The following is a 42,343-nucleotide window of genomic DNA, read 5'->3' as shown; positions in this document are numbered from 1 at the left end:
CAGTCGGTACACGTTCTCCTCGTAGACGGCCCGGACCCGGTCACCCCAGTTGTGCGTGTAGGTGTCGATGACATCGCTCGCGACGTCCCCCCGGAGGTACTTGACGACCCCTCGGTCGCCGGTGCGGTCCCTGAGATGGGTCGTAAAGAAGTGCCTGAAGTAGTGCGGCGTCACGTTCTCCTCGGCGCTTCCGCCCGTCCGGTACCAGCCGCGTTCGCTCGCGCGCGAGGTGACGATGTTACGGACCATCGAGGGGGTCATGCGGCGCCCCCACTCGTCCGTCGAGACGAAAAACGGCTCGGCCGCCGACGTCGCGTCCGGACGGATCGCCAGCCAGCGCTTCAGGACCCGTTTCAGCTCCGCGTCGATCGGGATGATCGTCGATCGCTTCCGCTTGTTCGACGCCGAGCGCGTTTCGCCGTTGTACTCCGCCCCTCTGGCGGGCTCGCTCGGGACGTACACCGAGTCCGGCCGACCGTCCAGTGCGGCCCGGTTCGGCGTCTCGTACGCCGCCCGAACCTCCGGATCGTCGAGGTAGACGTCCCGGAGATCGAGGTTACAGCACTCGCCGACCCGGATCCCCGTCTTGAGAAGCGTACAGACGAGCGCCCGCTGGAGGGGATGTTCCACGTCGCGGACGAACGCCCGCATCGATCCGAGCGGTATCTCCCGCCGCGTGGGATCGGTCTGGATCGACTCGTCCATCTCCTCGGTGACGAGGGCCATCGGGTTCGACTCGAACGCGCCGACCTGGGTCATGTAGGTGTAGAACCGATGGACGTAGGCCGCGTACGACGCAACGGTGCTGTCGGCGTGGTCCTCCCGGAGGGCGTATACCCACATCATGCACGTCCGGCGGTCGGCCCCCGCGAGGGCGACGCCGCGATCCTCGAGAAACGATCTAAACGACCGCAACACGCGCTCGTAGGCGTCCCGGGTTCGTTCGGTCCGCCCGTGAAATGTCATCTCCTCGAGGAAGTACGCGACCGGATCGTCCGAGGCCGCGGTGTCGCTGCCCGCCTCAGTGCTCATCCTCGATCACCGTGTACCCGCCGTGTCGGCCGCTGTATCTGATCCGGTCTTCGGCCTGCAGTTCCTCGAGTGCGCCTTCGAGTCGCTCCTCGATGTCGTCGGTCACGCCCGCCAGGAGCGTATCCCACCCGGCGAACTCCGTCGTCCGAAGAACGTCGAGGACACGGTGTTTCAGTCCGTCGACCCCTGCAGTTTCGTCCTCGAAACCGGGTTCGACGGGGTTTGTCTGTTCGCCGTCCTCGGAGGAGAGCTCGAACCCTCGACGGCCCGCCTGAACCATCGATCGGACGTACTCGGCCTGGCTCATGTCCATCTCTTCGGCCTCGCGACGCCACCGCTCCCGCTGGTCCGCCGGCACGTACGTCTGAACGGAGACGCGTTGGTCACCACTCGCCATATGCGGCGTTCGGACGGCACTCACATTAATCTACGTCAGACATCGCGATAAAAGCCCTTATCGGCTAGTCTACAGCACCGAACGGCGGGTGATAGAATGTTTATCCATATTTCTAATGTATTAAAACAGTCGGTACATTAGAAATACGTATACACTACGGCGCGCCGGCCGGAACGACGAGACCTGACGCGCCAACCGTTTCTCGGCTCGCCGGCGATCTCCGTCTGATCACCAATGAACGCACAGGAGCCGACGCGGGGCCGATCGGGTGAATCAGCAAACGCCTGTAGCAACTCCGGGAGGTAGCCCCAGGCCGCGTCAATCCCGCCCTGTCCGGTCGCCCGAGAGTGCCCGCGAGTACGGTTGGGAAGCGAACCCAGTTGCCAGCACACCGTTGGTCTCCGGATCACGTCTTGAGGAGGCTATCCAAGGGACGGATCTCTACCGCGCAGAGAGAACGTGCCGGTCATATCGCGAGGGATCGTACTGGCCTGACTTTTCACTATCGGTAAATGAACGTGCACTCTCTCGCAGAATATCTACTCCGGAGAAAAAACCCCGCGAGCGGAGCCGCAGGGGACATCAACCGCACGAGCGCGCTGTTAGCTGAGCCATCCGGGCCGTCCGATCTCCGATCGTACTACTGTCGTACCGTATCGCTCGAAGCCGTCCTAACGGACAGTTCGAACGCCCGTTGCAGCAGCCGCCCGGCGCTACGCTCGGACTCTACGAGATTCCAGAGACAGGGGCCGTGGCCGTCACCGGCTGATAGTAACGAGCGCGTCGCGCCTTACGGATCCCCGAACACAGTTCCGACGCCCACAGAGGCTTGACTGTTCGTGCGCCGAGGCGCTTGACCGCCGCATCGAAGGACACCCCACGGTTGAACCGACCGGACGTCCCTGCCAGGCGTTACCGTACTCGGTTCGGGCTCGATCGTTCCCGTTGTGTCTCGATTGCATAAACCGTATGTTACGATATAAAATGCCGGACCAGATCCAGCCACGCGTCCGAGGCGTATGAGACACGCCCGGCCGTTCCGCGAAGCGTCGAACACCCGGAACACGTTCGGGAGAACGCTCACCGGTGGGCTCCAGAAGTATCCTCCGTATGTGTTCACACGAGCGCAGAAGCCTCGGCGGGGAACGCTTCGAGTTGACGGCGGGCGACGTCGCGCGTTTCAGGGGCGACCAAGAGATCGCCCCGGTCGCGTCCGAGGCCAGCGCTGCTTTGATCGTGTTGGCACCGACGGCCACAGAGTAGCGGCGACCGGTGGAAAACAGGCGGTCCTCAGCCGCCGTCGGGCTCTTTCGCCCCGAGTCCGCGCATGATCGAGGCGGGCATGTACCGTTCGAGGGCCCGCGTTTGATCGTTGTAATCGAGCGCCCACTCAAAGAGGACCAGCCCCGTGACGGTCATCGTCGCCGCCGAGGCGAAAAACAGCATCTCCTCGATCGGCAGCCCGAACACCGCGATGCCGGTCGTGTAGCGCTCGGAGATGACCCACGTCCCCATCCCGATGGCGAGGCGGTCGGCCACCCAGAGGTACGCCGACGGCACGAGCGTCGCTTCGATCCAGACCCGCGGCGTCCGGATCAGATACCCCCCGCCGACCGACCACTGGATCGCAACGACCGGGCCGACCCACGCGATGAGGCTCCCGAGGTACAGAAACCGATCGCCCAGGGTCACGAGATAGAGCCCCGCGGCGAGCATCCCGACGCCGACCGCCGCTCCCGCGATTCGGGGGATCCTGCTGAAGTCGCCGTCGCGGTATGTCGGATCGAAGCCCCTGACGTGGAGATACAGCCCGACGAGCACCGTCTTGAAGACGAAAAAGAGGTACTCGCCGAGCGGCACCGAGAGCCTGCGGTACGACACCGCGCCCTCCCCGTACCACCACGCGCCGCGTTGGATCATGTAGCTCCCCCACGGCGTCGTGTAGGCGAAGGCGATCGTGACCAGGATGGTGATCCCAACGGCGCTTCGACGCCGCCGGACCGACCCGTAGTGGGGGGCGATGTACAGCAGCAAAGCGAGAGCCGGAAGCAGAAAGACCGCGTGAAACTGGAGGTAACTCAGTTGCATCGATCCCTACGCGTAAGGCTCAGGCTCGATATATAGGCGTTTCCAATGAGGCGGCCGGCTCCGCCGCGGCCACTCAGGCGCGCTCCGTCGACACCGCTCTTTCGGGGGCGGCAAACGGGTCCTCCGCGGTGACGAACCCGAAGCGTACGCCGCCGTCGTCGCTCTCGGAGACGGTCACGTCCCACCCGTGGGCGTCGGCGATCCGCTTTACGATGGTGAGGCCGAACCCGGTGCCGTCCTCCTCGGACGTGACGCCCGGCTCGAAGACGTCGTCGCGGTCCTCGGGGGCGATTCCGGGGCCGTCGTCGCTCACGTAGAACCCGCCGTCGTCGAGTTCCCCAACGGTCACAGTCACCGGCGAGGCGCCGTGTTCGACGCTGTTGCGCAGCAGGTTCTCGACGAGCCGCCGGAGCCGAGACCGCTCGGCCTCGACGGTGACGTCCTCGTCGAGCGCCAGTCTGATCGCGTCCTCGGCACAACAGAACGGCTCCCAGCAGTCCTCGACGAGGGGCGCGAGCCGCACCGGTTCGGTCTCGGCGACCGTCTCGCCCTCCCTCGCGAGCGTCAGGAGCTCGTCGATCATCTCCTCCATCCGGTCGTGTTCGGCCGCGAGCTGCTCGAAGTGCGCCGCGTCGCCGGTGGACTCGGCGAGCGACGCCGCCGTCTTCGCGTTGTTGATCGGCGCGCGCAGGTCGTGCGAGACGATCGAGACGAACTCCTCGAGTCGCTCGTTCTGTCGGATGAGCTCCTCGCGCGTCTGTTTCTGGGCAGAGATGTCCCGGAGGATACCGACTGAGCCCCGGAACTCCTCGCCGAACGGCAGCGCGGCCATGTGGTCGTGACACGGGACGATCTCGCCGTCTTTCGTCCGTATGTCGACGCGGAACTGCTGGGTGTTCGGTCCTGTCTCCGAGACGATCCCCGCGAGCATCTCGTCTGCCCGCTCGGTGCCCGACTCGGACTTTATGAGCCCCGGGCCGCTGCCGATCACCTCCTCGCGTTCGTACCCGGTCAGCTCCAAAAAGGCGCCGTTGACGTACTCGAACTCGGCGTTCTCGTTGACGACGTAGATCGGGTACCCGAGCGCGCGAAGCACCGTCGAGTACCGCTCGGACTCGATCCGCGCGCGGTGTTCGGTCGCGGCGTGTTCGATGCGGTTCGCGAGCCGGCGGTGCTGGTCGGGGCCGCCCTTCTGGAAGTAGCCGGTGACGCCGGCGTTGATCGCTTCGGCGGCGATCTCCTCGCTGCCCTTGCCGGTGTACAGAATAAACGGGAGGTCGGGGTACTCCTCGCGGACGCGCTTGAGTAACTCGAGGCCGTTGTGTCCCGGCATGTCGTAGTCCGAGACGACGCAGTGGTAGGTGTTCTCCTCGAGCGCCTCCAGTCCGGCCTCCGGCCCGGTCGCCGTGTCGATGTCGGTGGCGGGAACCTCCGACTCGAGGAACGCTTTCGTGAGGTCCAGAAAGCCGGAATTGTCATCGATATGAAGTACCTTCACCGGCGCAGACGATGCTTCTTGTGGATGGTCAATAGACATGTGAATACGTGTGAAAAGGGCTGCAGAAACAAAAATGCTCGGTCGGTTACGCGCCGCGTAATCCGGCCGGCGCTCCGAGCCCCGATATTCATGATGGAAAAAATACATTTCCAGCGGGGCGAAGAGACGGGCGTTTCGCCGCCGATCGGACGGCCACAGACTGACGTGTATCGCCCGACAAAGAGGCGTATGAAGATCGGCATCGTCTCGGACGTCCACGCGAACCTTCCGGCGCTCGAGGCCGTCCTCGAGGATCTGCCACCGGTCGATCGGGTCGTCTGTGCGGGCGACGTCGTTGGCTACAACCCGTGGCCGGCCGCCTGCGTCGAGCGGATCCGGTCGGTCGCGGCGGTGACGGTTCAGGGCAACCACGACCGGACCCTCGACGACACCCGGCAGTACGCGCACAACGAGATGGCACACGCCGGACTCGAACACGCGGTCGCGGAGCTCTCGGAGGAACAACGCGAGTGGCTCCGAACCCGCCCCGAGCGGACGGACATCGCCGGGGGCGCCTACCGGATGGTTCACAGCCACCCGGACCCCGGCCGGCGCGACGCCTACGTGTACCCCGAGTCGTTCCCCGATCTCGAGCCGTATCTTGAGGGGTACGACGGGCTCGTGCTCGGGCACACCCACGTCCAACACGAACAGCGGGTCGACGGCCGGACGGTGCTCAACCCCGGCAGCGTCGGTCAGCCCCGCGACGGCGATCCGCGGGCCGCCTACGCCGTATTAAACACCGAAACGGGCGCGGTGTCGCTCCGTCGGACCGCCTACGACGTTGAGCGAGTGTGCGAGCGGATCGAAGCCGAGGGGCTGCCCTCCGACACCGCCGCGCGGCTCTCTCAGGGGCGGTGACCGGCAAGCGCCGGGGGATAAAAAAACTCACCGCTCGCGTTCGGTCGCGTCCCGCCCCGCCGTTCGTCCGTCCCGCGGGAACCACGCGAGGTCGTGCTCGGCGACGATGGTCGCAAAGACGGGGTCGTCGAGGGACACCTTATCGGCGTGGTTGTGCGTGCAGCCGACGACGTCCCCGGAGTCGGTCTCGACGCGGTACAGCACCGTCGGGCCGAGGTACCGCCGGTGGACGACCTCGCCGTTGGCCGCCTCGCCGCCGGCGGGGCGGGCCTCGACGTCGTCCGGGCGGACCATGAGATCGACCTCGCTCCCGGTGTAGGCGTCGGTGAGACCGTGGATCCGATCGAGGGGCACGCACCCGATGTCGGTCTCGACGCAGTCGTCTCTGACCTCGCCGGCGACGAAGGAGGCGTGGCCCAGGAAGCCGGCGACGAACTTCGATTCCGGCCGCTGAAAGACCTCCTCGGGCGTGTTGATCTGCTCGATGGTGCCGTCGTTCATCACCGCGACGCGGTCGGAGATCGACATCGCCTCCTCCTGGTCGTGGGTCACAGAGACGGCGGTGACGCCGGTCTCTTTCAGTATCTCCCGGACCTCCTCGCGCATCTCCACGCGGAGGTCGACGTCCAGGTTCGAGAACGGCTCGTCGAGCAACAACAGCCGCGGTTCGGGGGCCAGAGACCGCGCCAGGGCGACGCGCTGCTGTTGGCCGCCCGAGAGCTCGTCCGGCGCCTTGTCGCCGTGGTCCGCGAGGCCGACGAGTTCGAGCAGCTCCTCGACCCGTTCTCGGCGCTCGGCGTCGGGCCACTCGTCGATCCCGAAGGCGATGTTCTCGCGCGCCGAGAGGTGCGGAAACAGCGCGAACTCCTGGAAGACGACGCCGACATCGCGCTGTTCTGCGGGCACGAACCCGTCGCCGGTAACGGCCTGCCCACCGAGTCGCACGGTGCCCTCGTCGGGGCGTTCGAGCCCGGCGATGAGACGCAGCGTCGTCGTCTTGCCGCACCCCGAGGGGCCGAGAAGCGTCAGCAGTTCGCCGTCGCGCACGGTCAACGAGAGGCCGCCGATCACGGGCGTTCCGTCGTAGGACTTCCGGATCCCGTCGAGTTCGAGGACCGCCTCCGGGCGCGAGCGCTCGCGATCGGACGCCTCGGGCCGCTCGGCCGCCTCGGAGGTCTCCTCGGCCGATCGCGGCGCTCGGAGCTCACTCGACATCGCGATCGCCTCCGCGGTCGTCGGCGGACGGAGTGTCGTTCATTGCCCGTCCATTGTTTAGGCAAACCAAAAACCCTTCCGTTCGCCGCGGCGGCCGCAAGCGACAGGGCGGAACGTTTAGGCCGGTCGGGTCTGATGTGGCCGCTATGTCAGATGTGGCAGTAATCGGCGCGTCGATGACCCAGTTCGGCGAGCGCGAGGAGTGGATCCTCGGGTTGCTCGCCGAGGCCGGGATGGCCTGTCTCGACGACGCCGGCGTCGAGTCCGACCGGATCGATCACCTCTACGTCTCGAACATGGCCAGCGGCGAGTTCGAGGGTCAGACCGGCGTCCCGAACGCGCTCGCACACGATCTGTCGGCGATGCCGGCGTACACCCAACGCGTCGATCAGACCTCCTCCTCGGGCGGGGCCGGGATCTACGCGGCCTGGCAGTCGGTCGCCAGCGGGGCCTCCGAGATGACCCTCCTCGTCGGCGGCGAGAAGATGACACACCGCACGACCGGCGAGGCGACCGACGTCATCGCCTCGCTGACCCACCCCGTCGAGTACAAACAGGGGGTGACGCTGCCGTCGTTCGCGGGCCTCGCCGCCAGGCTGTACTTAGAGGAGTACGGCGCGCCCCGCGAGAGCCTCGCGAAGGTCGCCGTCAAGAACCACGCCAACGGCGTCGACAACCCCCACGCGCAGTTCCGAAAGGAGATCGACGTCGAGACGGCGATGGAGGCGCCGATGGTCGCCGACCCGCTCCGCCTGTACGACTTCTGCCCGATCACCGACGGCTCGGCGGCGCTGTTGTTCTGCCCCGAGGAGGTCGCCTCGGAGTACACCGACGAGTACGCCGTCGTCTCCGGGGTCGCGGGCGCGACGGACACCCACGTCGTCCACGAGCGGACCGACCCGACCACGATGGGCGGCGTCGTCGAGTCCGGTCGGCAGGCCTACGAGATGGCCGGCATCGGCCCCGAAGACGTCGATGTCGCCGAGCTCCACGACATGTTCACGATCCTCGAGTTCCTCCAGATGGAGGCGCTGGGGTTCGCCCCCGAGGGGGAGGCCTGGAAGGAGATGGATCGGGGCACGACGGCCATCGACGGCGAGCGGCCGATCAACACCTCCGGCGGGCTGAAATCGAAGGGCCACCCGCTCGGGGCGTCGGGGGTCGCACAGGGCTATGAGATCTACAAGCAGGTGACCGGCGACGCCGGGGATCGGCAGGTCGACGCCGACGTCGGGGTGGCGTGTAACGTCGGCGGGTTCGGGAACTGCGTTACGACGGCCATCATGGAGGGTCGCCGATGACGATGGACGCTTACCGCTACGACGACGGATCGATCACGTACCCCGGACACCCGATCGGCCCGGATGGGAGCGAGCCCGTCGGGACGGTCGATCTGAGCGAGTACACGGCCGAGGTGGTGACGTGGACGACGTCGCACGCGACGCCGCCGGGGGTCCGCGAGCCGAACCACCTGGCGATCGTCGAGTTCGACGTCGAGGGGACGGCCGTCCGAGCGCTCTGTCAGCTCACGACCGGCGACGTCGAGACCGGCGACGAGGTCCGCCCGGTCGAGTGCGACGAGCTGCGGGAGCCGGGCGCCGGGATCCGAGAGCCCGAGAGCCAATCGTGGGACGGCTACCGGTTCGAGCCGATCGAGTAGGCGGACGGCTCAGGCGCCGTCGCTTTGATCGCCCTGGCGGTTCGATACGCCTCCGTCTTCGCTTTCGTTTTCGTCGTCCACCCCGGCTTCGCCCGCGTGTCCGTCGTCGACGCGTCGCTTGATCGACGCTAACTCCTCGTCGACGTCGATGCCGACGCGCTCTTCGCTCGTCTCCGGGTCCGTCCCGTCGGGCTCGGTATCGCTTCCTGCCTCGGGGCGGTCGCTACCGGTCTCGGAGGGGGGCTCCGAGACGGCCCGCTCCAGCCGCCGGTCGACCTCCGCCCGGAGGTCGCGAGCCTCGCCGAGCAGTTCCTGGACCTGCGGGTCGGCGGGGTCGCCCGCGGCGGCGGACTGCAACTCGGCCAGCGCGTCGTCGAGGCGCGCAAGCGTCTCCCGGCTGGCCTCGGCGATCCGATCGCGGCCCGCCCGCCCGACGGCGTCGAGAGAGCCCCGCGCCGCGTCCTTTCCGGAGCGCCCCGCGACCGCGTCGATCGGCCGGCCGTCGGCGACGCGGAGCGCGGCGGCGAGCAACTCGAGCGCCCGAATGCTCGCCTCCAACAGCGCGATGAGCGTGGGGATGGTGTACTGCTCCGTGAACCGGAGCAGCTCCGAGGGCGTCGGCGGGCGCGGGAGGCCGAGCGGGCCCTCGGGGGGCGCTCGGAGCTCCGCTCTGAGGTCCTCGAGCGTCTCGGTGAGCTCAGCCGTCGCGTCCTCGAGATCACGACGCCGCTCGTGGTCACGGTCGTCCATACGGCGTCTGGGGCGCGGATACGCAAAACAGTACGCCCCGTCGCAGCCGCTCGCCTCCGGATTCGAGCGCTCGGTGCCGTCGGGTGGGCGCGGCATCGTTTAGGCCGACCAAAACCCTTTAGACGGTCGGACGCAGAGAGGAGGGCAATGGGAGTTTCCACCGAACGAGACGAGGCGACGCGGGAGGGAGAGAACGAACCCCCGGTCGGGCTTCGAGCGCACGCGACGTCACCGGAGCGGACGGTGTTCACCGAACCGGGCAACAACGACGGGTGGATCTCGACCGATCTGACCGTCGACGTCCAGCGGTAAAAGACGGTACGCGGCGTCTATCGCCCTCTGACGACGCTTCTAGTTGACGGCCGATTCGACGACCAGCGAGTCGTCCTCGAGGTAGTGCTCGAGGTGGTGTGCGTGCTCTTCGACCGTTTCGAGGTTGTCCCGGAGGATCTCCTCGGTGGCGTAGTCGCCGAGGGTGTCCGCGAGCTCGATGTGGTCGCGCATCGACTCGATGATGACGCCGAACGCCTCGAGGTCGTTCTCGAGGGACGTTCGGATCCCGTATACGTCCTCGCCTTCCGGTTCGATGGGCGCGTGCGCCTCGTAGGTAGCACCGCCGGACAGCGGGACGCCGCCGATTGCCTGGGCGCGCTCCGCCAGTTCGTCGGCGCCCTCCTCGAGGTCTTCGGCGACCTCGCCGAGGTACTCGTGGACTCCGAGGAACTCCGCGCCCTCGACGTTCCAGTGGTGCTTTTTGATCTGGTGGTACAGGACGTACGCCGCGGCGAGGTCGGTGTTCAGCGCGTCGACCAGCTGTTCGGCCTTCTCGGGTTCGATCCCGAGGGCGGTCTCTTCGACGCTTCCGGCCTGACGGCGGACTGTCTCTTGGGTGCTCATGTACACTAACGTAGGGCTCGAACGCTCTTAAAGCTTTCCACTCGAATAAGATTATATCGTATTTTGAAAAATAATGTTTTCACTCATTAGCCCCGGGGCGCACGGACGCGACAGCGTAAGCTACCCCACGGCTAAAGCCGTGGGCTTTCAGCGTGGACTCCCGCTCTGGCCGAATCTTCGGCAGGAGGTTCATACTCTCCATTCGCGTTCACCATCCCGCTGTTTAAGCACACGCCTACGGGTGCGCCTCCACCAGAGCCAGTCTGGTTCCGGCGGAGATACCGCAAACCAATATTCTTCGCGGCGTTGTAGTCAGCGTGGTTCTCGTAGCCACACTTCAAGCACTCGAAGGATTCGCTCTCACGGTTGTCCGGGTGCGTGAACCCGCACTCAGAGCAACGCCGTGACGTGTTCTCAGGGTCTACCTGCTCAACCGTGATACCGTACTCGGCGGCCTTGTATTCGACGTACTCGTACAGGCGGTTGAACGCCCACTTGTGCCCCCACGACGCACCAGTGCGTTCCCGAATATCGGTCAAGTCCTCGAACGCTATCACCGAACACCCGTGGTCAAGAGCTTCAGCCACTAACTCGTTCGAGATACGGTGAAGCGTTATCTTGAACCGGCCTTCCTCTTTCCGACCGACCGATTGGATGTTCTCATGCGCCCACCGCGTACCGTGTTCCTGCAAGTCACCACGCCGGTTTTCGTATTCGCGCCGCCAGTGGTCGAACTCGTCGCCAGTCCAGAACGTACCAGTGCTAGCAACGGCCAGATTGTTCACGCCGAGGTCAACCCCGAGAACCGTTCCGTTCTCGGTGGCATCTTGTTTCGACGTGTCGGACTCCACATCCAGTTTGCAGTGGATGTGAAGCATCCAGTTGCCGTTGCTGTAATGCAGTTCTGCCCCAGTCGTCTCGTATTCATCCGAGAAGAAGTAGTCTGCGTGGGGCGTGTCTCGTTCGCTGTCGGGTAGCACGTAGTCGGTTTCAATGCGCCCGTCAACTGTTGCCAGCGACACGTACTCGTCGTGGAAGGTGGCGGTACGGTGGTCGTAGACGAGATGGGGACTGGTGAAGTGCGGCATCGACGCCTTCTTGCCCTGCTTCCACTTTTCGACCACGCTCTTGCAGGCTTCGGCGGCTTTGTTTCGGGCGGCTTGGACGTGGTTGCTGTGCAATGCCGTCTCGTCGCGCACGTCCTCGTAGGTGCCGTCGTGGAGCGTGGTCTTGCTCGTGGTAACGTATTCGCCCTCAAAGGCGTGGTGTGTGACGTAGTCCGCGGCCCACAGAAACTCGTCTACGGTGTCTTCGAGGAGTGCGGCGTCGTCGCTTTCCACGGCGAGTTTCACTGGGACAGTGCGCCGCTTCTCCATATATCATATGTATACTTGGTAATTCAACAGTACTGGGGAGTCGGCCTTGTCGTGGCTGGTGATTGGATGCACGGAGCTTACGCGCTTCCTCCCACCCGTGAACGGGTGGGTTTCCGCGCTGTATCCGCTATGAGAAGCGATCGCGCACCACGCCCGCGTACCCCCACGACCACCCGTAGTGCCACCGACCCGTCGTTTTCCCCGCCGTTTGGAGCCCGCTTCCGTGTCACGGTCGGGTGGCGCCGGACCGTGCCGCGGCGTGTCACGGCCGACGCAGTTCATAAGCGCTTTTATGCGGTGGTGCAGTACGGTGGGGTACAGCCTACGCGGGGTTGTGATGCTCCTAGCCGGACAGGACCCAGACGCACTCTCGGAGTGCGAGAACCCGGGGCGTTCGAGCGCCCGGATTCGACGGCGGGGGAGCGCGAGCCCGCGCGTGGGAGGAGCCAAGTCAAATGTCAGTATACGTAGATTTCGACGTGCCGGCCGACCTCGAGGACGACGCCATCGAGGCCCTCGAGGTCGCCCGGGACACAGGATCGGTAAAGAAGGGAACGAACGAGACGACCAAAGCCGTCGAGCGCGGCAACGCCGAACTCGTCTTCATCGCCGAAGACGTCAGCCCCGAGGAGGTCGTCATGCACCTCCCGGAGATCGCGGCCGAAAAGGAGACGGCCTACGTCTTCGTCGGCACGCAGGACGACATCGGCCACGCCGCCGGGTTGCAGGTCGGCAGCGCCGCCGCGGCGATCGTCGACCCGGGCGACGCGAGCGATGCGGTCGAGGACATCGCCGAGAAGGTCGAGGAACTCCGGTAGGTGAGAGAGGATGAGCACTGAAAACGACGGGGGCGGCGCGACGCCCGCCGAAGTGATCGAAGTCGTCGGCAAGACCGGCATGCACGGCGAGGCCATGCAGGTCAAGTGCCGGATCAAGGAGGGCGAAAACCAAGGGCGGATCATCGCCCGGAACGTCCTCGGTCCGGTCCGCGTCGGCGACGTGTTACAGCTCCGCGAGACGGCTCGCGAGGCGGACTCCATCGGAGGCCAATAATGGTTCAGAAACGCACCTGCGACTACAGCGGACAGGAGATCGAGCCGGGGACCGGGACGATGTACGTCAAGACCGACGGCACCGTGCTCTGGTTCGCCGACGCGAAGTGCGAGAAGAACTACTTCATGGGTCGGGAGGCGCGAGACCTCGAGTGGATCGGCTACGAGGAGGACGAGGGCAAGACCGAGAGCGTCGAAGACGCCGAGTCCGATCCGGAGGCGACAGACCCCGACGAGGACGGCGACGGGGACGAAGCAGAGAGCGAAACCGAAGGCGAAAACGAGACCCAGGACGAAGGCGAGGACGGCGAGGACGGCGAGGAGGTCGAGGCCTGAATGGCGGACGCCGAGCGCACGTTCGTCATGGTCAAGCCCGACGGCGTCCAGCGCGGGCTCGTCGGCGAGATCGTCTCGCGCTTCGAGGAGCGCGGGCTGAAACTCGTCGCGGGGAAGTTCATGCGGATCGACGACGACCTCGCTCGCGAGCACTACGCCGAACACGTCGACAAGCCCTTCTTCGACGACCTCTCGTCGTTCATCACCTCCGGACCGGTCTTCGCTATGGTCTGGGAGGGCAACGACGCGATCGCACAGGTCCGTCGGATGATGGGCGAAACCGACCCGGCCGAGTCCGCCCCCGGGACGATCCGGGGCGATTTCGGCTTGGATCTCGGCCGGAACGTGATCCACGGCTCCGACACCGAGGAGGGCTCGGCCGAGCGGGAGATCGGCCTCTTTTTCGACGCCGAGGAGCTCCAGGAGTACGACCGGATCGACGAGACCTGGCTGTACGAGTAGCCGAACGCCCCGTCCCGTTTTTTCGCGTCGTCCGGCGACACACAACGTTCCGCGTCGCCGCCGGCCCTACGTCGGGTCGCGGTACCGCTCGAGTTCCTCGCGTGCGACCGCCGCGCCGTACGTCTCGACGATCGGGCCGAACACGTCGCCGAGAGCCCGCATACAGGCCCGCTCTGAGGGAAACCCGAGCGCGTTGGCGGTCTCGTCCCACGCCCGGCCCTGCAGAACTTTCGTCGTCAGGAGCCGTTCCGTCTCGTCGTCTGCCCACCCGTCGAGAAGCGTCGCGAACGCGAGCCGCCGGAAGGCGGCCGGGGCGGTCCCGTACTGCCCCGGTCCGTCGACGGCGCTTGCGACCAGCCGCCACTCGAAATCGGACAGCGAAACGGTCACCGAGCCCGCCGTCGCCCCGATCACGGCGCGGACGACGTCCGGGTCGACCGCCGACAGCGGCCCGCCGAGAGCGCCCGGAAGCCGCCGTCGGAACCACTCGCTGTGCCTGTCGGCGAGGTCGCGGCCGGCCGGCGACAGCGGATCGAGCATGACGACGGAGTGCTCGCCGCTCGCCTCGTTTCGCGTCGCCGAGAGGTGGACGCTCCGGTAGCCGTTTTCCCGCCAGAAGCGACACAGCGGCGGCGTCACACCGTAGCTCGTCGCGAGGTAATCGACCGTTCCGAGCCGCCCCGGCCGTCCGTCCCCGCCGGGGCGGAACTCGTCTCTGATCTCGGCGAGGAGCCTCGATCCGAGCCCCGACGAGCGGGCCGCGCGGTGGGTTGCGATGCGCATCACGCGGAGCCCGGTCGGGGCGGCCGCCTCGGGGTCTCTGAGCTGGCTCGTCAGCAGGTCCGGAACGAGGTTGCCCTCGATGCGGTCGCCCTCGTAGGCGACGCGCCGCGTCCGTTCGTCGAGACCGCCCTCGCGGCCGAGGAGGGCGACCGACGCGACGTGGCCCCCGACTGTGAGCGCCCGGACCGCGACGTTCGGCGCGTCGAGGAGCCTCGCGAGGTCGTTCGGTTCCGTCCGGTAGTGGGCGGCGACGAGCAGCCCGAACGCCTCGGCGAGTTTCGGCTCGTTCGCCGCGAGCTCCTCACGATCGAGCCGCTCGTAGACCGTTTCGGCCGGCGAGACGCCGTCGACGAGCGGCGGCGCCGCGGGCGTCGCCCCGAGCAACAGCGCGTGAAACAGCCACACTTCGATCGGGTCGGCGGGCGCGTGCCGGATCGGCTCCGACAGCGTCACCGTCGTGACCGTCCGGGCGGTCTCGAGGCGGTCCCGGAACCGCACGTCGAAGCCCCGTCCGGTCCCCTCGTACCCCCGGACCGTCGTCATGAAACACGCCGCCGGGGCGACCGAGAGCAGCGCTTCGAGCCGCCGGACCGGCAGCGTCGCCGCCTCGTCGACGAGGAGAATATCGGCCCCGTCCTCGATCGCCCGTTGTGGCGTTTGGAACCGCACCGCCCCGCCGGCGTCCGTCCGCAGGGCGGACCCGCGCGCTTCTTTTCGCGTTTCGGACAGCGCCCCGAGCGTCTCGAGCGTCTCGCTCGCCCGCGAGAACACCTCCGCCGCGTTCCGGAAGGCCGGAGCCGTGACGAGGACATCCGCACCCCCCGCCGCAAGCGCCGCGGCCGCGAGCCCGCCGGCGCTCGATTTCCCGCGACCGCGATCGGACCGCAACACGACGGCGCGCCCGGAGTCTGCGAGCGTCTCGCAGGCCCGGACCGCGTCCCGCTGGTCGGCCGTCCGGCAGGCCGCATACACCGCGGCCGGAAACGCCGCCGTTTCGGGGCGCGTCCAGGTATCGGCGCGTCGCCGGGGAGCGGGGTCCGTCGTGCCGTCGGCTACGATCCGGCCCGCGTCGACGTCGATGATAGCGATCCCGGTGTGAGAGCGAAGCGTCCGCACCAACCGCCGCTTGAACCGGGTCCCGACGGAGTCGGCCGAAAAGGGCGGGGCGGCCAACAGCCGTTCGAGGGGGCCGTCGGCCTCGGGCCACTCCGAAAGCGGCGGCGCGAGCAGCACGCAGAGACCGCCGCCCCCGACCGTCCCGACGGCTCGCCCGAGTGCGTTCGGGATCGGCGCGGCGTGACCGTCGAAGACGACGCACTCGTGAGTCGTTCCGAGCAGCGCCGCGGTCCCGGAGGGATCGATGCGCTCGCCGACGATCCGGTCTTCGGAGACCGAGACGACCGGGCCCGCTGGGTCCACCGCATCGAGTGCCGCCCGCGCGGCGTCGACACCGGCGGCCCGATCGCCGCTGAGGACGACGAGGCGGCGCTCGTCGGTCGCGGTCGCCTCCGCCCGCAGGGCTCGGACCGTCGAGCGGACGGGGTCGGTGCGGCGATCGGCGTCCATGCGCCGGGTTCGGCCCGAAACGGCAAGGCCTCGTCGGTCCGACGAAGCTTTGTTCCGCCGGCGTGGCGCGTGTGCATGGCGACGAACCGTCAGTGGCTGTTGTCGAGCCGACCGACCGGCGAACCGACGGTGGACGACTTCGAGTCGATCGAGGCCGACGTGCCGACGCCCGGTCCGAGGGAGGTCCTCGTCGAGACCGAGTACCTCTCGGTCGACCCCTACATGCGCGGTCGGATGCGCGACGCCGAATCGTACGCCGAACCGTGGGACGTCGGCGACCCGATGCGGGCCGCCGTCGTCGGCTCGGTCGTCGAGTCGAACCATCCGTCGTTCGAGGCGGGCGACAGCGTCGTCGGCGACCTGCTGTGGGCGGAGTACGCCGTCGCCGACGGGGCGGACCTCCGGCGTGTCGACCCCGACCGGGGGCCGGTCTCGACCGCCGTCGGCGTGCTCGGGATGCCCGGCGTGACGGCGTACTTCGGGATGACGGACGTCGTCGAGCCGACGGCCGGCGACACGGTCGTCGTGAGCGGGGCCGCGGGCGCGGTCGGGAGCGTCGCGGGCCAGATCGCGGCCCTTTCGGGCTGTCGGGTCGTCGGGATCGCCGGCACGGACGAGAAGACGGCCTGGCTCGAGTCGATCGGCTTCGACGCCGCCGTCAACTACGAGACCGAGGACGTGCCCTCGGCGCTCGGGGATCACTGTCCCGACGGCGTCGACGCGTACTTCGACAACGTCGGCGGCCCGATAACGGACGCGGTCTGGTCGCTTCTGAACGTCCGGGCGACCGTCGCCGTCTGCGGGCAGATCTCGACGTACAACGCGACGGAGACGCCGACCGGTCCCCGGAAGCTGATGCGGCTCATTCAGAGTCGCGCCCGCGTCGAGGGCTTTCTCGTCAGGGACTACGAGGGCCGGTGGGACGAGGCGCTCGATCGGCTCTCGGCGTGGGTCGACCGCGGCGACGTCGCGTACAGAGAGACCGTCGTCGAGGGCTTCGAACGCGCGCCGGAAGCGTTTCTCGGGCTGTTCGAGGGGGCGAACGTCGGCAAGCAACTCGTCCGCGTCGGGGGCTCTTGAGCCGGCCGCACTCGCCGCCCGGTCCGGATCGCAGGGCGGTTGACAAGCGTTAAATGTCGCGCCGACCCACCGTCTCGTATGAGTAGCCAGTCAGACGAACGCAGGGAGCACACGTGCATCTCCTGTGGGATCAACATCTCCGGGACGTCCGCCGCGAAGTTCGACTGCCCGGAGTGCGGCGCCTTGATCTACCGCTGTTCGAAGTGTCGCAAACAGAGCAACCTCTACGAGTGCCCCGATTGTGGGTTCATGGGTCCATAGATGGGGAAAGTCGCAGCGAAGATGAAGGTCATGCCGCAGAGCCCCGAGATCGATCTGGACGACCTCCAAGAGCGCCTCGAGAACACGCTCCCGGAGGGCGCGAAGATCAGCCGCGTCGACCGCGAGGACGTCGCCTTCGGTCTGATCGCGCTGTATCCGACGGTTCTCATCCCCGACGAGGCGGGCGGCACCGACGCCGTCGAGGACGCCTTCGCCGACGTTGACGGCGTCGAGAGCGTCTCCGTCGACGAGGTCGGCCGGATATAACCGGGCGTTCGCCGTCGGGTCCGGCGCCGCCGGAACGCACGTTTTATGTGTCGGACCCCTATACTCGGTTATAACAATGCCTAGCTCGAACGGACCGCGGGAGGGAACCCGCAACAAGCTGAAAAACGACGCCAGAGACAGCGGCACGTCGCCGCCGAGACGATCCGTCCAGCAGTTCGACGACGGACAGAAGGTCCACCTCAGGATCGACCCCTCTGTCCCGAAGGGCCAGTTCCACCCGCGGTTCAACGGCCGGACCGGCACGGTCGTCGGCAAGCAGGGCCGCGCGTTCAAAGTCGAAATCGAGGACGGAAGCGTCAGCAAGACGCTGATCGCCGCGCCCGCACACCTCCGCCAGCAGGCATGACGATATTCAAGGAGGTGCTCGGCGAGGAGTACGTCACCACGCCGGAGGCGAAGGAGCTCCTCGCCGACATCGAGGCCGAGCGCGCCCTCGACGAGGACCGCGAGATGCGCTACGAGCTGGCCAGAGCCATCGAGCACGCGAACCGCTTTTCGACCCTCGAGGCGGCGGAGTCCCGCGAGCTGGTCGAGAGCCTGCTCGAACTCGAGAAGGTCGACGAACCGACCGCCTACAAGATCGCCGACGTCCTCCCCGAGGACAGAGACGAGCTCCGGACGCTGTTCGCACAGGGCCGCTACACCCTCTCGGGCGACGAGCTCGACGACGTGCTCGACGTCGTCGCGAAGTACGCCTGAGGGCGGCCCGCGGCCCCTACTTTAAGTAGCGTCTGCGCGTACACGCCGGTATGAGCGACGACGGAACCGACGACGCGCCGCGAACGGCGGTTGTGCTCGATTTTCTCCCGCGGGGGAGCCCGAACGACGACCGGCCGCAGTACGAGCGCTCGCCGGTCGCGTTCGCGCTCGGGGAGACGGACTTCCGGCTCGTCGAGGCGGCACTGACCGACGACGCCGGGATCAACATCGGCGACCGGATCGAGATCGAGCCGCCCGGCGAGAGCGTCAAAACGCTCCGTGACGTCCGGTACGAGGACCTCTCGAGTACGGCCGAGTCCGAACTCGAGTACGCGATCGAGGCGATAATCGACGCCGACGAGAGCAGATTCGTCGATTTCTACACCGAGGCCCAGCCGATCACGACGCGGCTGCACGTCCTGAACCTGCTGCCGGGGATCGGAAAGAAGCTCAGGAACAACGTGCTCGACGCCAGAAAGCGCGAGCCCTTCGAGAGCTTCGAGGACATCGAAGCGCGGGTATCGGGGCTCCACAACCCGCGTGAGATCCTCGTCGAGCGGATCACCGAGGAGCTCCGCAAGGAGGACCTCAAGTACCGGATCTTCGCCCGTCGCGACGAGGACTGACCCGCCCCGCTGCCGCCCGTCTCGGCGGAGTACAGTTCGACGCGCCCGAGGTCGCGTCGGGTCTGTCGGCGTGGGACATCCCGAAAAGCCGGCCGAAGCCCGGCCGAAAGCGCGAACGATATACGACGCCGTTCCTACAGTACGCGTATGCGCGACCCCGACGCGCTCCTCGCCCGCGCCGACGCCCGCGGCGACCCCGAGCGCGATCAGCACTTCCTCGTCGACGACCGGGTGCTCGATCGGCTGCCCGGGTACCTCCCCGCCGAAGCCGACGTCGAACACGTCTTGGAGATCGGCGGCGGCACCGGTGCGCTGACGGACCGACTGCTCGAGGCCGCCGAGAGTGTCACGGTCGTCGAGCGGGATCCGGAACTCGCGGCGTTTCTACGGGAGGAGTTCTCGGCGGCCGTCGCGGCGGGCGACCTGACGGTGATCGAGGGCGACGCCCTCGAGGTCGGGCTGCCGGCGTTCGACGCGTCCGTCTCGAACCTGCCGTACGGCGTCTCCTCGCAGATCGCTTTCCGGCTGTTGCCCGCCGGGCGGCCGCTCGTGTTGATGTTTCAGGCGGAGTTCGCAGCCCGGATGGCGGCCGCCCCCAAGAGTGACCAGTACGGCCGCCTCTCGGTGACCGCAGGCCACTACGCCGACGTCGAGATCGTCGAACCGGTGCCGAGAGAGGCGTTTTCGCCCCCGCCGGCCGTCGAGAGCGCGGTCGTGCGCGCGACCCCAAGAGAGCCGGCCTACGAGGTGCCGGACGACGAGCTGTTCATGTCGATCGTCCGGGCGGTGTTCACCCAGCGGCGGAAGACCCTGCGGAACGCGATCCGGAACACGACGCACATCTCGGGCATCGATCGCCCCGGCGCCGTCGTCGAGGCGGCCGGCGAAGAACTGATGAGTGCGCGGGCGGGGAACGTGTCCCCGGACGCGTTCGCGCGTCTCGCCCGCCTCACAGCGGAGGTCGGGACCGAATGAGGCGGCGTCGGCGTCCCGGGTCCGCGTGCGTGTTCGCACGCGTCTCGCCGCCCTCGTCCCCGGCTCCGCCGGGGCCCGGGTGATCGAACGCCATGTTCGCACTCGCGTCCCTGACCCGGGTCCGGTGGTTCGTCCGCTGGGCGCAGTTGACCTTCGATTCCCCGTCCGTCAGGTACGTCGCAACGGCCGGGGCGGCGGTTCTTTTCGCCGCCGTCGTCGCCGCCCTGTACTACGGCGGCCGGCGGATGAAACGGCAGTACGGCGCCGATACCGTCGAGCTCGTCCAGTCGCTCGTGATCACCGCGATGACGGTCGCGATCACCGTCTTTCTGATCGCCGTCTGGCGGGTCTCGGGCGACGTCGTCGACGCCTTCGGGTTCCTCTCGGTAACGCCCGAGGCCGGGATCAAGGCCCTCGTCACCCTCATCGTGATCGCCGCGGGGGTCACCCTGACGCGGCTGACGAAGCGATCGGTGAAGTACGGCTCCGGGCGGATCGCGATCACGCCGCATCAACGCGAGGTCGCACACCACGTGATCCAGATTCTCGTGTTCATCCCGATCGGCGCGTTCACCGTCACGCTGTGGAGCATTCCGGTGCGGAACGTCTTTCTGGGCGCCGGCGTCCTCGGGATCGTCTTCGGGTTCGCCGCCCGCAAGACGCTGTCGGGGATCCTCTCGGGGTTCGTGATCCTGTTCGCGCGCCCCTTCGAGGTGGGCGATTGGATCCGCGTCGCCGACTGGGAGGGCATCGTGACCGACATCACCATCTACAACACGCAGGTGCGGACCTTCGACGAGGAGCACGTCTTGGTGCCGAACGACACCGTGACCGAAAACGAGGTGGTCAACGTCTCGAAGACCGACCGCCTCAGGCTGAACACCGACATCGGCGTCGACTACCGCGAGGACGTCGCTACGGCGGCGCGCGTCGCGGTGCGGGCGATGGAGGAGGTCGAGGCGGTCGCAGAGCAGCCGAAACCCGACGTCATCAGGCGGGAGTTCGCGGACTCGGCGGTGGTACTCAGGCTCCGGTACTGGATCACGACGCCGAGGGTCCAAGAGAAGTGGCGCGCACAGAACGCCGTCATCGAGTCCGTCAAGTCGGCCTTCGAGTCCGAGGACATCAAGATCCCGTTCCCACAGCGCGAACTCAGCGGGCGGGACCGCGTCGAGACCGCGGCCTTCGCCGACGATCTCGAGGCGGCCGAGTCCCGCCGCATCGAGGAGTCCGTCACCGATCCCCCCGCCGACGAGGACGCCTACAGATGAGACTCGCCGACGAGCGCGACGTTCCGACCGTGTACGAACCCGCGGAGGACTCACACCTCCTCGCCGAGGCGGCACTTGACACGATCGACGGCGGACGCGTCCTGGAGGTCGGCGTCGGCTCCGGGTACGTCGCCGGGCGCGTCGCCGCCGAGACGGACGCGACGGTCCTCGGCAGCGACCTCGCGCCGGCGGCCTGCCGGCGGGCGCGATCAGAGGGGATCGACGTCGTGCGCGGCGATCTGACCCGCCCGTTCGCGGCGGGAAGCTTCGATACCGTCCTGTTCAACCCGCCGTATCTGCCGACGCCCCCGGACGTCGAGTGGGACGACTCCCTCGAACACGCGCTCTCGGGCGGCCCCGACGGCCGGCGGGTGATCCGCCCGTTTCTCGCGGACGTCGGCCGCGTCCTCCGGTCGGACGGACGCGGGTACCTCCTCGTCTCGTCGCTGACGGGGCTCGACGCCGTCGCCGATCTCGCTGCTGACGCCGGGATGGCGACCCGCGAGATCGCCTCCGAGTCGTTCCCCTTCGAGCGGCTCGTCGTCCTCGAAATTACCCACGGAAATACCTGAGTAGGAAATATTAAACACCGTCATCTCGTACTGAGACCCAATGACGGAGGTACTCGCGACGACACCCGGACTGTACCCGCTGCCCGACTGGGCGAAAGACGAGCTGTCCGATCTCAAGGGCCACCAGAAGGACGATCTGGTCTCCGGCGGCGAGGGCGAGGCGGTGACCGAGACGTACGGCGACGTCCGCGGCGAACTCCTGGAGTGGCAGATCGAGGCCGGCCTCGACCGCCTCGTCGAGGGCCAATCGCGCTGGGACGACATGCTTGCACACCCCCTGTCGGTCCACGAGAACGTCGAGACGCGGGGCATCGTCCGGTACTACGACAACAACAACTTCTACCGGGAGCCGGTCGTCCACGGTGATCTCTCCGCGACCGGGGACGTCTCGGCCGAACTGCGGGCGGCGGACGCCTCGCAGGCGATCCTCCCCGGCCCGTACTCGCTTTTCTCGCTCGCGACGGACGAACACTACGGCGACGAGGCGGCGTTTCTGGACGCGATCGCCGAGTTCCTTGCCGCCGAGGCGGAGGCGTTCCCGCCCGTCGAGACGCTGTTTCTCCTCGAACCGTCGCTCGTCGTCGATCCGCCCGCCGACGGGGAGGACGAGCGGGCCAGCGAGGCGATCGATACGGTCGCCGCCGCGGTCGACTCCGACGTCGTCGTCCACACCTACTGGGGGTCGATCCCCGAGAAGCCCTACGCCCACCTGATGGACGCCGACGTTGAGGCCATCGGCTTCGATTTCGTCTCCGATCACGACGGGAGCGTCTACAACATCCAGGAGTACGGGACCAAAGACGACATCGCACTCGGGGTCGTGGACGGGCAGAACACGCGCGTCGAGCGCCCCGAGGAGATCGCCGAGCGGATCGAGTGGGTCGACGACCAGGTCCCGGCCCAGACGTTCGAGACGGTGTACGCGACGCCGAACACCGAACTGTTCTACCTGCCGACGAACAGGACGAAGGACAAACTCGGCGCGCTCGCCGCCGGCAGCGAGGAGGTGTCGCTGTGAGCCCCGACGGGTACGTCGACACGCGCTCGCAGTTCCGGCCCGAGGACCACCCGAACGACCACTTCCTCCTGACGACCGTGGTCGGGTCCTACCCCAAGCCGAAGTGGCTCAACCGGGCCAAGGAGCTCGCCGAGGACGACGATCGGGACTTCGACGACGCGAACCTCGAGGAGGCCCTCGACGACGCGGCCCGGCTCATCACCGACGAACACGTCCGCTCGGGGCTCGACGTCGTCGTCGACGGCGAGATGCGCAGAAACGAGATGGTGGAGTACTTCGCCGACCGGATCGACGGCTACGAGTTCAACGGCCCGGTCAAGGTCTGGGGACACAACTACTTCGATAAGCCCTCCGTCGCCGACGAGGTCCGGTACGACGAGCCGTGGCTCGTCGACGAGTTCGAGTTCACGACCGGCGTCACCGACCGGCCGGTGAAGGTGCCGATCACCGGGCCCTACACGCTCGCGTCGTGGTCGTTCAACGAGCACTACGACGACGAGGCCGAACTCGCGTACGAACTAGCTGATCTCGTCAACGAGGAGATCAACGCCCTCGTCGCGGCGGGGGCGCGCTACATCCAGATCGACGAACCGGCGCTGGCGACGACGCCCGACGACCACGCCATCGTCGGGGAGTGTCTCGAACACATCGCCGACGGCGTCCCCGAGGACGTCCGCCTCGGACTCCACGTCTGTTACGGCGATTACTCCCGGATATACCCGGAGATCCTCGACATGCCGGTCCACGAGTACGACCTCGAGTTGGCAAACGGGGAGTACGACCAACTGGACGTGTTCACGCAGCCGTCCTTCGATAAGGACCTGGCGTTGGGCGTCGTCGACGTACACACCGCCGACGTCGAGTCCGTCGAGTCGATCAAACAGAACATCACGAAGGGCCTCGAGATCGTCCCGCCGGAGCGACTCACGGTTTCGCCCGACTGTGGCGTGAAGCTCCTGCCCCGCGAGGCCGCCTACCGGAAGATGGAGAACATGGTCCAGGCGGCCCGCGAGGTCGAGGCGGAACTCGACGCCGGCGAGGTCGACGTCGGGTACGCCGGCGAGTGAGCTAACGTCCGATCGGCCCTCAGATGCGGTTTTCCCGGCCCGGGTCGACGTCGATGGCGTCGACCGGACAGACGTCGACACACAGCATGCAGTCGATACACTGCGACTCGTTCGTCGGGTTCACCTTGCGGTCGCTCTCGGGATGGCCCGGCGTGTCGACCCACTCGAAGACGTCGACCGGACAGTCCTCCAAACACGCCCCGTCGCCGATGCAGATGTCGAAATCGACGGCGACGTGGGTGCCCCGGATGCCGAGCGTCTCGGGGGGGTCGGTCGGACCCCACACGTCCACCTCGCGTTCGGTCCCCTCGCGCTCGCGGGTCTCCTCGAAGTGCGGATCGATCGCCATCAGTACGAAAACGGCGGGGTCGGTCGGCCTTAAGCCTTCGCTGACGCCCGCGCTACGGACGGATCCGGCGGGTTTCGGCGAGACGCCCACGTCTGGAGGATGTCATCGGTGCGTGAAGTACGCGACGGACTCCCCGTCGTCGTCGTGGCTGTCGATCCGGGCGAACCCGATCCGCTCGAACTGGACGATCTCGTCGAGGGCGTACGAGTTGATCCCCGGTTCCGCGCGGCCGGTTTCGACGCCGTCCATGCGCCGCAGGCGCAGCGGAACGCTGTCGGCCTTCGGAACCCAGTGGACGACGTCGACCGAGCCGTTCCGGACGACGTCGATCGGGTCGTCGGTGAACTCGAAGCCGTCCCCGGCGTGTCGGACCGGACCGAAGCCTTTCAGCCACACGCGCTCGCCGACCGGCGGCACGTCCCCCGGTTCGACCAACACGGAGCCGTCGAGGGGGATCCGGCGGGTCCCGCGCTCGTCGTGGTCCGGGTGAAGCGGCGGCGTTCCGGCCTCGGGGCCGCCCGAGACCGGCTTTTCGACCCCGTCGCGGACGAAAAACCGGCGGTCGGCGTCGCCGACGAGCGCCCTGTTTTCGGCGTAGACCGACGACATCGCGAGGTCGACGTTCGAGGTCGACGTGCCCAGTTTCGCCATCGCGTTGACGATCGCCTCGCCGCGGATGCCGCGCCGCCGGAGGCTCGCAAGCGTCGGGGCGCGGGGATCGTCCCACCCGTCGAGTTTCCCCGACGCGATGAGTTCCTTGATCGTCGATGTCGACATCTCCACCTCGTAGTCGTCGATCTGGACGTGCCCCCAGTGGACGACCTCGGGGTACTCCCACCCAAAGTAGTCGTACACGAAGGCCTGCCGCTTGGCCGAGTCCTGAAGGTCGATCCCCCGGACGATGTGGGTGATGTCGAACGCGTGATCGTCGATCCCCGACTGGAAGTCCAACATCGGCCAACACCGGTGCTCGGCCGCTTCGGGGCGGGGATGGGGCGTATCGACCATCCGGAAGGCGACCCAATCGCGCAGCGCGGGGTTTTTGTGCTCGATGTCGGTCCGGACGCGGAGCACCATCTCGCCGGAGCCGTACTCGCCGTCGACCATCGACTCGAACTCCGAGCGGGTCGTCTCGGCGTCTTTGTCCCTGTGGGGGCAGGGCTCGCCGGCGTTTTTCAGCTCCGAGAACGCGTCGGCCGGACAGCTACACGTGTAGGCGCCGCCCGCGTCGATGAGGTCTCTGGCGTACTCGTGGTACGTTTCGACGCGGTCGGAGGCCTTGACGACCTCGTCCGGCTCGAACCCGAGGTACTCGATGGCGTCGAGTATCTCCCCGTAGGCGTCGAGGTCCGGCCGCTTCGTTTCGGGGTCCGTGTCGTCGAAGCGACACAGCATCCAGCCGTCGTAGCGCTCTTTGTACGTCCCGATGACGGCGGGCATCCGCGCGCTGCCGAGGTGCCACGGCCCGTTGGGGTTCGGCGCGAGACGCATCCGCACCGAGTCGTAGGCCTCGACGTTCGGGAGGTCGGGAAGCGCCCGGTCGTCGGTCTCCGATTCGGCGTCGAGTTCCTCAAGTCGCTCCGGGGCGAGCGACTCGAGTCGGTCGCGCTTTTCGGCCGTCGATAGGGCGTTGACCTCCGCGATCAGCGGCTCTATGACCTCGGGGATCCGGTCGCCGTGGGGGCGAAAGTCCGGGTGCTCGCCCATCATCGGCCCCATGATCGCATCCACCTGCGCGTCGCTGTCGTGTTTGAGCGCGTTGAACAGCGCGGCCGTCTCGGCCTCCCGTTCGATCCGCGTCCGGAGGTCTTCGTCCATCGCGTGGGACTACCGGAGGCAGTCTCAAAACTCCACGGGTTCGGCGTCGGACCCGCGGCGATCGACCGCGGGGGGCTCTCAGTACTCCCGCTCGACGAGGTAGTCGGCGATGCCCTCGAGCAGCTCCCGGTGTTCGCCCTCGGGGAGCACCTCGAGCCGTCGCTTGCCGCTGTCGACGAGATCGGCCGCCGTCTCCCTCGCGAACTCGATGCTCCCGGCGTCGGTCAGCCGGTTCACCGCGAGTTCGATCTCGTCGTCCGTCGGGTCCTCGGAGACGAGCGTCTCGGTGTCGATCCCCTGGTTTCTGGCGTGCAGCGTGATGACCGTCCGCTTGCCCTCGACGAGATCGGAGCCGCGCTGCTTGCCGAGTTCGGCGCTCGGGGTCGTCAGATCCAGCAGGTCGTCTTGGATCTGGAACGCCCGACCGATGTCCAGCCCGTAGCCGTGCAGCGCGTCGACGGTCGCCTCGTCGCAGCCGAGCAGGATCGCCGGGATCGCGGCGGCGGCCGCGTACAGCACGGCGGTCTTGAACTCGATCATCTCGAGGTACTCATCTACGGTCACGTCCGTTCGCCCCTCGAAGCCGACGTCGAGGGACTGGCCCTCGCAGATCTCCGTACAGGTCGTGGCGAGTTCCTCTATCGCCCCGACGCACCGGGCCGGCGGCGCGTCGGTGTCGAGCATGTACTCGAAGGCCTTCGAGTAGAGGGTGTCGCCGGCCAGGATCGCGGTCTCGAGGTCGTACTCGCGGTGGACCGCGGGGACGCCGCGTCTGAGGTCGTCGTCGTCCATGATGTCGTCGTGGATGAGGGTGAACGACTGGATGACCTCGACCGACACGGCGGCCGAGAGGACGTCGACCTCCTCGCCGCCGGGCGACGGGAACGCCCGGTAGTCGGCAGACAGCGGCTCGACGTCGGAGACCGCCTCAGCGACCAACAGCAGGATCGTCGGTCGCAGCCGCTTTCCGCCGGCGTCGAGCAGGTACCGCGAGGCCGAGTAGAGCCGCTCGGGCGCGACGATCGGTAGCTGCTCGTCTATCGCGTCGTCGATGACCGCCCGACGGTCGGCGATGGCCGATTCGACGCGGTCTGAGGGGGTCATTCAGTGAGCTGGATCGTGTTCCCGTTTTGGGTGACGTGGAGGTCCTCGCCGAGGCGGTAGCCCTGGCTGCTCGCCAACTCGACGTACGGCGAGTACCCGCCCATGTCCTGGTGGGCCGGGACGACGTGTTCGGGGTCAAGCGTCTCGAGCATCCGGTAGTGGCCCTCGGTGCTGAGGTGCCCGGAGACGTGGATGTCGTCGTAGATGCGGGCGCCCTGCATGCCGAGCAGCTTCTCGGCTTGGTACCGCTGGCCCTCGTTCGTCGGCTCGGGGATGACCCGCGCCGAGAAGATGACCTTGTCGCCCTGGTCGAGTTCGTACGGCGTCTCGCCGCGGGCCATCCGGGTCAACATCGCCCGGGGCTCGCCCTGGTGGCCGGTGACGACCGGCAGGTAGTTCTCCTTGCCCTCGTTCATGATCCGTTTGAACGTCCGATCGACGGACTTGCGGTGGCCGTACATGCCGAGGTCGCTCGGCAGGTCGATGTAGTCGAGTCGCTCGGCCGTCCCGGAGTACTTCTCCATGGACCGGCCGAGGAGGACGGGCTGTCTGCCGATGTCGTCGGCGAACTCGACGAGCGACTTGACGCGGGCGATGTGACTCGAGAACGTCGTCGCCACGATCCCGCCGTCGTAGTCCTCAAGGGAGTAGATCACGTCCTTCAGGTGTGCGCGCGCGACGGACTCCGAGGGCGTTCGGCCCTTCCGGCCGGCGTTTGTGCAGTCCTCGATGTAACAGAGGACGCCGTCACGGCCGATCTCCCCGAAGCGGTCCATGTCGATCGGATCGCCGATGACCGGGTTGTGGTCCATCCGCTTGTCGAGCCCGTAGACGACGGCGCCCTCCGGCGTGTGCAACACCGGGTTGATCGCGTCGATCACCGAGTGCGTCACGTTGACGAACTCGAGTTCGCAGTCGTCGCCGATCGACATCGTTCCGCCGGGGTCCATCTTGATGAGGTCGTTCTGGACGCCGAACTTCTCCTCGCTGTCGATCTCCTGTTTGACGAGTTCGATGGTGAACGGCGTCGCCACGATGGGGGCGTCGTACCGGTGTGCGAGCTTCGAGATCGCCCCGATGTGATCGAGGTGGCCGTGCGTCGGCACGATCGCCTGCACGTCGCCCTCGATGTCCGACATGACGCGGTCGTCGGGGATCGCGCCCATGTCGATCAGGTCCAGACTGTGCATCCGCTCGGTCTCGACGTTGTCGTGAATGAGAACCTTCGAGAGGTTGAGCCCCATGTCGAAGATGACAACGTTCTCCCCGGCACGGACGGCAGTCATCTGCCGTCCGACCTCCTCGTAGCCGCCGATAGTTGCGAGTTCGATTTCCATAGTTTACCTCCGAGAGACCGCCAACCGGACGAGCGGCTGGGCGACCGGCCACGCACACGACCGCTTTGCGACGGCCGCGACACCGACGACGTCGGTGGGTCGGCGAGCGGGTTCGACGAGGCAACCACGGGTTCACACCGAGGCCTGCCCGGTCGGCCGCTGTCCGCCGACGACTGCCGGTCGCCCTCCGAGTCCGGAGCGACCGTAGCTCGGTTGTCTCCGGCTTCGCGCCGCCGACGTAAAAAGTGCGTGGGTTGACCGCCGCGCTCACTCGATCCGCGTTCCGGGCTCCCCGCCGTCGACGAACGCCGGGAGGTCCCCGAGGCCGAACACGCTTGCGGGGGCGTCCAGGGACAAAAGCGCCCGGACCTTCCCGGCCATCCCGCCCGTGACATCCGTCGCGTCGCTGTCGCCGACGGCCTCCGCGACCGCCTCGAAGGAGCCGACGCGGTCGATCACGTTCCCGTCGGCGTCGTATACGCCGGGCGTCGTCGAGCAGACGCCGACCCGATCGGCCGACAGCGCGCCCGCGAGGACGACGACGAGTTCGTCCCCCGAGAGGATCGTCGCGCCCGCGCCCTCATGTGCGACGACGTCGCCGTGGAGGACCGGGACGAGCCCCTCCTCGAGCATCGTCCCGACGTGTGCCGTCGTCGGGTCCAACGCGCCGTCGGCCGATCGGCGTATCCCCGAAAAGGGGTGGACCGGGACCGCCGGGACGCCGACGCCGGCGAGGGCCTCGATCACCGCCGCGTTCAGGCGCGTCATCGCGCCGTGGATCGCTCTGATCGCGCCGTCGTCGCGGGTGCCGGCCGACTCGGAGACGCCGTGGGCGGCCGCGTGGTGGTGGCCGAAGCTGCCGCCCCCGTGCACGACGACGAGTCGATCGTCCGCCGCGGCGAGCGCGTCGGCCGCCCGTTCGAGCGCCGCCTCGTCGACCGTCTCGGCGCGTTCCTTCTCGGTGAGGACGCTCCCGCCGAGTTTGAGGACCGTCGTCATTCGTCGGCGCGCACCCCCTCGGTGTCCAGTTCGGCCCGGAACGCCGTCTCGCATCCCGGGGTGTACTCGAGTGCGGTCCGGGTCCGATCGGTGCTATCCAGCGCGACGACACAGCCGCCGCCGCCGGCGCCGGTCAGTTTCGCCCCGTCGGCGCCGGCCTCCCTGGCCGCCCAGACCATCGCATCGAGCGAGCGCGAGGAAACCCCGAGCGCCGAGAGCAGCCCGTGGTTGAAGTCCATCAGCCGGCCGATCTCCGCGACGTCGCCGTCGTCGAGTGCCGTCCGGCCGCTCCTGACGATGTCGCCGATCGCCCCGACGGTGTCGGCGGCGAAGCCGTACTCCTCGCGGAGCGATCTGACGCCGGCGACGAGTTCGCCGGTGTCCCCGGCGTTGCCATCGTACCCGATCACGAAAGGAAGCGCCGGCGGATCGTCCACCCGCCGACAGTCCTCGCCTTGGACCCGGACGGCGCCGCCCACCGCCGAGCAGAACGTGTCGGCCCGCGAGGCCTGGCCGTCCTGTACCTCGTACTCGACGCGGTAGGCCCGATCGGCGATCGTCCGTGCGTCGAGATCGACCCCGAGTTCCCGCGTCGCCGCGTCGATCGTCGCCACGACGACGGCGGCCGACGACCCCAACCCGGCCCCGAGCGGGATGTCGCTCTCGACGGTGACGTCGAACCCGACGTCGGATCGGCCGGCGGCGTCGAGTGCCTGCTCGATCGCGCCGTCGAGGTAGCTCATCGCGGCCTCGACGAGCGGTTCCGGCGCGTCCACGTCGGGGCGGTCGTCGGGATCGCCGCCCCACCTGACGGTGAACCCATCAAGGGTGAGATCGTCCGCTCGAACCCGTATCCGTCGGTCCTCCCGGCGCTCGACGGTCACGCGTGCGCGTCGCTGGATCGCACACGGCACGGCCGGTTCGCCGTAGACGACTGCGTGTTCGCCGAAGACGTACACCTTCGCCGGCGCGCTCGAGACGGTCATACGCGGTCCTCGGCGGGGCGGACAAAAAGCGTATCCGAACCGCGACCGCCGGCCGGACGCGGCCCGGCGGCCCGCGTAACACCCAAACCGCTGGCGGCCGGAGCGTCCGTGTGCCGATCGAACTGTCGCGTCACGTCAACGGCCTCGTCGCCGACCTCGCGGCTGAGCACGGCGAGATCGACCTCGTCGGGCGTCGCGTCGAGTGCTCGACGGACGCCTACGACGCGGTGTGTGAGGCGTTCGACGCATTCGGCGTCGTCGGCGGGGCGGGAATCGAGGTCACGGAGGGCGGCGAGTCGCTGTTTGTGCGATACGAGAAAGCCGACGGGTGGGTCGACCCCGGCACCGGGCGCCGGCCCGGGGAGTCCTACCGCGAGTGCGCCAAACGCGGTCTCCGGGAGGCGACCGGAATCGAGGCGAACATCGACGGTCTCGCACAGCTTCACGTGCTGTACATGGACGATCCGACCGGCCGCGATCCGGCTCCGAACCCGTATCTCTCCTTTCTCGGAACGCGCGAGTCGGGGACGGTCAGCCCCGGCCCCGGCGTCGAGACCGCGCGATGGGTCGACGAGACGCCGGCCGGACTCGATCTCGTCTACGAGGAACTCGCAGAGCGACCGCTCGACGGCTGACGGCTGCGGGCGACCCCGGGGCGCTCAGGGTCCGGTCTCGAAGTCCTCAAGCGCGTAGGCCGGCTCCGCGCCGCGGCGATCGAGGGTCTCGTTCGCGAGCAGCCAGTAGACCACGCTCAGCGCCTTTCGGCCCTTGTTGTTCGTGGGAACGACGAGGTCGACGTTCGACGTGGTGTTGTTCGAATCGCACATCGCGATGACCGGGATCCCGACGGTGATCGCCTCCTTGACCGCCTGGGAGTCGCCGATCGGGTCGGTGACCACGACGACGTCGGGCTCGATGTAGCCGGCGTAGTCGGGGTTGGTGAGCGTCCCCGGGATGAACCGACCCGTCCGGGCGCGTGCCCCGACCGCGTCGGCGAACTTCTCGGCCGGGAACCGGCCGTACTGCCGCGACGAGGCGACGAGTATCTGCTCGGGGTCGTAGTTCGCCAGGAACGACGCGGCCGTCCGGATCCGCGCGTCCGTCTGGGAGACGTCGAGGACGTACAGCCCGTCGGTCCGGACGCGGTGGATGAACCGGTCCATCGACTTCGTCTCCTGTTGGGTCCCGATGTGGACCCCCGCGGCCAGGTAGTCCTCGACGGGGATGAGGAGGTCGGCCTCGTCGTCCGGCATGACGTCCTCGTCGAGCACCGGCTCGTCGTCGACTGCTTGGGTTTCGTCCTCGTCGGCTGCCGCGTCGGCTGCCTCCTCGGCGGGCGGTTCGTCCGTCGTGGGGTCGGCCTCGTCGGCCCCCGTCTCCGGCTCGTCGAGTTCGTCATCGAGCTCGTCTTCGAGCTCGTCGAGTTCCTCGTCCAGTTCGGAGGCGTCGAGCCCCTCTTCGTTGTCGCTCATGCGTTTGCTTCGATTCTAATGAGTTCGTTCAGCTTTGCGGTTCGCTCGCCGCCGACCGTGCCCGTCTTGATAAAGGGCGCGCCGGTCGCGACGGCGAGGTGTGCGATGGTCGTGTCCTCCGTTTCGCCGCTGCGGTGTGACACCACGGGCTCGTAGCCGTTCCGCGTCGCCATCTCGATGGCGTCGAACGCCTCCGAGAGCGTCCCGATCTGGTTCGGTTTGATGAGCACGCTGTTTGCGGCGCCCGCCTCGATCCCGCGCTCGATGCGGTCGGTGTTCGTCACGAACAGGTCGTCGCCGCAGATCAGCGGCCGGCCGCCGCGTCCGTTCGGGCCGCGGCCGACCCGGTCGACGAGCGCGGCGAACCCCTCGAAGTCGTCCTCGTCGAGGGGGTCCTCGACGTAGACGAGGTCGTACTCCGAGATCAGGTGTGCAACGTACTCCCGCTGTTCGTCTGGCGTCTTCGTCTCCTCGCCGTAGTGGTAGACGCCGTCCTCGTAGAGCTCGGCCCCGGCCATATCGAGCCCGAAGCCGATCTCGAACCCGACGCGCTCCGAGACCCTTCCGACGGCCTCGTCCATGATCTCGAAGGCCTCCTCGTCGTCGATCGAGGGGGCCCAGGCGCCCTCGTCGCCCTTCGCGGCTGCGATCCCGCGCTCGGCGAGGATGTCGCCCGCCTCGCCGTGGACCGCCGCGTTCGCGAAGACGGCGTCGTCGACCGAGGGCGCACCGACGGGCGCGGCGAGAAACTCCTGGATGTGCGTGGCGTCGGCGGCGTGTTCGCCGCCGCCGATGACGTTGCCGAGCGGAACGGGACCCTCGCGCCCCCGGAAGGCGCCGCCGAGGTGCTGGTACAGCGGCGCACCGAGCACGTCGGCGGCGGCCCTCGCGGCGGCCATCGAGATGGCGACCGCGCTGTTGGCGCCGATCTCCGAGAAGTCGCCGGTGCCGTCGGCCCCCCGGAGCGCGCTGTCGACGCCGCGCTGGTCGCCGGCGTACACCTGTCCCTCGATCCGGGGGACGGCGAGTTCGCGGGCGTTCGCGATCGCCTCCTCGGCCGGTATCTCGACGGCCTCGTACTCGCCGGTCGACGCTCCCGAGGGCGCGGCACCGCGGCCGAAGCCGCCGTTTTCGGTCCGAACCTCGGCCTCGACGGTCGGGGATCCGCGGCTATCGAGGATCCGACGGAGCCGGACCTCGGTGATGAGCGTCATTTCCGCCCCCGGCGGACGGTGAATGGCAACGCGTCGGCGTCGTACTCCTCGGCGGCGACGAGGATCGGCTCCGTCTGGTCCGTCTCGATGAGTACCGGGGCGCCGTAGGACACCTGCAGCGCCCTCGCGCCCAGGATGCGCGCCTTCTCGTAGCGGTTCGTCCCCCTCATTGGTACGGTGAGACGATGTCGACGAGGTCCTTGTGCGATACGAGCATCCGCCGACAGCAGGCGCGCTCGACGCCGAGCTCGTCGAGCACCTCCGCGGGGTCCTCCTCGCCCTCGCGGGCGCGCTCTTTGAACTCCTCCCAGTGTTGGCCGACGACGTTACCGCACGTGAAACACCGAACCGGTACCATCATGTTCGGATCACCTCAGCGGTACGATTTCTGGTAGCGCGCCCGTGCTCCCGGGCCGCCCCACTTTTTCGATTCGGACTGCCGTACGTCGTTGACGAGCAGCGAGCGGTCGAAGGACATGAACGCGTCCCTGAGTTCGGCGTCGTTTGTGTGTTCGACGAGGCCGCGCGCGATGGCGGTCCGGACCGCGTCCGCCTGTCCGGCGAACCCGCCCCCGGAGACGGTGACCTCGATGTCGACCGCGTCGCGGAGGTCCTCGTCGGCGATACGGAACGGTTCGAGCATCTTCAGCCGCGCCTGCTCCGGCTCCGTGAGCTCGACCGGCCGGGAGTTGATCCGCACCCGGCCGGTGCCCTCCGAAACCGTCGCTCTGGCGACGGCCGTCTTCTTCTTTCCGGACGTGTTGATTACCATGTGACGTTAGCACCCAGGTTCTCGCTGATCTCGCCGAGCGAGACGAACTTGATCTTCGACAGCCTATCGAGGGACGTCCCCTCGAGGATCTCCGGATCGACGGCGTCGTCGCCCTCGTAGGGGTTGCCCATGTAGATCCGGACGCCCTCGAACGCTTCGCGGCCGCGGGTCGTCTTGTACGGCAACATCCCGCGGACGGCGCGTTTGAACAGCCGATCGGGCCGCTTCGGGTAGTGGGGTCCGCGATCGGAGCCGACCTCGCGTCGGCCGCGGTACACCTCCATGACGTCCTCCTCCCCGCCGGTGATGACCGCCTGTTCGGCGTTGATCACGGCAATTTGCTCGCCGTCGAGGGCGCGTTCGGCGACCTGTGAGGCGACGCGACCGAGGATGCAGTCGCGGGCGTCGATCACGGCGTCGGCGTCGAATTCCGCGTAGCTCATCGAACCACCCGGACGTCGGATCCGTCGGGGTTGTCTTCGAGTGCCTGTTCTAGCTCGATCGCTTTGCCTACCTGATCGATCTTCGTCCGGGCCGTCGACGAGAAGTCGACGGCTGCGACGGTGACCCCCTTGCGGAGGGCACCAGACCCGAGCACCTTGCCGGGCACGACGACGGTCTCGTCCTCCTGGGCGTACCGCTCGATGCGGCCCAGGTTGACTTCCGCGTGCGTGCTCCGGGGCTTTTCGAGGCGCTCGGCCACGTCGCTCCAGACCTCGCTCCCGCCGCTACGGGCGGTCGATTTCAGGTCGGCGATGAGACTGGTGAGCCTCGGGTTGGTCTTGCTACTCATCGTTGTTGCTCCTGAGAAGTGGATGCAGGGAGCAGGATTTGAACCTGCGGACCTCTACAGGACAGCGCCCTGAACGCTGCGCCGTTGGCCTGACTTGGCTATCCCTGCGCGTCGTGATGTGTTCTCGATCCCCACTCAAACTCCTTTCGGTCCGGGTGTCCTCCGGGCCCGAACGCGCGGCGTCGCCGCCGCTCGGGCCGGAGTCGGACGTCGGTCGGGATGCGTGGGGGATCGTTCTCATTCTTACAGTTGGACCGCGTCTTCGAGTTCGTCCGCGCGGGTGCTGAGCGACTCGGCCGCCTTCAACACGAGGTCGTCGATCGGCATCGACCCGTCCGTCTCGACGTCGAAGACGAACGCGTTCGGCACGTCGGTGACCTCGAGTTCCTTGCCGGGGTAGCGGTTCGTGAGGTCGTGCTCGAACGCCTCGGTGTCGACGAGCTCGCCGTCGTCCTCGATGACGCCCCGGAGGATCCGGGGCTCCTCGTCCTCGAACTCGCTTTTCTCGCCGACGACCGCGACGCGCTGGAGGTGTCGGTACCCGACGGCGACGCCGCCTTGGTGTTTGGCGTGGTCCTTGCCGTATCCGAGTTCGGCGTCGGCCTCGAGTTCGAGCCGCTGGCCCTCCTTGAGGTCGATGATCGGCACGTCCGCTTCGGCCGGTTGCACCTGCTCGTCGCTGGAGACGAGATCGCCCGAGTACGCCGTGTCGGGCCCCTCGACGTCGATCGCGAGCGTCACGGTGTCGTCGGGCCGGTAGTCGTCCGGGGTCGTCAGCGGTATCAGCCCGAGCCGCAGGGCGATCTGCTCGTCGAACATGACCGACGAGTTCTCGATGACGCGGACGGTGTCGATCGAGAGCGTCGGCACGTCGGCGAGCATCGCCCGTCGGATCCCGTTTGCGAACGCCGGCGTCACGCCGCGGACGAGGAACCTCGCGCTCGTCTCGTCGCGGTCGATGAACGTCACGTCGTACTCCTCGGACATCTTAGAACCCGGCGTTCTTCGGGGCCCGTGTACCGTCGTGCGGGGTCGGTGTGACGTCCTCGATGCGGCCGATCTCTAGTCCGGCTCTCGCGAGAGCGCGGATCGTCGCCTGCGCGCCCGGTCCGGGGTTGTTCTGTTGGTTCCCGCCGGGACCACGAACGCGGACGTGGACGCCGTCGATGCCGGCGTCCTGTACCTCCTCGGCGACGACCTCGGCCATCTGCATGGCGGCGTACGGCGACGCCTCGTCGCGGTTCTGTTTCACGACCGTCCCGCCGGACGACTTGACGATCGTCTCGGCGCCGGTCAGGTCCGTTACGGTGATTATCGTGTTGTTGAACGAGGCATACACGTGCGCGATGCCCCAGGTGTTTTCGTCTGCCATCGTTACTGTCCCTCCGCGCGTTCGGGGTGGAGATCGTCCGAAAGCGGGCTCGTGTCGTCGAACTCGATCGCGTCCTCGTCGGCGACATCGACCTTCGAGGACGGCGCTCCGACGCGGGCGCCGTCGACCGTCACGTGTCCGTGGACGATGAACTGCCGCGCCTGCTCGGGCGTGTTGCCGATGCCGTTCCGGTAGGCGACCGTCTGGAGGCGGCGCTCGAGGATGTCCGTCTCGTCCAGCGAGAGGACGTCGTCGAGGCTGTCGCCGTCGCCGAGGACGCCGATCCGCTTCAGGCGGGCGAGGAACTCGCTGCCGGCGTCGGCGGCGGCCTCGGTGTCGCCCTGGGCCTCGCCGATGAGCCGGCGGGCCTCGCGGCGGTACCCGCGCAGTTCGGACTGTGCGCGCCACAGCTCCTCTTTGTTCTTCAGGCCGTACCGCGAGAGGAGGTCGGCCTCCTCGGCGATCCGTTCGCCCTGGAAGGGGTGATTCGGCGTCTCGTAGAACTTGGTGTTGGTGCCGAGCGTCATTACTCGTCGTCGGCCTCCTCGGCCTGTTCCTCTTTGATCGCTTCGATGTTGACGCCGATCGTTCCCTCGGTCCGGCCGGTGGATTTGGTCCGCTGTCCGCGGACCTTCTGGCCGCGTTTGTGCCGCACACCGCGGTAGGAGTCGATCATCTTCATCCGGTTGATGTCCTGACGGCGGCTCATCCCGAGGTCGTTGCCGATCTCGTGGGTCGTCTCGCCGGTGAAGAAGTCCTCCTGGTGGTTCGTCATCCACTCGGGGACCTCCTCGGCGTAGCTCTCGACGAGGTCGACGATCCCGTCGATCGTCTCCTCGTCCAGCGCGCCGAGGACCTCCCGCCGGTCGATCCCGGCCCTGTCCGCGATGATGCGAGCGACGCGCCGGCCGACACCGTCCATGTCGGTCAACGCCCGCTCGACGCTTTTCGTCCCGTCGAGGTCGGTCTGGCCGATCCGGACGAAGTACTGGATGTCCTCGCCGTCGTCTTCGGCCTCGTCCGCGTCTGGTTCTTCTGTGCTCATGTGTGGGTTCGATTAGCGTCGTGGCGGGGATTTGAACCCCGGAGGCTTGCGCCACAGAGTTAGCAACCCTGCGCCTTGGGCCATGCTTGGCTACCACGACTCGCACGCGTATCCTCGCCCTTCCGGACTCGGGGCCGGGGCCCCTGCATCTATTGCACCCGACGATACCCGACCACCGTACTTAAACCGCACGGAACGGCGGCCGCGGGCGACGTTCGCCGCGTTCGGGGGCCGGTCACTCCGCCGGCCGCGACCGCGCCGAGACCGACCGCCGCCGAACGATGCCCTGCATGTTCGCCGTCGCGTCGGCGACCGAACGGAAGGCGCCGCCGGTCTCGCTGTCCGCGTCCAAGACGACCGGCTCGCCGGCGTCGCCGCCCTCCCGGACGGCCGGGTCCAGCGGAACGCGGCCGAGAAACGGCATGTCGACCTCCTCGGCGAAGGCCTCGCCGCCGCCGCTGCCGAAGATGTCGTGTTCGCCCCCGCAGTCCGGGCAGACGAACCCGGACATGTTCTCGACGATCCCCAACACGGGCGTCTCGTGCTCGCCGAACATCCGGAGGCCTTTCCGCGCGTCGTCGAGCGCGACGGCCTGCGGCGTCGTCACGATGACGGCCCCCGAGACGGGGACCGACTGCAGAAGCGTCAGCTGCGTGTCGCCCGTCCCCGGCGGCAGGTCGACGACCATGTAATCGAGCGCCCCCCACTCGACGTCCTCCCACAGCTGGGTCAACACCTTGTGCACCATCGGCCCCCGCCAGATGACCGGATCGTCCTCGCCGACCAGAAAGTCCATGCTCATCAGCTTCATCCCGTGTCGCTGCGGCGGGACGATCGTCTCCTCGCGGGTCGCCTTGGGCTGGGCGTCGGCCTCGACCATCCGGGGGACGTTCGGGCCGTAGATGTCGGCGTCGAACAGCCCGACGCGGGCGCCGAGTTCCGAGAGCCCGGCCGCCACGTTCACCGCGACCGTCGATTTGCCGACGCCGCCTTTCCCCGAGGCGACGGCGATGATGTTCTCGACGTTCGGGAGGATCTGCTCGTCGGCCGAGAGGCCGGTGTCGACGCTCGCGGAAAGTTCGATCCCGTAGCCCGTGCCCTCGAGGGCCGCCCGGACGTCCCCGGCGAGGGCCGTCTCGGCCGGCGAGTACGGGGCGCCGAGAGCCAGATCGATCGAGACCGTATCGGGACCGACGTCGACGTCGTTGACGAGCCCGAGCGAGACGATGTCGCCGCCCAGGTCGGGGTCCTCAACCGCCGAGAGCAGATCGAGTACCTCCTGTTCGTCCATGGGGCCAGTAGGTCCGCAAGCGTCGATAAGCGTTGTGACACCGCCCGGAACAATCTCGCCGCGTCGGCCGAGATGTAACCTCTAACGGTTACGTCGGGCGGCGATGCGGCACCGAATTTAAGCACGCGTGTCCGAACTGGGAGATATGCTCGAAGACGATTTCGGTCGGGAGGTCTCCGGGGTCCGGATCTCGCTCACCGACCGGTGTAACTTCGATTGCGTCTACTGTCACAACGAGGGCCTCGGCGACACGCGCGGCCCGATGGAGCCGGCCGACGACGAGATGTCGGCGGACGACGTCGTTCGGTTCTTAGAGGTCGCCGCCGAGTTCGGCGTCGAAAAGGCGAAGTTCACCGGCGGCGAGCCGATGCTTCGGGGCGACCTCGAGGAGATCGTCCGCCGAACGCCCGACTCCATCGGCACGTCGATGACGACGAACGGCACGTTCCTCCCGGAGCGCGCCGGGGCGCTCGCCGACGCCGGCCTCGAACGGGTCAACGTCTCACAGGACGCCCTCTCCCCGGAGGCGTTCGCCGAGGTGACAAAGAGCTCGGCGTACGACGAGGTCATGGCCGGCATCGACGCCGCGCTCGACGCCGGGCTGTCGCCGGTCAAACTCAACGCCGTCGTCTTCGAGAAGACCGCGGGGTACGTCCCCGAGATGGTCGATCACGTCGCCGAACACGAGGGCCTCCAGTTGCAGCTCATCGAGTACATGCCGGAGTTGGCCGGTCGCCCCGAGTGGGCGATCGACATAGAGCGCGTCCACGGGTGGCTCGCCGAACGGGCCGACCGCATCGAGCGCCGCGACATGCACGGCCGGAACCGGTACTTCGTCGGCGAGGACGACCCGGCGCTCCCGGGCGGCATGGTCGAGATCGTCGACCCCGTCGGCAACGCCGACTTCTGTGCGAACTGCCACCGCGTCCGCGTGACCCACGAGGGGTACCTCAAGGGCTGTCTCAACCGGAACGACGACCTCAAGAGCATGGGCGAGATGTCGAAACCGGAGATCCGCGAGGCGTTCCGCGAGACGGTCGCCGAGCGCGTGCCCTACTACGGCGAGTACATGACGAAAAACGACGACGGCGAGTGGACGTTCAACGAGGAGTACATCACCGTCTAGTGGTTCGGCCCGGAATCGCGTTCGTTCCTCGAGGCGTGTCCTCGGTACCGTCGAACTGGCCTTGTCTGCGAGGGCGACCCCCGTTTGCCTCGTCGGCGTTCAGTCGTCCGCGGGCGCCGGCGGTCGCCCGAGGTCCTCGAGGGCCCACGTCACGATCCGCGCCTCGACGAGGTCTCTGGTCTCGACGAGGTCGTCGCCGTCCTCGTACCGTTCGAGGGTTTCCTCGGCCTCCGCGAGCAGTTCGCGCTCTAGGGGCCGTTGGTCCGGCTCCGCCCTGACGTCGTTCAACAGCGCCTCGAAGTCCTCCCGGAGAACGAACGACGCCCGCCCCGCGTTACACCGCGACAGCGGGCTCATCCCGGTCTCGAGGACCAGCTCCCGGACGGTCTCCCAGTCGTCCCGACAGAAGTACAGCGACACCTCGCCCTCGACGTCCTGCCAGGCGATCGGCCCGGCGTGTTTCAACAGCTGGATCGCCCGCGGAGGGATGTCGATCCGGTGGTCCGTCTCGGGGTTCCCGCAGAGACAACACGGTTTCTCCGTGCGTCCGGTGTACATACGCCCGTTAGGAGCGGTGCGGACTTGTGTGTTGTCTTCGCCGCCGGCCACCGACGCGTGCTTATTTATCCGAAGAACCCCTAACAGAGGGTATGTCGAACGCCGAGCAACGACTCGACTCGCCGTGTCCCGTCGTGGAGTCGATGGAGCAGATCGGGTCGAAATGGCGGCTCCTCGTGTTGCACGACCTCCAGGACGGCGAGAAGCGCTTCAACGAGATCAAGCGATCGACGGACGCGAACTCCCGGACGCTGTCGCGCGTCCTCGACGACCTCCAGGCGACGGGCTTCGTCGAGCGCCGCCTCGAGGAGGACGCCCCCGTTGCGACGTACTACTCGCTGACCGAGAAGGGCCGGTCGCTGTGTCCGGTCTTCGACCAGATCGAGTCCTGGGCGGAACGTTGGCTCGAGGGGCTTTGAGGTCCTCCCCGCGCTCAACCGCCGCTCAGTCGTGCGTTTCGGGGTACGCCGACGCGAGCAACTCGGGGGCCTCGAGGAGCCGCTCTCTGACCGGCGCGATGACCTCAGAGATGGCCGCCGCCGCCGCCGGCTTGAGGTCGGCCGGGTGCAGCTCCCCGGAGACGAAATCCGACTCCAGGGTCTCGTAGCCGTCGTACGTGAGGTCGCCGCCGTACTCCTCGGGGCGCTCGACGACGAAGGCCCGGTCGCGCCCTTCGAGCACCGGGAAGACGAGAAAGCGGAGGTACTCCAAGACGCCGTTGTCCGTCGTCTCGCCGGCGGGGCAGTACGCGCCCTCGATCTTCGATTCCACGGCGGCCTCGTCGTCGGTGAGGTTGATCTTCGAGTCGGCCTGGGAGGCGGACATCTTCCCGCCGGAGAGCCCCGACAGGAGCGGCGCGAACACGCAGATCGGCTTCTCGTGGCCGAGGTCCGGCAGCCGCTCGCGGGCGAACATGTAGATGCCGCGCTGGTCGATCCCGCCGTAGGCGATGTCGGCCCCGAGCGCCGCGACGTCTAAGGCCTGCATGAGCGTGTACACCAGCCCCCCGAGCGTCGGGTTCTCGGACTGTCTGACGACCTCGCTGCCCGCCCGCTGTGCGCGCGACAGCGTCGTGTCGGCGAGCGTCCGGTACAGCTCCATCGTGTAGGGCTCCTCGAGTTGGAACTCCGTGCCGCGGACGAACGAGACCGCTTCGGCGTCCGCGCCGGCGGCCTCGATCATCGCCTCGATCGCGGTCTCGTAGTACGCCGAGCGGGCGTCCAACAGCTCGTAGGGGCTCTTCGCGTCGTCGAGGTGGGCGTGGAGGTCAGCCACGAGCACCGTGAGCTCGACGCCGGCGTCGATGAAGTCCGCGAGCTTCCGCATCGTCGTGAAGTGGCCGATGTGCATCTCGCCGGTCGGCGCGTACCCGATGTACGCCCGCGGCGTCCCCTCCGCTTCGAACAGCGCCTCGATCTCGGATCGCTCGATTACCTCCTCGGTGAACCGCGTGAGTAGCTCGGTCCGCTCGGCCGTATCCATGGGCGTGATTCCGCGAGACAGCCGATAAAACGTTCGGGTGGGCTCGTTGCGGTGACGTCGGGGTTACCCGGTTACGCGATTGTCGCCGAAGTGATATATAGGTTCCATCGCGTACCTGATTGTGTGATGTTACTACAGCGACCTGCGGCCGGACCCGAGCGACGATCAACCGACGAAAGCGGGGCACAGTGATGCTCGAGACCGCGGCCGCGGAGGCCGTCTTCCTCGCCGCCCGCGTCGTCTTCGGCGGCGTGCTCGTCTTCATGGGCCTGAACCACTTCATGAACACCGCCGAGATGGCCGGCTACGCCGAGTTCAAGGGGCTTCCGGCACCGAAGCTGTCGGTGCTCGGAAGCGGCGGGCTGTTGGTCTTCGGCGGCCTCTCGGTCGCCGTCGGGGCGTTCGCCGCGGTCGGGGCGGGCGCGCTCGCGCTGTTCTTGCTCGTCTCCGCGGTCACGATGCACGACTTCTGGAGCATGGAGGGCGAGGACGCACAGAACGAGATGACGTCGTTCCTGAAGAACGTCTACGGGGCGGCCGGGGCGCTCGCCTTTCTCGCGGTCGCAAACACCCAGTGGCCCTACGCGCTCAACGTCGGCCTCTAATATGGGTTCGGGCGTTCCGACCGTTCGTCCAGTGCGTCTTCGCGGTCGGGGAAATACGAACACGCCGTCAGCGGGCCGTATCGGGCCGTTTCACGCCGCTTGGCCCCGGATAAACAAAGAAGTAATTATAAGAACGATGAATCCGAACCGA

At 67.6% G+C, this 42,343-nt stretch carries 53 protein-coding genes and 2 tRNA genes; 24 read left to right on the top strand and 31 right to left on the bottom strand.

The genetic code is table 11. The annotated features are described in order from the left end of the window. Both Q0916_RS04855 and Q0916_RS04850 read right to left on the bottom strand, forming a co-directional pair. On the bottom strand, positions 1-1,032 hold a 1,032-nt coding region (locus Q0916_RS04855; RefSeq protein ID WP_299235133.1), incomplete at its 3' end, for a tyrosine-type recombinase/integrase. Beyond that, positions 1,022-1,429, bottom strand: a complete 408-nt coding sequence (locus Q0916_RS04850; RefSeq protein WP_299235130.1) for a DUF5805 domain-containing protein — start codon at positions 1,427-1,429, stop codon at positions 1,022-1,024. The genes Q0916_RS04855 and Q0916_RS04850, both read right to left, overlap by 11 nt. A gap of 1,110 nt (positions 1,430-2,539) precedes the next feature. Between Q0916_RS04850 and Q0916_RS04845 the strand changes: the two genes are divergently transcribed. Next, entirely contained in the window at positions 2,540-2,692 is a 153-nt protein-coding gene (locus tag Q0916_RS04845; protein ID WP_299235127.1) for a hypothetical protein, read from the top strand. A gap of 27 nt (positions 2,693-2,719) precedes the next feature. Here Q0916_RS04845 and Q0916_RS04840 read toward each other — a convergent pair whose 3' ends face one another. After that, complete coding sequence (locus Q0916_RS04840; RefSeq protein WP_299235124.1) at positions 2,720-3,517, bottom strand: lycopene cyclase domain-containing protein; 798 nt, start codon at positions 3,515-3,517, stop codon at positions 2,720-2,722. Between the two features lie 73 nt (positions 3,518-3,590). After that, positions 3,591-5,015, bottom strand: a complete 1,425-nt coding sequence (locus Q0916_RS04835) for an ATP-binding protein (protein ID WP_299235121.1) — start codon at positions 5,013-5,015, stop codon at positions 3,591-3,593. A gap of 228 nt (positions 5,016-5,243) precedes the next feature. Here Q0916_RS04835 and Q0916_RS04830 point away from each other — a divergent pair, with 228 nt between their 5' ends. Beyond that, positions 5,244-5,915, top strand: coding sequence for a metallophosphoesterase family protein (locus Q0916_RS04830; RefSeq protein ID WP_299235118.1), 672 nt, complete (start codon positions 5,244-5,246; stop codon positions 5,913-5,915). A gap of 27 nt (positions 5,916-5,942) precedes the next feature. On the opposite strand, the gene Q0916_RS04825 is transcribed toward Q0916_RS04830, so the two are convergent. Beyond that, a complete protein-coding gene (locus tag Q0916_RS04825; RefSeq protein ID WP_299235115.1) occupies positions 5,943-7,130 on the bottom strand; it encodes an ABC transporter ATP-binding protein in 1,188 nt (395 codons plus the stop codon). A gap of 146 nt (positions 7,131-7,276) precedes the next feature. On the opposite strand from Q0916_RS04825, the gene Q0916_RS04820 reads away from it, so the two are divergent. Beyond that, positions 7,277-8,431, top strand: a complete 1,155-nt coding sequence (locus tag Q0916_RS04820) for a thiolase C-terminal domain-containing protein (RefSeq protein ID WP_299235112.1) — start codon at positions 7,277-7,279, stop codon at positions 8,429-8,431. Next, positions 8,428-8,790, top strand: coding sequence for an OB-fold domain-containing protein (locus tag Q0916_RS04815; protein ID WP_299235110.1), 363 nt, complete (start codon positions 8,428-8,430; stop codon positions 8,788-8,790). Before Q0916_RS04820 ends, Q0916_RS04815 begins: the two co-directional genes overlap by 4 nt. A 9-nt stretch (positions 8,791-8,799) precedes the next feature. Here the strand turns inward: Q0916_RS04815 and Q0916_RS04810 are convergent, their stop codons facing one another. Beyond that, entirely contained in the window at positions 8,800-9,540 is a 741-nt protein-coding gene (locus Q0916_RS04810) for a DUF7547 family protein (RefSeq protein WP_299235107.1), read from the bottom strand. Between the two features lie 147 nt (positions 9,541-9,687). Between Q0916_RS04810 and Q0916_RS04805 the strand changes: the two genes are divergently transcribed. Beyond that, entirely contained in the window at positions 9,688-9,852 is a 165-nt protein-coding gene (locus Q0916_RS04805; protein WP_299235105.1) for a hypothetical protein, read from the top strand. 39 nt (positions 9,853-9,891) lie between these two features. Here Q0916_RS04805 and dpsA read toward each other — a convergent pair whose 3' ends face one another. Further along, positions 9,892-10,437 (bottom strand): DNA starvation/stationary phase protection protein DpsA, encoded by a 546-nt coding sequence (gene dpsA, locus Q0916_RS04800; protein WP_299235101.1) that lies wholly within the window; start codon positions 10,435-10,437, stop codon positions 9,892-9,894. 131 nt (positions 10,438-10,568) lie between these two features. After that, a complete protein-coding gene (locus Q0916_RS04795; RefSeq protein WP_299235098.1) occupies positions 10,569-11,813 on the bottom strand; it encodes an RNA-guided endonuclease InsQ/TnpB family protein in 1,245 nt (414 codons plus the stop codon). A 455-nt stretch (positions 11,814-12,268) separates the two neighbouring features. Here Q0916_RS04795 and rpl7ae point away from each other — a divergent pair, with 455 nt between their 5' ends. The 4 genes from rpl7ae to ndk are packed head-to-tail and all read left to right on the top strand — an operon-like array spanning position 12,269 to position 13,663. Further along, the gene (gene rpl7ae, locus Q0916_RS04790; RefSeq protein ID WP_299235095.1) at positions 12,269-12,631 is read left to right on the top strand and encodes a 50S ribosomal protein L7Ae; all 363 of its coding nucleotides are present in this window, start codon (positions 12,269-12,271) and stop codon (positions 12,629-12,631) included. A gap of 10 nt (positions 12,632-12,641) precedes the next feature. After that, positions 12,642-12,866 carry a 30S ribosomal protein S28e gene (locus Q0916_RS04785; protein WP_299235092.1) on the top strand — a complete coding sequence of 75 codons (225 nt, stop codon included), beginning with the start codon at positions 12,642-12,644 and terminating at the stop codon, positions 12,864-12,866. After that, positions 12,866-13,201, top strand: a complete 336-nt coding sequence (locus Q0916_RS04780; protein ID WP_299235089.1) for a 50S ribosomal protein L24e — start codon at positions 12,866-12,868, stop codon at positions 13,199-13,201. Before Q0916_RS04785 ends, Q0916_RS04780 begins: the two co-directional genes overlap by 1 nt. Continuing rightward, on the top strand, positions 13,202-13,663 hold the full coding sequence (gene ndk, locus Q0916_RS04775; RefSeq protein ID WP_299235086.1) for a nucleoside-diphosphate kinase: 462 nt from the start codon (positions 13,202-13,204) through the stop codon (positions 13,661-13,663). Between the two features lie 66 nt (positions 13,664-13,729). Here the strand turns inward: ndk and tmcA are convergent, their stop codons facing one another. Beyond that, positions 13,730-16,012, bottom strand: a complete 2,283-nt coding sequence (tmcA, locus tag Q0916_RS04770) for a tRNA(Met) cytidine acetyltransferase TmcA (protein WP_299235084.1) — start codon at positions 16,010-16,012, stop codon at positions 13,730-13,732. 75 nt (positions 16,013-16,087) lie between these two features. Here tmcA and Q0916_RS04765 point away from each other — a divergent pair, with 75 nt between their 5' ends. The 11 genes from Q0916_RS04765 to Q0916_RS04715 all read left to right on the top strand — a co-directional run bounded on the left by Q0916_RS04765 (position 16,088) and on the right by Q0916_RS04715 (position 23,869). Next, positions 16,088-17,092, top strand: coding sequence for an NADP-dependent oxidoreductase (locus Q0916_RS04765; protein ID WP_299235082.1), 1,005 nt, complete (start codon positions 16,088-16,090; stop codon positions 17,090-17,092). 78 nt (positions 17,093-17,170) lie between these two features. Continuing rightward, entirely contained in the window at positions 17,171-17,353 is a 183-nt protein-coding gene (locus Q0916_RS04760) for an HVO_2753 family zinc finger protein (protein WP_299235079.1), read from the top strand. Beyond that, positions 17,354-17,620 carry an elongation factor 1-beta gene (locus Q0916_RS04755; protein ID WP_299235076.1) on the top strand — a complete coding sequence of 89 codons (267 nt, stop codon included), beginning with the start codon at positions 17,354-17,356 and terminating at the stop codon, positions 17,618-17,620. 76 nt (positions 17,621-17,696) lie between these two features. Continuing rightward, entirely contained in the window at positions 17,697-17,987 is a 291-nt protein-coding gene (locus Q0916_RS04750; RefSeq protein WP_299235073.1) for a 50S ribosomal protein L21e, read from the top strand. Continuing rightward, positions 17,984-18,340, top strand: coding sequence for an RNA polymerase Rpb4 family protein (locus tag Q0916_RS04745; RefSeq protein WP_299235070.1), 357 nt, complete (start codon positions 17,984-17,986; stop codon positions 18,338-18,340). The genes Q0916_RS04750 and Q0916_RS04745 overlap by 4 nt, the downstream gene beginning before the upstream one ends. 50 nt (positions 18,341-18,390) lie before the next feature. Beyond that, the gene (locus Q0916_RS04740) at positions 18,391-18,966 is read left to right on the top strand and encodes a DUF655 domain-containing protein (RefSeq protein WP_299235067.1); all 576 of its coding nucleotides are present in this window, start codon (positions 18,391-18,393) and stop codon (positions 18,964-18,966) included. A 147-nt stretch (positions 18,967-19,113) separates the two neighbouring features. Next, positions 19,114-19,941, top strand: a complete 828-nt coding sequence (locus Q0916_RS04735) for a 16S ribosomal RNA methyltransferase A (protein ID WP_299235063.1) — start codon at positions 19,114-19,116, stop codon at positions 19,939-19,941. Between the two features lie 92 nt (positions 19,942-20,033). Continuing rightward, complete coding sequence (locus tag Q0916_RS04730) at positions 20,034-21,212, top strand: mechanosensitive ion channel family protein (RefSeq protein WP_299235060.1); 1,179 nt, start codon at positions 20,034-20,036, stop codon at positions 21,210-21,212. Beyond that, positions 21,209-21,784 carry a HemK2/MTQ2 family protein methyltransferase gene (locus tag Q0916_RS04725; protein WP_299235057.1) on the top strand — a complete coding sequence of 192 codons (576 nt, stop codon included), beginning with the start codon at positions 21,209-21,211 and terminating at the stop codon, positions 21,782-21,784. The genes Q0916_RS04730 and Q0916_RS04725 overlap by 4 nt, the downstream gene beginning before the upstream one ends. A gap of 40 nt (positions 21,785-21,824) precedes the next feature. Continuing rightward, positions 21,825-22,802, top strand: coding sequence for a 5-methyltetrahydropteroyltriglutamate--homocysteine methyltransferase (locus tag Q0916_RS04720; RefSeq protein WP_299235054.1), 978 nt, complete (start codon positions 21,825-21,827; stop codon positions 22,800-22,802). Further along, positions 22,799-23,869 (top strand): methionine synthase, encoded by a 1,071-nt coding sequence (locus Q0916_RS04715; protein WP_299235052.1) that lies wholly within the window; start codon positions 22,799-22,801, stop codon positions 23,867-23,869. Before Q0916_RS04720 ends, Q0916_RS04715 begins: the two co-directional genes overlap by 4 nt. Positions 23,870-23,888: 19 nt before the next feature. Here Q0916_RS04715 and Q0916_RS04710 read toward each other — a convergent pair whose 3' ends face one another. The 6 genes from Q0916_RS04710 to mvk all read right to left on the bottom strand — a co-directional run bounded on the left by Q0916_RS04710 (position 23,889) and on the right by mvk (position 30,462). After that, a complete protein-coding gene (locus Q0916_RS04710; RefSeq protein ID WP_299235050.1) occupies positions 23,889-24,218 on the bottom strand; it encodes a 4Fe-4S dicluster domain-containing protein in 330 nt (109 codons plus the stop codon). A 102-nt stretch (positions 24,219-24,320) separates the two neighbouring features. Further along, positions 24,321-26,036 (bottom strand): glutamate--tRNA ligase, encoded by a 1,716-nt coding sequence (locus tag Q0916_RS04705; protein ID WP_299235047.1) that lies wholly within the window; start codon positions 26,034-26,036, stop codon positions 24,321-24,323. A 78-nt stretch (positions 26,037-26,114) separates the two neighbouring features. Continuing rightward, positions 26,115-27,140, bottom strand: coding sequence for a geranylfarnesyl diphosphate synthase (gene idsA3 / locus Q0916_RS04700; RefSeq protein ID WP_299235045.1), 1,026 nt, complete (start codon positions 27,138-27,140; stop codon positions 26,115-26,117). Further along, positions 27,137-28,477: a ribonuclease J gene (locus Q0916_RS04695; RefSeq protein WP_299235043.1), complete on the bottom strand. Its 1,341-nt coding sequence runs from the start codon at positions 28,475-28,477 to the stop codon at positions 27,137-27,139. The genes idsA3 and Q0916_RS04695 overlap by 4 nt, the downstream gene beginning before the upstream one ends. A 267-nt stretch (positions 28,478-28,744) precedes the next feature. Further along, positions 28,745-29,476 (bottom strand): isopentenyl phosphate kinase, encoded by a 732-nt coding sequence (locus tag Q0916_RS04690; RefSeq protein ID WP_299235040.1) that lies wholly within the window; start codon positions 29,474-29,476, stop codon positions 28,745-28,747. After that, positions 29,473-30,462 carry a mevalonate kinase gene (mvk, locus tag Q0916_RS04685; RefSeq protein ID WP_299235037.1) on the bottom strand — a complete coding sequence of 330 codons (990 nt, stop codon included), beginning with the start codon at positions 30,460-30,462 and terminating at the stop codon, positions 29,473-29,475. The genes Q0916_RS04690 and mvk overlap by 4 nt, the downstream gene beginning before the upstream one ends. Before the next feature lie 110 nt (positions 30,463-30,572). On the opposite strand from mvk, the gene Q0916_RS04680 reads away from it, so the two are divergent. After that, positions 30,573-31,097 (top strand): NUDIX hydrolase, encoded by a 525-nt coding sequence (locus tag Q0916_RS04680; RefSeq protein ID WP_299235034.1) that lies wholly within the window; start codon positions 30,573-30,575, stop codon positions 31,095-31,097. A gap of 24 nt (positions 31,098-31,121) precedes the next feature. Here the strand turns inward: Q0916_RS04680 and rpsB are convergent, their stop codons facing one another. From rpsB to Q0916_RS04610, 14 genes are all read right to left on the bottom strand, one after another. Beyond that, positions 31,122-31,934, bottom strand: a complete 813-nt coding sequence (rpsB, locus tag Q0916_RS04675; protein WP_299235032.1) for a 30S ribosomal protein S2 — start codon at positions 31,932-31,934, stop codon at positions 31,122-31,124. Continuing rightward, entirely contained in the window at positions 31,931-33,148 is a 1,218-nt protein-coding gene (gene eno, locus Q0916_RS04670) for a phosphopyruvate hydratase (protein ID WP_299235030.1), read from the bottom strand. The genes rpsB and eno overlap by 4 nt, the downstream gene beginning before the upstream one ends. After that, positions 33,145-33,318 (bottom strand): DNA-directed RNA polymerase subunit K, encoded by a 174-nt coding sequence (locus Q0916_RS04665; RefSeq protein ID WP_299235028.1) that lies wholly within the window; start codon positions 33,316-33,318, stop codon positions 33,145-33,147. The genes eno and Q0916_RS04665 overlap by 4 nt, the downstream gene beginning before the upstream one ends. Next, the gene (locus Q0916_RS04660; protein WP_299235027.1) at positions 33,315-33,509 is read right to left on the bottom strand and encodes a DNA-directed RNA polymerase subunit N; all 195 of its coding nucleotides are present in this window, start codon (positions 33,507-33,509) and stop codon (positions 33,315-33,317) included. The genes Q0916_RS04665 and Q0916_RS04660 overlap by 4 nt, the downstream gene beginning before the upstream one ends. Positions 33,510-33,521: 12 nt before the next feature. Beyond that, positions 33,522-33,920 (bottom strand): 30S ribosomal protein S9, encoded by a 399-nt coding sequence (locus Q0916_RS04655; RefSeq protein ID WP_299235026.1) that lies wholly within the window; start codon positions 33,918-33,920, stop codon positions 33,522-33,524. Next, on the bottom strand, positions 33,914-34,363 hold the full coding sequence (locus Q0916_RS04650; RefSeq protein ID WP_299235025.1) for a 50S ribosomal protein L13: 450 nt from the start codon (positions 34,361-34,363) through the stop codon (positions 33,914-33,916). The genes Q0916_RS04655 and Q0916_RS04650 overlap by 7 nt, the downstream gene beginning before the upstream one ends. Then, entirely contained in the window at positions 34,360-34,713 is a 354-nt protein-coding gene (locus tag Q0916_RS04645; RefSeq protein ID WP_299235022.1) for a 50S ribosomal protein L18e, read from the bottom strand. Before Q0916_RS04645 ends, Q0916_RS04650 begins: the two co-directional genes overlap by 4 nt. A gap of 23 nt (positions 34,714-34,736) precedes the next feature. After that, positions 34,737-34,821 (bottom strand) — tRNA-Leu (locus Q0916_RS04640). 135 nt (positions 34,822-34,956) lie between these two features. After that, entirely contained in the window at positions 34,957-35,700 is a 744-nt protein-coding gene (locus Q0916_RS04635) for a DNA-directed RNA polymerase subunit D (protein ID WP_299235021.1), read from the bottom strand. Between the two features lies 1 nt (position 35,701). Next, a complete protein-coding gene (locus Q0916_RS04630; protein ID WP_299235019.1) occupies positions 35,702-36,085 on the bottom strand; it encodes a 30S ribosomal protein S11 in 384 nt (127 codons plus the stop codon). A 2-nt stretch (positions 36,086-36,087) separates the two neighbouring features. Next, positions 36,088-36,612, bottom strand: a complete 525-nt coding sequence (locus Q0916_RS04625; RefSeq protein WP_299235018.1) for a 30S ribosomal protein S4 — start codon at positions 36,610-36,612, stop codon at positions 36,088-36,090. Continuing rightward, positions 36,612-37,130, bottom strand: a complete 519-nt coding sequence (locus tag Q0916_RS04620) for a 30S ribosomal protein S13 (RefSeq protein WP_299235016.1) — start codon at positions 37,128-37,130, stop codon at positions 36,612-36,614. Before Q0916_RS04620 ends, Q0916_RS04625 begins: the two co-directional genes overlap by 1 nt. 16 nt (positions 37,131-37,146) lie before the next feature. Then, positions 37,147-37,230, bottom strand: a tRNA-Ser gene (locus Q0916_RS04615). Between the two features lie 135 nt (positions 37,231-37,365). Next, positions 37,366-38,421, bottom strand: coding sequence for an Mrp/NBP35 family ATP-binding protein (locus Q0916_RS04610; protein WP_299235013.1), 1,056 nt, complete (start codon positions 38,419-38,421; stop codon positions 37,366-37,368). A 145-nt stretch (positions 38,422-38,566) separates the two neighbouring features. Here Q0916_RS04610 and moaA point away from each other — a divergent pair, with 145 nt between their 5' ends. Further along, the gene (gene moaA / locus Q0916_RS04605; protein WP_299235012.1) at positions 38,567-39,547 is read left to right on the top strand and encodes a GTP 3',8-cyclase MoaA; all 981 of its coding nucleotides are present in this window, start codon (positions 38,567-38,569) and stop codon (positions 39,545-39,547) included. A 99-nt stretch (positions 39,548-39,646) separates the two neighbouring features. Here the strand turns inward: moaA and Q0916_RS04600 are convergent, their stop codons facing one another. Then, the gene (locus Q0916_RS04600; RefSeq protein ID WP_299235010.1) at positions 39,647-40,105 is read right to left on the bottom strand and encodes a hypothetical protein; all 459 of its coding nucleotides are present in this window, start codon (positions 40,103-40,105) and stop codon (positions 39,647-39,649) included. Positions 40,106-40,197: 92 nt separating this feature from the next. On the opposite strand from Q0916_RS04600, the gene Q0916_RS04595 reads away from it, so the two are divergent. After that, positions 40,198-40,524, top strand: coding sequence for a winged helix-turn-helix transcriptional regulator (locus tag Q0916_RS04595; RefSeq protein WP_299235007.1), 327 nt, complete (start codon positions 40,198-40,200; stop codon positions 40,522-40,524). 25 nt (positions 40,525-40,549) lie between these two features. On the opposite strand, the gene Q0916_RS04590 is transcribed toward Q0916_RS04595, so the two are convergent. Then, positions 40,550-41,587 carry a tyrosine--tRNA ligase gene (locus tag Q0916_RS04590; RefSeq protein ID WP_299235006.1) on the bottom strand — a complete coding sequence of 346 codons (1,038 nt, stop codon included), beginning with the start codon at positions 41,585-41,587 and terminating at the stop codon, positions 40,550-40,552. A gap of 191 nt (positions 41,588-41,778) precedes the next feature. Here Q0916_RS04590 and Q0916_RS04585 point away from each other — a divergent pair, with 191 nt between their 5' ends. Beyond that, complete coding sequence (locus tag Q0916_RS04585) at positions 41,779-42,192, top strand: DoxX family protein (RefSeq protein ID WP_299235136.1); 414 nt, start codon at positions 41,779-41,781, stop codon at positions 42,190-42,192. Positions 42,193-42,343 lie beyond the last annotated feature (151 nt).

The organism is Natronomonas sp., from assembly GCF_028274965.1.
In the GTDB taxonomy this organism is placed as follows: domain Archaea; phylum Halobacteriota; class Halobacteria; order Halobacteriales; family Haloarculaceae; genus Natronomonas.
This window is presented reverse-complemented; position numbering and strand designations above follow the sequence as displayed.

Excerpts from the sequence above, each read along its gene's own strand:
- Q0916_RS04850 (WP_299235130.1), bottom strand. The coding sequence starts at position 1,429 with ATGGCGAGTGGTGACCAACGCGTCTCCGTTCAGACGTACGTGCCGGCG.
- Q0916_RS04845 (WP_299235127.1), top strand. The coding sequence starts at position 2,540 with ATGTGTTCACACGAGCGCAGAAGCCTCGGCGGGGAACGCTTCGAGTTG.
- Q0916_RS04840 (WP_299235124.1), bottom strand. The coding sequence starts at position 3,517 with ATGCAACTGAGTTACCTCCAGTTTCACGCGGTCTTTCTGCTTCCGGCT.
- Q0916_RS04830 (WP_299235118.1), top strand. The coding sequence starts at position 5,244 with ATGAAGATCGGCATCGTCTCGGACGTCCACGCGAACCTTCCGGCGCTC.
- Q0916_RS04825 (WP_299235115.1), bottom strand. The coding sequence starts at position 7,130 with ATGTCGAGTGAGCTCCGAGCGCCGCGATCGGCCGAGGAGACCTCCGAG.
- Q0916_RS04820 (WP_299235112.1), top strand. The coding sequence starts at position 7,277 with ATGTCAGATGTGGCAGTAATCGGCGCGTCGATGACCCAGTTCGGCGAG.
- Q0916_RS04815 (WP_299235110.1), top strand. The coding sequence starts at position 8,428 with ATGACGATGGACGCTTACCGCTACGACGACGGATCGATCACGTACCCC.
- Q0916_RS04810 (WP_299235107.1), bottom strand. The coding sequence starts at position 9,540 with ATGGACGACCGTGACCACGAGCGGCGTCGTGATCTCGAGGACGCGACG.
- Q0916_RS04805 (WP_299235105.1), top strand. The coding sequence starts at position 9,688 with ATGGGAGTTTCCACCGAACGAGACGAGGCGACGCGGGAGGGAGAGAAC.
- dpsA (WP_299235101.1), bottom strand. The coding sequence starts at position 10,437 with ATGAGCACCCAAGAGACAGTCCGCCGTCAGGCCGGAAGCGTCGAAGAG.
- Q0916_RS04795 (WP_299235098.1), bottom strand. The coding sequence starts at position 11,813 with ATGGAGAAGCGGCGCACTGTCCCAGTGAAACTCGCCGTGGAAAGCGAC.
- rpl7ae (WP_299235095.1), top strand. The coding sequence starts at position 12,269 with ATGTCAGTATACGTAGATTTCGACGTGCCGGCCGACCTCGAGGACGAC.
- Q0916_RS04785 (WP_299235092.1), top strand. The coding sequence starts at position 12,642 with ATGAGCACTGAAAACGACGGGGGCGGCGCGACGCCCGCCGAAGTGATC.
- Q0916_RS04780 (WP_299235089.1), top strand. The coding sequence starts at position 12,866 with ATGGTTCAGAAACGCACCTGCGACTACAGCGGACAGGAGATCGAGCCG.
- ndk (WP_299235086.1), top strand. The coding sequence starts at position 13,202 with ATGGCGGACGCCGAGCGCACGTTCGTCATGGTCAAGCCCGACGGCGTC.
- tmcA (WP_299235084.1), bottom strand. The coding sequence starts at position 16,012 with ATGGACGCCGATCGCCGCACCGACCCCGTCCGCTCGACGGTCCGAGCC.
- Q0916_RS04765 (WP_299235082.1), top strand. The coding sequence starts at position 16,088 with ATGGCGACGAACCGTCAGTGGCTGTTGTCGAGCCGACCGACCGGCGAA.
- Q0916_RS04760 (WP_299235079.1), top strand. The coding sequence starts at position 17,171 with ATGAGTAGCCAGTCAGACGAACGCAGGGAGCACACGTGCATCTCCTGT.
- Q0916_RS04755 (WP_299235076.1), top strand. The coding sequence starts at position 17,354 with ATGGGGAAAGTCGCAGCGAAGATGAAGGTCATGCCGCAGAGCCCCGAG.
- Q0916_RS04750 (WP_299235073.1), top strand. The coding sequence starts at position 17,697 with ATGCCTAGCTCGAACGGACCGCGGGAGGGAACCCGCAACAAGCTGAAA.
- Q0916_RS04745 (WP_299235070.1), top strand. The coding sequence starts at position 17,984 with ATGACGATATTCAAGGAGGTGCTCGGCGAGGAGTACGTCACCACGCCG.
- Q0916_RS04740 (WP_299235067.1), top strand. The coding sequence starts at position 18,391 with ATGAGCGACGACGGAACCGACGACGCGCCGCGAACGGCGGTTGTGCTC.
- Q0916_RS04735 (WP_299235063.1), top strand. The coding sequence starts at position 19,114 with ATGCGCGACCCCGACGCGCTCCTCGCCCGCGCCGACGCCCGCGGCGAC.
- Q0916_RS04730 (WP_299235060.1), top strand. The coding sequence starts at position 20,034 with ATGTTCGCACTCGCGTCCCTGACCCGGGTCCGGTGGTTCGTCCGCTGG.
- Q0916_RS04725 (WP_299235057.1), top strand. The coding sequence starts at position 21,209 with ATGAGACTCGCCGACGAGCGCGACGTTCCGACCGTGTACGAACCCGCG.
- Q0916_RS04720 (WP_299235054.1), top strand. The coding sequence starts at position 21,825 with ATGACGGAGGTACTCGCGACGACACCCGGACTGTACCCGCTGCCCGAC.
- Q0916_RS04710 (WP_299235050.1), bottom strand. The coding sequence starts at position 24,218 with ATGGCGATCGATCCGCACTTCGAGGAGACCCGCGAGCGCGAGGGGACC.
- Q0916_RS04705 (WP_299235047.1), bottom strand. The coding sequence starts at position 26,036 with ATGGACGAAGACCTCCGGACGCGGATCGAACGGGAGGCCGAGACGGCC.
- idsA3 (WP_299235045.1), bottom strand. The coding sequence starts at position 27,140 with ATGACCCCCTCAGACCGCGTCGAATCGGCCATCGCCGACCGTCGGGCG.
- Q0916_RS04695 (WP_299235043.1), bottom strand. The coding sequence starts at position 28,477 with ATGGAAATCGAACTCGCAACTATCGGCGGCTACGAGGAGGTCGGACGG.
- Q0916_RS04690 (WP_299235040.1), bottom strand. The coding sequence starts at position 29,476 with ATGACGACGGTCCTCAAACTCGGCGGGAGCGTCCTCACCGAGAAGGAA.
- mvk (WP_299235037.1), bottom strand. The coding sequence starts at position 30,462 with ATGACCGTCTCGAGCGCGCCGGCGAAGGTGTACGTCTTCGGCGAACAC.
- rpsB (WP_299235032.1), bottom strand. The coding sequence starts at position 31,934 with ATGAGCGACAACGAAGAGGGGCTCGACGCCTCCGAACTGGACGAGGAA.
- eno (WP_299235030.1), bottom strand. The coding sequence starts at position 33,148 with ATGACGCTCATCACCGAGGTCCGGCTCCGTCGGATCCTCGATAGCCGC.
- Q0916_RS04665 (WP_299235028.1), bottom strand. The coding sequence starts at position 33,318 with ATGAGGGGGACGAACCGCTACGAGAAGGCGCGCATCCTGGGCGCGAGG.
- Q0916_RS04660 (WP_299235027.1), bottom strand. The coding sequence starts at position 33,509 with ATGATGGTACCGGTTCGGTGTTTCACGTGCGGTAACGTCGTCGGCCAA.
- Q0916_RS04655 (WP_299235026.1), bottom strand. The coding sequence starts at position 33,920 with ATGGTAATCAACACGTCCGGAAAGAAGAAGACGGCCGTCGCCAGAGCG.
- Q0916_RS04650 (WP_299235025.1), bottom strand. The coding sequence starts at position 34,363 with ATGAGCTACGCGGAATTCGACGCCGACGCCGTGATCGACGCCCGCGAC.
- Q0916_RS04645 (WP_299235022.1), bottom strand. The coding sequence starts at position 34,713 with ATGAGTAGCAAGACCAACCCGAGGCTCACCAGTCTCATCGCCGACCTG.
- Q0916_RS04635 (WP_299235021.1), bottom strand. The coding sequence starts at position 35,700 with ATGTCCGAGGAGTACGACGTGACGTTCATCGACCGCGACGAGACGAGC.
- Q0916_RS04630 (WP_299235019.1), bottom strand. The coding sequence starts at position 36,085 with ATGGCAGACGAAAACACCTGGGGCATCGCGCACGTGTATGCCTCGTTC.
- Q0916_RS04625 (WP_299235018.1), bottom strand. The coding sequence starts at position 36,612 with ATGACGCTCGGCACCAACACCAAGTTCTACGAGACGCCGAATCACCCC.
- Q0916_RS04620 (WP_299235016.1), bottom strand. The coding sequence starts at position 37,130 with ATGAGCACAGAAGAACCAGACGCGGACGAGGCCGAAGACGACGGCGAG.
- Q0916_RS04610 (WP_299235013.1), bottom strand. The coding sequence starts at position 38,421 with ATGGACGAACAGGAGGTACTCGATCTGCTCTCGGCGGTTGAGGACCCC.
- moaA (WP_299235012.1), top strand. The coding sequence starts at position 38,567 with ATGCTCGAAGACGATTTCGGTCGGGAGGTCTCCGGGGTCCGGATCTCG.
- Q0916_RS04600 (WP_299235010.1), bottom strand. The coding sequence starts at position 40,105 with ATGTACACCGGACGCACGGAGAAACCGTGTTGTCTCTGCGGGAACCCC.
- Q0916_RS04595 (WP_299235007.1), top strand. The coding sequence starts at position 40,198 with ATGTCGAACGCCGAGCAACGACTCGACTCGCCGTGTCCCGTCGTGGAG.
- Q0916_RS04590 (WP_299235006.1), bottom strand. The coding sequence starts at position 41,587 with ATGGATACGGCCGAGCGGACCGAGCTACTCACGCGGTTCACCGAGGAG.
- Q0916_RS04585 (WP_299235136.1), top strand. The coding sequence starts at position 41,779 with ATGCTCGAGACCGCGGCCGCGGAGGCCGTCTTCCTCGCCGCCCGCGTC.